The organism is Priestia sp. 3CA3, assembly GCF_056836725.1.
The window spans coordinates 1-54,394 of the sequence record NZ_JBXENJ010000013.1 but is presented as its reverse complement, the minus strand read 5'-3'; the positions used below and the strand labels follow the sequence as shown (position 1 = coordinate 54,394).

Sequence of the window (54,394 nt, the reverse complement as noted above, 5' to 3'; positions counted from 1 at the left end):
TATTTTTATAAGTTAGTTATATCATTTACATATCATGCATAAAAACTTTTAAACTGTAATTACTAATATATATGTTATAATTAATCATTGAATGAAATAGAAAGAAAAGGAGTGTATGTAATGATTGATAATCCTGTTAAAATTATTACTATTGAAGATGTGATGGAGATGTTAGTTATTTCATCAAAGAAAACAATTTATACATATATTCAACAAGGAAAATTAAGCCCTATCAACAAAGATGACTGGCATATCGAAGGACGTTATGAATTTGATATCGAAGATGTTGTTCGTTTACAAGAAGAGTTAAAGAAGCCTGGACTTACGACAAAAGAGGTAGCGCAGCAACTTGATATCTCGGTTACAACGGTCAATAAATATATTAAGCAAGAGCTGTTACCAGCATTCCAAGAAGAATATCGAGGAATTAATTGTTATTTTGTCAATGAAGAAGATTTAGAAGAATTTAAGCGTACACATGAAGTTGGGCGCAAACCGAGTAAGCGTCATTTCTATCACGCTGAACAAAATGTGGCTTTATTTCAGCTTTTTGTAAAAAAAGGTGAAGAAAAAGAGCAGTTTGCACGTATCATCTCGGTGGAAGATCCAATTATAGCCATTACAGAGCAACATGAAGAGTTAACAGTGGAAGAATTACTTGATCGAGGCTATGAAGCAGCCTATAAAATTGAATCGAAAAAAACGATTACGAAAGAGGGCTATGCAACGTTTGCTTTTAAGCAAACAGCCTATGCAAAGTCACAACTTTATAAGCTCATGGATTTATTTTATCAGTACCTAAGCCCTACCAACATGAGAATTACTCCACAAGAAGAGAAAGAACAATTTATCGTTGAAATTAAACCCGTATTATTGACGGAATCAGCACAAGAAATTGTTGAGCTATTAGAGTCGGTTCTTGTCTCAGGGAAGATTAACAAACGCAGTCGTGGTATTTATATTGATAGCGATTTAGAAGTGTTACGCGTAAAGGTATCAAGCGATTTAAAGAAAGAACTACAGCAAAAAGCCAAGGAATTAGGCAAAAAGAATGTGGAAGAATTGTTATTGTACGCTGTACAAAAATTGTGAGATAGATTGAAACTTAAAGATAACTAACTGTTAGGTTTAGTATAAAATGCCTTACAAGGAGTCCTTGATCATAACAGTTTTAGTATTAAAATATTGTTGTTAAAATAGAAAAGCAAATCGTTATACTAACGATTTGCTTTTCTATTTATGCTTCTACAAGCTCAGTATCATCAGTTCTTTTAAAAGAGTTTTCTATCGTAACAAATTCAATAGTACGTTTATTATCAAAGTTGTTTTCTAATGGGAATTCAATAACTGTTCTGCCAACGTTAATACAACAATCATTATGAAATGCTTCAAAAGCTTCATTAATAGCGTTTAATTGAATACGATTTAAAATTAAATCATCCAAATTGAATTTCCCATCTAAATAAAGTCTAGCGATAACAGGGAAATCGCGAAAAGGTTGAGTATCACCGTAAAAGCTTCCTTTTAAAACTTTGCCTAATCGGTGAAATCCTCCAGCTGGAAGGTTAAGGGTCTTATTTGGATTAAATGCTCCTACTGCTACTACTGTTCCTCCCTTTCTAGTTCCTTTCCATGCGTTTTCAGTTGCTATGGTATTTCCAGTACAGTCAATAGAAAAGTGTACTCCGTATCCATCTGACATTGCTTTTAACTGTTCTTCTGTGTTTTCACTGGCTACGTTGATTGTATGCGTTGCTCCAAACTTTTTAGCAATTTCAAGATTAGCTTCTTTTACATCACATGCAATAATTTTGGCTGCTCCAGCGATACGTGCACCTTGAATAGCATTTACTCCAACTCCACCAATTCCAAATATAGCAACAGTGGATCCAGGAGTAACTTTAGCAGCATGAACTGCTGCACCATATCCAGTTGCAACTCCACAACCAATCAATGATGCTTGTGTTAGAGGCATTTCATCTGGGATTTTCACACACGAAAGCTCAGGAACTACAGCATACTCAGCAAATGTTGAAAGCAGAGAGTTATGGTAGATTGTTTTTCCATCTTTATTTAATCGTGATGTGCCATCAAGTAGGGTTCCATTAAACATAGGGCCAAAAGCAGATTCACAAAGGTGAACAGAGCCTGTAACACAAAATTCGCAAGTTCCGCAATAAGGGACCCAACTTAATGCAACCTTATCACCTATCTTTAGTCCTTTTACATTAGGGCCCACTGCTTCGACAATACCAGCGCCTTCATGTCCCAAAATTGTAGGTAAGGGTGTAGATTCATCGTTTAGTGCATTTAAATCACTATGACATACACCAGTTGCAGCGATTTTAACAAGAACTTCATTTGCTTTTGGTTCTTGTAAAGTAACTTCTTGTATTTCAAGTGATTTCCCTAACTCTACCATAACTGCTGCTTTCATTTTCATAATTTTTTCCCCTTTATCCCTAAATTATTAATAAGCAAACCAAATGGCTTTTTGTTTTGTATAAGATTGAAGTGAGTGAACAGCAAATTCTTTTCCCCAACCACTTTGTTTCCATCCGCCAAACGGACTAGCAAAATCATAGCAACCATATTTGTTTACAAATACCATTCCAGCTTCTAATTTTTTAGCCACTCGATTTGCCCTAGATACATCCTTAGTCCATAATCCAGCGCCAAGTCCATAAATTGAGTCATTTGCCATTTTAATAACTTCCTCTTCTGTATCAAAAGGAATGACACAGAGTACTGGACCAAAAATTTCTTCTTGAGCGATTTTCATACTATTGGTAACTTCAGCAAAAATAGTAGGACGGACAAAATAACCATTAATATTATCTCCATCCGTATCTCGTTTTCCTCCCGCGACAACGCGAGCGCCTTGCTGTTTTCCACTCTCAATATAATTTAAAATTCGCTCCATATGCTCTTTAGAAACCTGTGCACCTTGATCAGTTTCTGGATTAAAAGGATCGCCTAATTTATAGCTGTCTGCCAGTTCTCCAAGACGATTAACTGTTTTATCGTAAATGCTATGATGTACAAATAATCGAGTAGGTGCAGAGCATTTTTCTCCTTTATGAGTAAACAAACCATAAAAAGAGCGATCGATTGCTTCCTCTAAATTTGGAGCATCATCAAATAAGATATTTGCTGACTTTCCACCAAGCTCTAATGACACAGGTTTTAAGTTAGAATCAGCTGAATCATGTACTAACTGTCTACCAATTTGAGTACTACCTGTAAATGTAACTTTGTCAATTCCCATATGGCGAGAAATATACGAACCGGTCTTTCCATCTCCTAAAACTAAATTGATAACTCCGGGTGGTAAAATCTTTGCTTCGTCGATAATTTCAAATAGACGAATAGCTGAGAAAGAAGTTTTATCAGCAGGCTTTAAAATCACAGTATTCCCCATAGCCAGCGCTGGGGCAAGTTTCCAAGCAGCCATATCGATAGGATAATTAAATGGAACAATCTGTCCACATACACCTATAGAATCTCTAGTTGTAATACTTAGAAAATCACCTTCTACAGGGTTATTTTCACCATAGTATTTGTCTGTCCAACCAGCGTAGTAGGAAAAAATATCTGATGCTTCTTGTACATCATCGTTATAAGATTCTGTGTAAAGTTTTCCATTATCAAGAGTTTCAAGGGTAGCTAGCTCAGCTTGATGCTTTGAGATTAATGAACTAATCTCATGCATAATCTTCGCTCGGTTTTTACGTGTCATCTTACTCCATGGCCCCTGATTAAAAGCAAAACGTGCTGCTTCCACTGCCTTATCGACCTCTTCTTTTCCGGCACCATAAAAATCTCCAATCTTTTCTCCATTAGCTGGATTAATAGATTCAAAGATAGAGCTGCTAGAAGTTTCTATCCATTTACCATTTATATATGATTTTTTTGTACTCTTTAACCATTCCCTTGCCCATTCTAATTCAGGTTGTTTAATTCCTATAAATTTTCTCTCACTGACTTGTTTCAAATTAATCGCCTCCACCATAAGCTAATGATTTTAATTCACTTTTACTTTTTTCATTAATTAATTTAGAAACAGCTTCATAACCATATTTCTCTTTTAAATTAACAACTGTCGGTATAAAGCTATTAGATAACTCGTTACATCGTTCATCATTTGCTGTAATATTTCTTAAACACTTTTCTGCAAATAAATTTAATGCTTTTTCAAGTATCTTCATTTCTTCTAAAATATTTATCCCTGTAGCGCTTTCAAAAATATTTAAATTTAATTCTCCGTGTTCCAAGGTTGCCTGAACAGCACGGTCGTGTCCCAAAACTTGAAAACAGCACTGTATCAAGGTTTCTGGAATTACAGGATTTACTTTACCAGGAAAAAATGAAGACCCTGATTGGACTGAAGGAAGAGAAATTTCAAAAAATCCTGCTTCTGGCCCTGAAGATAATAATCGTAGGTCTTTAGCAATCTTAACTAAACACGTTGCAAGTAAAGCTAGTTGCTGAGATACCTCAACTAAATCATCAATATTTTGAGCCGCATCATATAAATTTTTTCGATGAATAAATTCTACACCTGTTACCTCGGTTAGCTTTTCTAAAATGATATTTCTATAGCTTTCTGAAGAACCTGTACCAGATCCAATAACTGTTCCGCCTAAGTTCACTTGTTTTAAATTATTTACTACCCTTTCAAGATTAAAATGTCTCCTCTCAATAACCGCAGCATATCCACTAAACGTATCTCCTAGTCGTACTTCCATCCCATCCTGAAGACAAGTTCTAGAAATAGTCTTTATAGACATAAATTCTTTTGCTTTTTGATTTAATAAATTAACAACAACTTTTAGTACAGGATCCAGCAATTCATACTGTTTTAGAATTGCTAGTCGCATTGATGTGTGACATACGTCTGAAGTAGATTGAGAAGCATTTACATGAGTAATGGGATGAACAGGGCAATAAGTTCCTCTTTTTTCTCCAAAAGATTCATTTGCTAAATTTGCTATTACTTCGTTAATGTTCATATTTGTACCAATCCCACCACCACCATGGTAGACATCTACAATAAAATGTTGTTGATATTCTCCTCCAATTAGCTTATCGCATGCCTTTTTAATTAGACTCCCTATTAGTTCATCAATCTCTTGAGACTCCATGTTAGCGAGTGCTGCTGCTTTCTTTACCAATGCTAACGACTTTATGTATTGAGGATATTGACTTAATTGGTGTCCAGAAAACGACAAGTTTTGGACGGATCTCATTGTTTGTACACCATACAGTGCATTGAGTGGAACTTCTAGCATTCCAAAAGAGTCATATTCTTCTCTATACGCTATTACTTCATATTCTTTTATAAAAACACCTCCCAAACATCATCCTAAAAAGGTAAAAATATACATATATCATTTTTAATGCGGACAGTACAGCCTCTACTCTCTACTGCCTATTAAATATTTCAATTAAACAAGTAAGCGCTTTCTAATTGTGTGAATAGATAAATTTTAACTCATGTATCCACACATCTATTTGTTCATATTATGAACTATATATTCTTATTATGAACAAAATTAGTATAAAATGAAGGAAGGTTATATGTCAACAATTTTTCTGATTATTTAGATTGAAATAAATATTAGATTTTAGAATAGTTTATAAGTTATAATTTAATTATGGAAAATAATAATAATATAAAAAACCATCAAATCATTAAACAAGAAAACCCTTCAGTACAAGCAGTAGATCGGGCTATTATATTATTAAAATTAATAGCAGATAGTTCAAATCCAATATCTATAAACGAATTAATCGAAAAAACAAATTTAAATCGTACAACTGTATGGCGCCTTGTAGGAACTTTAGAAAACCATGACCTAATTGAGCGTGATCCTGTTACAAAAGGATATCAGATTGGATATGAAACTATCCGTATGGCTAACCTTGCACCACAATATCATTCTCTTGTACGACGTTCTCGATGGGTTATGGAAAAGCTAAGAGATGAATTTCAAGAAACTGTATTGCTTAGTGTACCTAAACACTTTACAACTCTTACCATCGAGCAAATCGATCCTAATCATAGTATAAGATTAGTTGATTATGTAAATGCATATTTGCCACTGCATTGCACGTCTAATGGAAAGATGTTATTAAGTTATTTTTCAACAGAAGAGTTGGACATTTTTTTAAAGAAACCACTTGTAAAAGTTACCGCCTCAACTATTACAGACCCTAATAAACTGAGAGAAGAAATTAAAGATATAAAAGAAAACGGAATTAGCTTCTGCCTTGGGGAATTGGATGAGAATGAAAATGGAATTTGCGCCCCTATTATTGATAAGAAACAAAATTTAGTTGGATTTTTAAATGTGTGTGGCCCTAGTTTTCGTTTTACAGAAGAAAAGATGTCAACTGTTAAAAATCGTTTAGTAGAAGCTTGTAAAAGTATATCGAAAAATCTCGATTAGAACTGTAAATTCTTTTGACTTCAATCAACAACACCTTACAGGTGTTGTTTTTATTATGTGGTAATATCTAAGTTAATCGCTATATTTTTATGTAATTCACAAAAATAATGACCTAAAGTAAATAAATAAAATATTTTTAAAAAAGTTTGACAATTAAGCAGGCAACTAATTATAATTCTTCTTATATTTCATAATGCGAAAATAAAGTTCATTATACGAACTAAACCTCTACAGCTCCAAAAACAGGGCCCGAATGAGAGCGCTTACCGTGTTGTGTCAGATTTGTATTTTTGCTATTCCTTATGTACAGATAAACTGAAACTCTTTAAAATTAACGATTTTACTTGGGGGTTAATTTATGAATCAAAATAAAACTGTCAAGCTAGATGATGCTCCACTTAACAAGTTTCATGTAAAGATTGCTGGTCTTACTTTTGGCGCTCACTTTACAGATGGGTATATTTTAGGCATTATTGGTATTGCTCTGACGCTTCTAAAACCGGAGATGGGGCTCTCTCCTTTGTGGGTTGGATTGGTGGGAAGCTCTGCGTTAATAGGGCTTTTTTTAGGAAGCTTAATCCTTGGTTGGATTTCAGATTTTATTGGAAGACAGAAGATATTTGTGTTTAGCTTTATCCTCATTACACTAGCATCATTTTTTCAATTTTTTGCAGATAATGCGATGGAACTAGTGTTATTAAGGATTTTAATTGGCATTGGATTAGGGGGAGACTATAGTGTAGGGCATACAATGCTTGCTGAATTTTCTCCAAGAAAATATCGTGGAGTTTTACTTGGATCTTTTAGTGTAATATGGACATTTGGTTACGTTGCATCTAGTATCATAGGATTCTATTTATTAAAAACAGGACCAGATGCTTGGAGATGGATGCTCGTATCATCTGCTATTCCAGCTTTAATCATTTTAATACTCCGTATTGGAACTCCAGAATCTCCAAGGTGGTTAATTAGTAAAGGGCGAATTGATGAAGCAAGTCAAATTGTAAAGAAGTATGTAGGGAAAAATGTAGTTTTAGACGATGAAACTCCTATAAAAAATAATGCTAGCTTTTCTTCTTTGTTCAGTAAAAATTTAAGAAAACGTACACTCTTTAATTGTCTGTTTTTTGTTTGTTTGGTTATTCCTTATTTTGCTATATATACTTTTCTGCCAGATATTTTAAATACGATGGGGTTAAGTGAAAACTTTGGAACTGATTTATTGTTAAACGGTATATTAGTAGTGGGGGCAATTTTAGGAATTCTATTCACTATAAAATACTCTCGAAGAGGCTTTCTAATAAGCTCTTTTATTTTCCTAAGTATTGCCTTGTTTTTGCTAAGTATTCTGCCTGATAATGCTAATATGTTTATGATTGTTATTTTTGCTGCATTTACTTTAATAATGTCTGCGGTTAGTAACCTTGTAGGAGTATTTCCTGCCGAGAGTTTTCCAACAGAAATTAGATCTTCTGGTGTAGGTTTAGCTACTTCAATTAGTAGACTCGGTTCAGCTGTAGGAACTTTTCTTCTACCAATAAGTATTTCGGAATTGGGGATGAGCCCTACCATGCTTACTCTTACAGCTGTACTAGTCATTGGAACGATTGTTTCAATTGCATGGGCACCTGAAACTAAAGCCCTTACCTTAAGTGAAGCAAGTGGAAACAGTGAAAATGGCAACTTAGATAATTTAATTCCTAAAAATAAGAAAACAGTTTAATTTAATTGGGTTGACTCATCAACGATCAGTCAACCTTTTATTTTTTACCGGGAGCTGGGAGCGATGTTCTTTTTATGATATCGGTACTAATACTAAGATTAGAGTTTCCTAGTGAAGTCTATCTTATGCAGGAAGAACAATAAGTTGATAAATAAGATAGAGTAATAGGTATTGAGTAAGGCATTGTCTTTTTTCTGTTAACTATTTAAATAGATTTTTGTTAATTGCAAGGATTAATAATATTGTAAAATGAAAAAACAGCCAAGGCTTTCTAAAAAAAGCGCTTGGCTGTTTTTATATCTCTTAATACAAGTAGATAAAAAGTCTTTTTAAATCAATAACTGGTATAAGTGGCTCTATTGACTCTTTATTAGCCACTTATTGATTACAATAAGGTCGCACCCTCTATCTAAATTTGGTGCATATTTATAAACTCCATGCCTAATCTTTATATAGATCATAGATATTCTATGTACGTAAGAGTAAAAGCATCAGTACACCTAATATTTAGAACAAAATTAGGAAGAGCTTATTTTTCTCTCCCCTACTCCTTAATCCTTTATAAGTTATTTTTCTGTTGCTCTGACATCAGTTTTGCAATCACTTCTTCTATAAAAATAAAGAATACTGTTCGAGTTTTCTCAAATGGTAATAGACTTTCGTCTTGAGTAGAATTTGTTAAATAAAATATGTTATCAACTTCTACAGTTAGAGAAGTATTATATTCTTCTAAAATTAGTAACATTTCAGCTCCACAAAACTTTGCTGTATTTAAAAGGTTTTCAAAAGAAGAAAATTTACCGGTTACAGAAAAAACAATTAATAAAGTTTCTTTGTCAACTAACCGTTGGGCATAATCTTCGCTTTGAGCTACAGAGATGCTTTTATCTGCTAGAAGAGAGAGTTTATAAGCAAAATACTCCATACAAATAAAAGATGGTCCCAATCCAAAAAGAACGATTTTATTGTACTGCTTAAAAATAGTCAAAAAGTTATCAATCACAACTGAGTCAAAGTTTTCTATATAATTTTTTAGTCTTTCAAGCTCAGTAGATTTTTTTTTATCTTCAGAAATGATTTGTTCCCCACTAAAAAATTGCTTGTACTGTTTAAAACTTTCGAACCCTAGTTTCCGTACAAGTTTTGACACTTTTGAAGAAGAAACATCACAACGATCGGCTGCTTCTAATATTTTTATATTCTCATTACTTTTAATAATGTTTGAAAGCTTATTGTGAACAGAAAGCTCTAGTGGATTCAATTTATTTAAATTTATATTTATCATAAGACCTCTCTTTTCTAATATAGTACAAATATTTTAATTCATTGGAATATAACAGTCAATTAAAAACAGAAAATTTTCCATAAATAAAATAAAAACAAAAAAATAAAGAAAATTTTCTATTGAATCCGTTTACATTTTAGAATTCATCATGTAATATAACCTTAGAAAATCAAAAATTGTTAAAAGGAAGGCATAAATATGAATACTGAAAAAGTGAGTATTAATGATTTCTCAATGGGTTTTTTTAGCTTAAAAGGAAAAGCTGCCATTATAACAGGAGGAAATTCTGGAATAGGGCAAGGCTTAGCTTTAGCACTTGCGAAAGCAGGGGCAGATATTTTTGCAGTTAGCATCGCTGATGACAATAACGAAACGAAAAAAATGATTGAAGCAGAAGGTGTTCAGTACCATCTTATGATTACAGATGTTACTCAAGAAGGTGCTTGTAAAAAAATTGCTGAAGAATGCATTAATATCTATGGAAGAATAGATATTCTGATGAATAATGCAGGTATTTGTATTAATGAACCAGATGTGACTAAGTTTACTAGACTTCACTGGGATAAAATGGTCGCTATCAATTTAACGGCAGGTTTTGAATTAGCTCACGAAGTGGCAAAGTTTATGATCCCACAAAGAGCCGGAAAAATCATTAATACTTGCTCCTTGTTTTCATACCTTGGAGGTCAGTGGTCACCAGCATATGCTGCAACTAAACATGGTTTAGCAGGATTTACGAAGGCATATTGTGATGAATTAGCTCAATTTAATATTCAAGTTAACGGTATTGCGCCTGGATATTTTGCTACTGCTGTTACAGCAGAGACACGATCTAATCCTGCAGCAAATCAACGGATTTTAGATCACATCCCCGCAAATAGATGGGGTAATATTTTAGATTTAATGGGAACCGTTGTATTTTTAGCTTCAGACGCTTCAAATTATGTAAATGGTACTCTAGTGACTGTTGATGGTGGATATTTAGTAAGATAACACAAAAAAAGAAATGGATAAAAGGAGAAATGCTGAGATGGCTAATGAAAATTTATTAAAAGAAGAAACTACAATTGTAAAAGAAAAATTATTGAAAGAATTAGAGTCAATTATTTCAGTAGAACATATTATTACTGATCATGAGGCGCTATATGATGCGTCAGCAGATCGTTATAAAAAATACGCAAAGGCTAAAAAAGTCCTTGACGTTCCAATGCCAATGGCAATTGTATACCCACATACTACAGAAGAAGTTCAGTCACTTCTGCAGTTTTGCAATAAGAATAAGATCAATGTTATTCCTCGAAGTGGAAAAACAGCTACTGAAGGCGGTCTTGAAAACTGGAAAGATATCGCTATAGTAATCGATGGATCAAGAATGAATAAAATTATTAAAATCGATCCATACAATATGCAAGCCACTGTCCAAGCAGGAGTAAAGCTACAAACTTTAGAAGATGAGCTACGTAAAATTGGTTACACTACAGGTCACTCTCCTCAGTCAAAACCAGTAGCACAATTTGGTGGATTATTGGCGACGAGAAGTATTGGACAATTCTCAACCTTGTATGGTGCTATTGAAGATATGGTTGTAGGATTAGAATGTGTGTTTCCAGATGGACATATTTCTAAAATCAAAAATGTTCCAAGAAGATCTGGAGGACCAGATATCAGACACATTGTTATCGGTAATGAAGGAACATTATGCTATATTACAGAAGTTACGGTGAAAATTTTTAAATATTCTCCTGAAAATAACGTTTTCCATGGTTATTTATTAAAAGATGTTGATACAGGTATCAACGTTTTAAGAGAAGTTATCACGAATGGATTTAGACCATCGGTGGCACGCGTCTACTCTGAAGAGGATGCTAGACAACATTTCTCTCATTTCTATAAAGACAAATGTGTGTTGATTTTTATGTCCGAAGGGCCAAAAGGTATTGTCAAGGCAACGAATGAAGCGATTGAAGAAGCAGTTTCTAAATTTCAAGAAGGAATCGTTGAAAAAGTAGAAGATCGATTAATTGAAAATTGGTTTAACAACTTGAATTGGACACAGGAACAGTTAGATCATGAATTCCAAACAATGGTTGACAAACATAAGCACGATGGTTTTACAACAGAAGTATCGGCTGATTGGGAAAATATCACGAAGATTTATCACAATGTAATAAAAAGAGTCAAGGAAGAATTCGATAGAATTGAAGATGTAACTATGCTTGGTGGGCACTCATCCCATAGTTATCTAAATGGAACAAATATGTACTTTGTATATAACTATAATATTAATTGTGCGCCAGAAGATGAAATGAGAATTTATCACCACCCTATTCATTCTATTATTATTGAAGAAACACTGAAACTTGGTGGCTCTATGTGTCATCACCATGGTATTGGAAAATATCGTACCGAGTGGACTGAGGCAGAGCATGGTTCTGCTTACTATATGTTAGAAAAATTGAAAGAAGCATTTGATCCTAATGGCATCATGAATTTCGGAACCATTTTCCCTCAAGAAGATGGTCTAAAATATATAAAAGGTTAATACAAGGTGATTATATGAGTAGATATGTAATGGGAATTGATAATGGCTCACAGAGTACAAAGGTAGCAATTTATGACTTTGAAGGAACGGAAGTTGCTTTTGGATCTTATAAATTAAAAGAAACGTTATCACCTGAACCAGGAATAGTAATCCATCCCGATGATGACTTATGGGACAGTGTGTATGGAGCGATTAAAGATTGCCTAGACAATTTTAATGGTAATCCTCAAGACATTGCCGGGATTGGACTTTGTACAATTAGGTGTTGTCGAGTTTTATTAAAAGAAAATGGCCATCTAGCTTATCCAGTGATAAGCTGGATGGATTCTAGACTTAATAAACCATATGTTCATTCTGATGATCAAGTCAAGTATGTAACGACAACTTCTGGTTATATAGGTTTTCGCTTGACAGGCGAGTTTAAGGACACAGCTTCGAATTACGAAGTTCACTGGCCGTTGGACCGCAAAACATTGGATTGGACTCAAGATACTGAACTATTTGAAGCATGTGGGCTGAAAAGAGAAATGGTATTTGATCTTGTAAAGCCAGGTGAAAAGCTCGGAACGATACGAAAAGAACTGGTTCACGAATTTGGATTTAACCAAGATACTCCAGTAGTGGCAACAGCCAATGATAAAGCTGTAGAGGCTTTGGGTTCCGGGATAAAGGATGAAGGAACAATCATGATTTCTCTTGGAACTTTTATTTCTTCTATGTTGTTAAGAAATGAATATAAAGAAAATGCTCTTAATTTTTTTCCTACGCTCGCATGTATTCCATTTAAATATGTTTATGAATCGAACGGAATAAGACGCGGTATGTGGACAGTGAGTTGGTTTAAAAAGTTAATCGGAGAAGAGCTTGTTACAGAAGCTGCAAAATTTGGTGTATCAGAAGAAGAATACTTGAATTTAAGAGCTCAAGATATTCCAGCGGGTAGCGATGGCTTAATAACCATCCTAGACTGGTTATCAACACCCTCCGTGCCCTATCGAAAAGGTATTATGATTGGATTTGATCAACGCCATACAAAATACCATATTTACCGTTCAATTTTGGAAGCGATTTCTTTTAATATCAAAAACAATATTGACGATATGTTAGAGGAAATAGATGTGACATTAAACGATTTAGTCGTAATAGGCGGAGGCTCTAAGAGTGATGTCATTATGCAAATTATTGCTGATCTTTTTGGTTTACCAGTTCATAGACGTATAGGTAACAGTAGTGCGTGTCTAGGAGCTGCCATATGTGTTTGCCAATATTTATCGGTTTACAAAGATTTTTATGAGGCTGCAAGTAAAATGGTTAAAACTCAACAAACATTTTTTCCAAACCCAAAAAACCATGTATTCTACAATACTATTAACAACACTGTCGTGAAAAATGTGAGAGTTTATACAGATGAAATTTTAAAGCAATCTTATCCCATTTTTGCTTAAGAAAAGAGTGATTTTGTGGCAGAGAAAAATTATAGTAGGTATTTTCAGTTTTTCCTCATTATTTTAGCAGCAGGATCAATATTTCCACTTATCTATTTAAAAACAAATTATCAAGAAACGATTTTAGAAGTTTATGGAATATCACTTAAACAATTAAATGGGATTTTTTCAGTTCTAGGTGTGGCTTATCTTGTAGGTTATTCTCCAAGTGGCTGGCTTGCTGATAGATTTTCCGCCAAAAAACTTTTATTCATTTCACTCTTAATTTGTGGACTGACTGGACTATGGTTTGCTCAAGTTCCGAGTTATTCAATGGTTCTTGTGATATTTGGAATTTGGGGATTTTTCTCCGTCTTCACCTTTTGGGCAGCTCATTTAAAACTTGTAAAATTAATTGCGAAAAAGGAAGAAGAAGGAAGATTTTTTGGTGCTTTAGATGGGGGTCGTGGATTAGTAGAAGCTATATTGGCAAGTATAGCGCTATTTATTTTCACGAATGTATTAGGAGACAATACAGCATTGGCTAATAAAAAAGAAGCCTTACAATTTGTTGTTTACATGTATTCCACTGCACTTATATTGGTTTCCATGCTTATTTTAATTTTTGTTAAAGAAGACAAAAATTCTATAAAAAAAGAATTTATATCTAAAGCAGCCGAAACGCGTAAGAAAGTAAATATGAACGATTTTAAGCAAATCCTTAGTAATAAGTTTATCTGGCTGTTAGGCGGCATCATCTTTATGTCCTATATTGTAACCTGGTCCGTATATTATCAAGGCGGATTTTTACAAACGAACATTAAAATTGATGCAGCAACTGTAGGTGAAATAACAGTATTAATGCTTTGGATGCGGCCGATTGGCGGGGTTTTAGGCGGGTTTTTAGGGGATAAGTTTGGGAGGAGCAATATCCTGATGATCGCCTTAGGTTTAGCTGCTGCTTTTTTAATCGCGATATCGACCGCACCAATTACGATGCCTCACATGTACTTCAAAATCCAAGTCGTAATGGTTGGCTTAATGATTTATATTGTTAGAGGTCTTTACTGGTCGCTTCTTGGAGAGTGTAAAATTGATGAAAAAGTACTCGGTCTAGCGATTGGAGTGGTATCTTTTATAGGTTATTTACCAGATATTTTAATGCCTCTCGTTAATATTGAATTGTTTAAGGCACTGGGACCTAACGGTGGGTATAACGGATATTTTATCTTCTGTGCCTGTGCGGCTATTCTCGCAATCTTCATGACGTTAGTCTTTAGAAAGTCAGTAAAGAAAGTAGTGAAAAATTCATTGGAAATAGATGAATTAATTGCTAAAAAAGCCTAATTTATAATTCATTAAAGTATCAAGAGCAAATCCTTAATAATGGTTTGCTCTTTTTTAATTCAGGATTTATTACTGTAGATGGATTATGGATTATTAATTACAGCTTCAATTTCTCTAATTATTCTTGCAGAGTGATTCGAGCTGATTGTCTAATTTATTTTTGGATGGTCTGATACTCATGATTTCTAATTCGTTTTATGTATGAGTAATTAAATAAAATTAGAACTGTATTATATAAGCATAGACTTTTAACTCTAGGCTTCTTATGGTTGACATAAAACAACTTATAGTACGTCTAAATATAACAGAAATAAGTAAAAAGCTTTCTATTCTTCTATAAAGCCATAGTTATTAAACATAAGTTCTCCATCTTCTTTAACAAGCTTGTAAGTACCATTTTTTAAGGTATGTTACAATTTGATGAAACCATTTCTCAAAACTATCTGATACAACCTGACATTCTTCCCAATCATGCCAAAAGGTTATAATCTGGACCACTTTTCCACCTTCAGCTGGATTTAAATCAATACATATATAGTATCCTGTGGTATTAGTTACTACAGGAATCCAAAAAGGATTCCACCAGAATTCTCCTTCATTACCCGCCAACCATGTACTATTTCGTCGAGAGATAACAAGTCGCAATTTCCTATAACTCCTATGCATTCACTCTTTTGACCATTGTGCACGAGTAAAAGGTCTTTAAACCTCTCTGGAAATTTTAATCCTATTATATTTTCAGCCTGAGCAATTTCCATTTTAGTAGCTACTGCATTGAATATATCTTCAGCTTTTAAATAGTTTAATCCTAACTATAGATCTTTTAATCAAAGCTTTAAGGGCAAAAAACATTCCAGTTCAAAAGATAAAAGTAAAAAATAGTACGCGCAATGAGTGGAAAAGTTACCAACTGCTCAATGAAAAGAGTCAATTGTTAAATGTGACATTGAAATGAATTATGATAATTAACTCTTAGTGTTTGCTGAAATAATTAAGGAGAAAAAAATGATTGATACGATACTCTATTTTCTGTTTAGTATTTGTTACTTAGTGCTGCTTCTTTTTAGCATAAAACTTATTAAAAAAAGACCAGTACCCTTTTATATGGCATTTCTACCTCTTGTAATAACTGGTTTAATTTACGATAATGTCATCCTTTCTATAGGTTCATTTATTGGAGAAGGTAATGTCCTTTTCCTTCTTAGTATGTTTCGTTTTTGATTTCATACTTTATTTACGCCTACTCTTATACTATTTGCTTATGGAGTGGCTAAGCATTTCAATCTTCAATGGGCTAAGAAACTTATATTCAAAATCATCTTCCTCATAAGTACACTAGCTCTTATAAGTTACGAGATTGTACAAACGATTAATAAAGAGCAAAAAATAATGCAAGATTATGGTATTGTTCGCTTTACTCTTGTAGGAGGTTCTGGTCCACCTTTAATAGTTATTATTGTTGCATTCGTTTTACTTATTGTTAGGATATCACTATACCGTAAAATGGGCTGGAATATAATGATGATTGGAGTATTACTCATGGTTGGGGGAAGTGCTATACCATTTAACCTTCCAAGTACAGCTGTCATAAATATATTTGAGGTTTTTTTTATCTTTTCTTTATTTTTAACTCAGCGTTATGTTACTTTTTCAATGCGTGATAAAGAGTAAACCAATTGCCTTTATTCTTATGAGGTACTACATCTAATAAAATATTCACATTAAAAAACGAAAAGATCCCTCTATCAATAGGGATTTTTTTCATTGGATGAACAAGATCGTAGATACTTATTAGCATCTTATATATTTTTCTAAACATAGAAAAGATTACTCTTAGTTATAGACATTAATGTCATAAACACTAAAATCAAGAATGAATCTTCATTTTACATTCATCCGTCGCCAAGTTATTGTTCAGTTATTTATAAAAAACGTTTGTTGGTTTCACCACCTACCAATTCGTTTACAGATGCAGTTGTATCAGCACTAAGGTTCCCACTAAATTTGCTAGTGTTTTAGGTACTAGTAGCCTGACCTTATCATTTATAAGCGCTAGACTTTTCTAAGGTCACGTTTACCTCAATTGCTTTAATAGAACTTGGAGTTAGTTCATTAAGTTCTTGAAGACTCCATTCGTAACGGTTAAAGCGATAAGTTTTCTCCGACAGATTGAGTGCGTCCGCATCAAGATCTATTCCTTTCTGAAATGTCTTATTAATCTGTTGCTTGACTAACTTTTTCACTACATTCTTAAGCTTCTCTTGAGAGATATTCTTTGTATTCTCCTGAATCGTTACAGGCACTTTTACCGTAATTTCATACTGAGGTATTGGACTATGTTTCAAGACGTTTATTTTAAGATGTGGATTTTTCACTTTAACCCCTACTTTTCTTGATTTGTCCACTAAATATAGATGAATTGCTTCTGTGTTAAACCAGTTAATTCCTTCTAATTCTTTTGTACTCAACCACCCTTTAATCTTTTTATGAGCTAGAAGATATCCGCCTGAAACTTTAACAATTGGTTTAGGCTTCTCTCCCTCTTTCCATTGCTTTTCATCTACTTTTAAAGAAGGAATTAATATAGATCCTACGGGCTGTTCATATCGTTGAATAAGGTTTTGATACGTAATAGTTGGAACAAATGAATCATTTTCTAAAACTTCGCCTGGATTAAATGTAAATGAGAAAGCAGGGGCACGTCCGAAAAATCCATTTAAAGACATGGCCTCTTTCATATCCTTTGTAATACTAAATATGCCTGTGTTATAACGAATAACTTCTGTTCGTCCTGCATAATCTAGGAACTCATTTAGGTGATGTTTCAGCATAGAAGGAGTAAAGAATAGGGTGCTAATATGCCCAAAGTATAAAGGGGAAGGAGAAGATTTTTGAATATTATCAAAAGCTTCTTCTAGTGTATCACCTTTACCAGTGCCAATTAAGATAGGTGGTTCTTCAGCAGAAGAAGCCCCTCCTTCCTGCATAGCTACATTTGAAAAGCTCATGGCTTGAAAGTAAACATAATATTTATTTTTCTTAAAGTCCAACCCTACAGCTGTAACATAAATTTGATGTTGTATCTCCTTCATGCCCCAACATCCAGTGAGAGACAATAAAAAAATGAGCATAATAATTGTCTTTGTTGGCTTCATTCTATTACTCCTTTTGTCGGTCTGGATCTACTGGTGAATAAGCATGGTTACGCTCTTTCAAGAACTTAAAAGGTGATTTAAGAAAGCTTTTAATTAAATCTCCTCTGTTAAGTACTTGAAAACCAACCATATACGGATACCCAAAACTTTCTAAGCTAGCTAGATAGATGAACATAAAGAACACGCCTATAAAGAAACCATATAATCCTAAAAAAGAGGATAGACCAAAAATAAAGAAGCGAACAATTAAAATATTACCTGCGACATTTTGATTAACTAATGTGTAACTCGAAATGACTGTAACAGCTCCTATTACTAATGTAGAAGGAGAGGTAAGACCTGCCCTAATCGCAGCATCTCCTACAATGAGACCACCTAATACTGCTACAGTTTGCCCTACGGACTTAGGCAACCGTATACCCGCCTCTTTAAATAGCTCGAAAAAAACAAGCATAATAAATAACTCGAGAGGTCCAGGTAGAGGTAGACCTTGTCGAGACACTGAGACTGTTGCCAATAGAGGAAATGGAATTTGGTCCGGTTGATAAGACGTTAGTGCTGTCCAAAAACCTGGAAGTAAAATGGTCGTTACCAGTGCGCTTAGTCTTAAGGTTCTAGAAATGCTCGCATAAAAAAAACTAAGTTGATTATCTTCAGGACTTTTTATAATTAACTCTAAATTTACTGGTCCAATTAAGCAGCTAGGGCTTCCATCTATTAAGATTGCAAATCGACCTTGATTAAGTGATTGGGCAACATAGTCTGGACGCCCAGAGTAATCTAATAATGGGAAGAAGGAAAATGTACGGTCATACAACAATTCTTCTACTTGATAACTGCTGTTGATGACATCCGTATTAATTTGGTTTAGTCTACTCTTTATAGTTTTTAAAATATCTGGATCTATGATGTCTTTCATATAAAGCAGTGTAACGGTCGTATTGCTTCTTGTGCCTAAAGTATAAGATTTAGTTGCTAAAGATACAGTTTTTAAGCGTTGACGAATGAGAGCTATATTTACTTCTATACTTTCAACAAAACCATCTCGAGGACCACGAATAGATACTTCCATATTTGACTCGTCTACGCTTCTTTGAGGAAGTTTGGCTACATTGACAGCATATAGCCTACCTGTTTCACAGTTGAATAGCAAAAGCTGACCCGAAAAGATAGCTGATGAAAGGTTCTCCCGTAAGGTTGAAGAGTATTCGATTTCTTTGACCTCAAGAAACTGACCAAGATTTTGTAAGTTTAAAGTTTGACCATGAGAAAACACATCCAAGATACGAGGTAAAACAAACTCATAAATAAGTTGGCTATCCACCATTCCTTTTGCATAAATTAATAGGATTTCTTGATTAATGCCTTTGAGTGTAAAGTGTTTCGGGCTAATTTGAACGTCAGAAAGAGGTTTAAACAAATAACACAGATCATCTTTTGTTAAGAGGTTTTCTAGATGAGAATCTTTCATAATATATTCACCTACTTTTCAATTTAATTAAAATAAGAAGAGTCGCTCCATAGATAATCAACACACCGGCTATAATAGGGAAATAGTAACTATAGAGCCATTGCGTAAAGTCTGTTTGATTCCAATGGATTAGACAGCCAATCATTAACATGATATATAAAATTAAGAGTGAGCGTTTCTTTTTTCTCATATCAAGGATTTCATTAGTGAAAAATACAAACAAACTAATACGTATAAGAGCTCCTGTCATCCATTGAAAGATAGAAAGAAAATCTACCCTAGTAATGTAACTTCCAATAGATAATAGTTTCCACTCCTCATAAGCCGGATTATGTATTTTTGCAGCTTCTTCGGCACCAAACTCTGTGATAGCTCCTATTAATGGTCCTAATGTCAACCCAATTAATATGAAACTCAAGAGTACAATTCCTTTCCACGAAAAAGGTTGTTTAGAATAGCCTTGAAAAAAAAGTAGGAATAAGATTTCAAACACACCGGCACATACATAAACCATTCCCGTTAAAGAAGGTTCAAGTCCTTGTTCGAACACAGGAAATAATAACTGATATTCTTTTTTAGGAATATTGCTTATCCCTATAAAAAAACCCAGTAACGTAACAACGACAAAGAAGGGCGGACCTAGAATAGCAATTGACTTTATTCCTTTTGAAGATGCATAGTAGCAAAGTATTGTTCCACCTAAAACAATCACGAAACTTGGTATATCTTTAGCGTAGTTTGCTTGCCCCCAAAATAAGGTATGTTTCATGGTAACAAAAGCTTCTGATAATAAAAGAAGAGCAATTAGATAAGCTATACATCTTATAATTGAAGGCTTATAGTGAGTTTTCAAAAATGAAAATAATGGTTGTTTATTTAGTAACCCCGATATATAAGCAACAAAAACACTGACAACGAGGATTGGAAAGCTACTTATAATGACACTTATCCATGAATCCCTTTGAGCTGCCGTTAAGATGTTTGGCAAAATGAGAACATGAACCATAAACCCTGTTGATATAATCATTAAAATGTATCCATGGAGAGGTTGAATGAGTCTATTCATTATGCGCATCCTTTTCGTTTTTATGTGGTTAGTGTGTTTCTAAACATCGAGATTATACCTATTAGGATGAAAAAGGATAGATTGGAGCCAAAAAAGTAAATGGCTTCCTATCCCTTTATTAAAATGGAGTAACATTTGCATTAGGAGAAGACAAATAAACGTTACATTATTTAAATAAACTACAAGTGGAGGAGTGCTGTCTAGCCTTCGCTATTTTCATTTATAATACCTATATAAACTTTAGGTGGTGTTACGGATTATTTCTACTCAACAATCTCTTAATCTTAGTCCATTTACGGCTATTTATGATATCGTCGTTCCCAAAGATAATATGCTTCGTCAAGTTAACGAACTAGTTGATTTTTCATTTGTTCTAGATGAATTACAGGATAAGTATTGTCTCGACAATGGTCGCAACGCAGTGCCGCCTGTTCGAATGTTTAAATATTTATTGCTAAAATCTATTTTTGACCTATCTGATGTTGATGTTGTTGAACGCTCAAAATACGGTATGTCTTTTAAGTATTTTTTAGATATGGCTCCTGAAGAAGACGTGATCAATCCTAGTTCGTTAACGAAGTTTCGTAAACTGCGCTTAAAGGATGTAAATTTACTTGATATGCTTATCCAAAAAACGGTGGGGATTGCACTAGAGAAAGAGCTAATAAAAAGTAGTTCTATTTTCGTTGATGCTACTCATACAAGAGCACGTTTTAATCAAAAATCTCCTCAAGAATTTTTAATGGATAAATCCAAACTGCTACGCAAAGCTGTCTACCAGATTGATGAAGATATGAAAGGGAAATTCCCACCTAAGCCTACCTCAGATGAGGTAATTGATATAATTGACTATTGCCAAAAAGTTGTTCAGGTAGTTGAATATGAAGAGGCCCTTTGTGAATACCCTAAAGTAAAAGAAAAGTTGAATCATCTAAATGAAATTGTTATGGATCACCAAGAAAACCTTAAAGCTTCGAATGATCCTGATGCTAGAATGGGTCATAAAACAGCTGATTCCTCTTTCTTCGGATACAAAACTCATTTGGCAATGAGTGAAGAACGAATTATTACGGCTGCAGTGATAACAACTGGTGAAAAAAGTGATGGGAAATATCTTCAGCCATTGTTTGAAAAGGGTCATAAAACAGAAATGAAAATTGATACACTTATTGGGGATACTGCTTACTCTCAGAAAGATAATATTCAATTCGCCAACCTGAATGATATCAAATTCGTATCAACATTACATCCAATCATTACGCACGGTTCAAGAAAAGCTGAAGACGAATTTGAATTTAATAAAGATGCAGGGATGTATATATGTAAAGCTGGACATATGGCCATTCGAAAAGCACGAATAGGCAAAAAGAATACGAATAACAGTCAAAGTCCTACGTACTTCTTTGATATCCAGAAGTGTAAAGTGTGTCCTTTTAAAGAAGGATGTTATAAAGAGGGGGCTAAAAGTAAAACGTATTCCGTTACAATAAAATCGCCAGAACATACGGAACAAAAGACCTTCCAAGATAGCGACTATTTTAAAGTGAAGACGAAAGAACGGTATAAGATTGAAGCGAAAAATAGTGAACTCAAGCATAGACACGGGTATGATATTGCAAATTCCTCGGGTTTCTTAGGCATGGAAATGCAAGGAGCCATGACCATATTTGCCGTCAATTTAAAACGAATTATGACATTATTGAAAGAAACAAAGTGAAAAGTTACATAAAGAAAGGAGACTTTCCGTTCATGAATGAACAGAAAGTCTCCTTTTTGTTTTGCCATACTGATATGAGGTTAAAAAACGAAAGTTTTTCAGTGGCCTCGTTTCTAATACAGTATTTTTACTTAGCGAGTTCATTAAATGCTCCAATCTGATTAGTAGCTAATCCAAGCTATATTCTCAATTTTATATTTTAGGTTTATAGATATTTTATTAAAGACTCTTTGAGTTACCTTTTATTGAACAAGTGATATGGAGTTTGCTAAGGGCAACTTGATGCCAGTCCCTACGGACTCTTGGATTGAGATATTTGAATGATTCAAATAAAATTCACAAACTTTTAATGAGTAAAGTTCCATGGTTTGGATACTGATGGAATTACCAGAAAACAAGAGTACCTCAACTAATTTAATAAAAATAAGCCTAACTCCTTATATACCAAGAATTTAGACATTTTGTTTTTTTGCACCTTCCCCCAAAATAGTGATTTTATAGAATTCAGGCATTATTCTTCTTAAAATTTTCTTTTTTTTCAAAATAATAAAAATAGAAAACAAAATATTTTTCCTCATTATATTAACTTAGGTACCTATGTCCATCGTAACAGTAATTAAAATTAAAAGTACAAACAAAGGTAATTAACCACATCAAATTACTCTCATCGCTAATTATCCTAATCATATCTTCTCCTATTAGTAGAACACGGTATATTTAATTCTTCCCTATACTTTGCAATCGCCCTTCTTGAGATTAAAATACCCTCCTTTTTAATTACATCAACTATTTTTTGGTCAGATAAAGGCTTTTTTTTATTTTCCGCTTTTACGAGCTCTATAATTCTTTGTTTTATTTTTGCTGTTGATATATCTTCCTTAATATTCGCTTGTGCCAATCCTGCATTAAAAAAATACTTTAATTCAAAAACGCCAAAATTAGTTTGCAGGTACTTACCATTTACTGCACGACTTACTGTAGATTCATGCAATTCTAATTTTTTAGCAATGTCTTTTAATTTTAGAGCTTTTAATGGGTTGCTAGGACTTAAGAAAAACTCATATTGAATATTCACTATCTCGTTACTTACCCGCAGAATAGTATTATCTCTTTGTATAATATTCTTTTGCAAAATATTAAAATCATCTTTCTTTTCTTTCAGATAGGTTTGTACTTCTTTGTCTTTTAATTTACTAATCTTATCAAAGTACTTTGATCTAAACATGATTTTTTGTTTACCCAACTTATTAGATGAAAGGGTAATATTATTATTTTCAATATGTACAATAACATCTGGAACAATATAATTTTTATCTACTTCACCGAAATTACCACCTGGATAAGGAGATAAATTTCGTATGAAATCAGCAATTTTTTGTATTTTGTTTAGCTCAAAACTATAAATCTCTGCAATTTTTAACCATCTTTTATGAACAAAATCGTCAAAATTATCCTTTAATATTTCGTATGTACAAGGTGGAGATTTCTCTCCTTTTCGTTGTACTTGTAGCAGTAAACTTTCTTGTAAATTCCTTGCTCCGACCCCAGGGGGATCTAATTGTTGCAATAAACTAAGTGCTTTAGTTAGTATTTCCATACTAGCAGAAGTTTGTTGCTGTGCTTCGTCTAAAGTTATATCTAGATAACCATTTGCATCAAGGCATTCTGTTAAATATAATATAATTTTCCTCAAAAATGTATCATCAAATTCTAAATTAATTTGACTTATTAGGTAGTCACGCAATGAGATATTTTTGTCTTTTATATGATTGATGTCAAAAGATTCGTGACTGTGAGAAGCATTTTGATTTGAAGAACGAACTGGAACATTCATAAAATCACTTACTATATTCACATTGAGAAATGGGTTTTCTAAAGATTTCTCTAGAAGATATTCATTCAATTCTTCATTGCTAAAACGAAGAATTTTAATAGATTGTTGTAATGACTGTGTCATAATAAGTTTCTGACTTTGCTTCTGTCCAAGATTCAGTTCAATTCGCATCTTCTTACTCCTTTCATAACATATATACATAGAGAGATTTGTCTCTGAATTAAAAATTAGTCTCTAGAAAAGGGAGTTTCTGTCCAAGATACTATTATTTCTCGGTTAGTGACTTTAATAGGTAAGATACTGTAACCAGAGTCACGTAAATTTTTAGGAACCCAATGATCTACCATGAAGAATAACTCCCCTTTATCTTCAAAGACAAATGTTCCTTGCCCATTAAATGTACTACGATAATTAGGCCCTTCACACGGATTATCTATTAATTTAGCTGGTGAAAAAAGATGAGAGGTTCTAGAATATAAAGCAGCATTGGGAGACCAACCGCTGCAGCCAGATGTAATGGTAAAATAATAATTATTAGCTTTAAAGATTGCTGGTGCCTCCCTTTCTTGATCTACTAATATTTTAGTATATAAGCCGCTTACATCTAGAAAATCATCTGTTAGTTCAGAGATATAAAGTATTTTATTAAAATCGCTACTATGAATTAAATAACCTTTTCCATTTTCTTTGAATAGAGTCGTATCACGACAATCTTTTCTATTTGGTTTTATTACCTTCGTTAATTCAAATGGTCCTTGGGGACAATCAGATATTGCAACTCCTGCTCCCCCATATAGATAATCTGCTGTATCATAATGAAACCACATAACAAATTTCTTTGTCTTCTCATTATAAAGGACTTTTGGATGTTCAATTACTTTAGAAGGATGTAAATAACTTTCCTTAGTTTCACAATCTGCTTGTAAAACTAATCCCACATACTCCCAATCAATCAAATTTTCCGATTCATAACACGATATTCCGATAAAGTCTACACGTGTTGTATTTTCAACATTTGGTGCTCCCTTATATTCTCCATATCAATAGTATTTTTCACTGAATTTTAAAATCATTCCGCCATGAGCCTGTATTTCATCACCAGATTTTGTATACCACTTTTCACCATTCTTATTCATGGCTTAACCTCTTAAACAGCAATGCCTAGAACCGCTAATATTGCCGATAAAACGACAATAATCATTAAGACAAAATTTCCACTTTTTCCTTTTCTTAATAAGTGTGTACAGTACCAAACTAGTGAAAGCGGAAGTAGACCTTTCATAATTTTGTCCAGTATATCTTGAAGGACAAATTCTTGACCTGAAATAGTCGTAGTAAAACCTAAAGTAAAGGGAACATTCAAAAAAGTCATCGCACCTACCATTATAAGTCCCAATATAGTGGCACCTTTTGTAACTGCTTTTAATAAGCCGCTCTCTGTTGCTGTTTTAATATAAGTTGCGCCTACTGAATAACCAATAAATGTTCCGAAATATCTAACAAAGAAGAATGGAATATGAAAAAGTAAGAAAAATATTATTGGGCCTAATATATTCCCTGCAGTTGCTAGACTTAAAGATATACCTGTAACTATTACTCTTAAGGTTCCCATAAAGAAAGAGTCACCAAGACCGGCTAGTGGTCCCATTAACCCCACCTTAATCCCATTTACAGTTTCATCCATATTGTCAATCTTTTTTACTGAGTTTTCTTTTTCCATTGAAAGGGTTACACCCATAATAAAAGGAACAAAACCCGGATATGTGTTAAAGTATGATGAACTTCTTTCAAGGGCCTTGTAATATTCCTCTTTATTATCTTTATAAATATGTTTTAGAAAAGGAATGCTGGCAAATCCATAACCTATACCCTGCATTTTTACATAATTCATTTCTGCAGATTGTGTTAAAGATCTCCAAAATACCTTTTTTAATATTTTCTTTTCTTCGGGAGCTATATTATTATTTTTTGCTTTCATTTTGTTAGCCATTATTTACCCTCCTAATCCTAGTTAAAGAAATCATCTACTGTATTATTATTTTTAGCGCTTTCATTTGTCTGCAAAGAACTACTTTCACCAGCTAATAGAAGTTTTTGTTCTAATTTTTGTTTATTAAAATAATTCATTGCGTAAACAACAGCCACTACTGATCCAAATAGAGCAATACCCATCGTATCTAAACCTAAATATGCTGCTAATCCAAAACCCAGGAAATAGAACGCAATAATCTCTTTGTCCCAAAGAGACTTTAATAATAAACCAAAACCTAAAGCAGGCAATAAGCGTGATGCAATAGTTAAGAAATCATTAACTACTTGAGGCAAATTATTCATTAAGTTATTTATTGGTTCTACACCAACAAAAATAGCAATAAATGAGATAATAGCATATGGTATCCCAAAGACAAAAACAGCAAATATATGAATCTGTTCAAACCGTCGATCACTTCCATTTTCAATACTTTTGTCTACTATAGAAACTACAGCATTATGCCAAACTATTTTAATCAATTGATAAATAAATACTGAAATTAAACCAACCGGCACAGCTAGAGCTACAGCTGCTCCAACATCTTTGCTCATTAAGATGGCAAAAGAAGTGCCGATGATTGCTCCCATTTCAGTATCTGATGGTAGTGACCCCCCAACTCCAAAAATCCCCAAGAATACAGCTTCTAATGCTGCTCCTATAATTATGCCTTGCTGAATATCCCCCAAAACCAATCCTACTATCGGCCCGAGTATAATCGGACGCATTTGTAGATTGGCAAAACTTAATGCAAAAAACTTAGTCAAATAAGTTACTAATGCTATAAGTATAGCTTCTACTAACATTGCTTACTCCCCCTTTTATATCTGTATAATGTTTTAAAATTTACTAGTTAAATCTAACGGTGTATTATCAGGTACCAATTGATATTCCAAAGGAATCTTCAACTCTATTATTTTCTTAAAAGTATTTATATCATTATCTTCTACATATAAGTTATCCGTAACCGCTTTCTTTTCTTTTATCTTTCCATTCACTCTTCCATAGTTCCCAACATTTACTTTTGGTATATTAGTAGCATTCTCACAAATGTATAGGGCATCTTCAGGGTTATTTACCAATACTAATACTTTAAGTTTATCAATTCGTTCGTCATTCAAGATTTCAACAGCTTCTTTAACCTTCACAATACTTGCTTTCACCCTATCTCCTGCGGCCATGATTAAAGAAGTTTTTTGAATTTCATTATTTGCTACAGAGTCATTCGCGACTAAAATTCTGTCTAAATTCAAATGTTTAGTCCAAAGAAAAGCCACTTGTCCATGGATTAATCTTTCATCTATTCTAATTAACTTATTCATTAATAATTATCCCCCTTATTTAAAGAAATCACCTTGTTCAGTAATCTTACTTATATTAGCTGGTTTAATTCCATCTTTTGCACTTTGTATAATCTTTTCTAATTTCTCGTCTGTTAAATTATCTTCTAAAATAAGACTTAACAATAATGATAAATTCATCCCTCCTATTAACCTGACATTTGGAAGAACTAATAGAGAAATTGCTTCATTATACATACTTCCTCCAGTAATATCTGCCAGCAGGATTACTTGGTCATTCTCGTTAATTTTTTGTCGAATATCCTCAATCAAAACATTAGGCGTATTATCTTCTTTTAAACAATACGCAAAAAGATTATCTTGTTTCCCCGTAATCATCTCTAATGCTCCTTTAATTCCCTTGGCAAAATCACTGTGTGAAATTAAAAATATTTTTTTCTCCATTCTTTAATTCTCCCTTAATATTTTGTTTCACTATCTTATAAAGCAATTTTTGTGCCAACTTACTGTCGGATTTAAATTATCCTTATTATTACATTGTTTTCTAAAACTTATATATTATTTTAGACACAAACGTCTTCTTTTGTGTTTCTGGCGGAATTTCTATAATCAAAAAGCACTTTAGTTTTTTGAGTCAAAGAAGTTATTATATATCGAATCTTACCTTTTATATTATTTTCACCTGAAAAAATCCCCTTGTTTGCTAGCAACTAATGGGATTTGTGCTAAACTTATACCGTCTTTTGCTTCCTGTATAATAGTTAGCAGCTGTTCATCTGTTATATCCTCTTGTAAAATAATGTTTAATAATAAAGATAAATTCATTCCTCCTATTAATTTAATATTGGGTAAGGATAATAAAGTCATTGCTTCGTTATACATACTTCCCCCAACAATGTCTGCTAACAAGAAGACTTGATCTTCCTTTTTAATCTGTTGTCTAAGTTCCTTAATTAAACCATTAGGAGAATTATCCTCCATTAAGCAGTATGCATACACATTATCTTGTTTTCCAGATATCATTTCTGCAGATTTTTTTAAGCCCTCTGCCAATTTATTGTGCGAAACTAAAAATACCTTCTTTGTCATTTTAAACCTTCTCCCTTATCTTTTACATTATTAATAGCAATGTCTGTGCCAACTTGTGGCGGTTAAAAAATAATATTTCAGATAAGTAATACGAAAAATTCCGACACAATATTTTTAATCCCCTTTATTTATATTTTCCGGCGAAGTCACCAATCCTTTGCAGCAATTTTAAAATTGGCCAAATATTTTAAATTCACTTATAAGAAATCAAACTATTTTTTTGCTATTCTTTTCTTTGTAAAGAATTACGGCTTATAGGCTTATACCATCTATTTAAAAACAAACATAAACAACCACACTCAAATTAGTATGGTTGTTTATGTTTGTTTAGCTATTAATTATCTACTTCTTGACGGGATCCGTCTATTCTCAATTCTGCAAATGACGAAATCCCTGGATATGCCGGATCTGTTGGTATACCTGGATAATCTATTTGAAGTTTGAAGTATCTAAAAGACTGATTGGTCAATGAAGACTTTACAGGTATTCGTTCCATTTCTTCTGTATTTGTAGTAGGTCTATCTGATAGTAATATCCATTCGCTCCCATCATTAGACCCGTAAACATTTAATCCTTCCGAACGATTAGCAAATCCTTTTCTTGTTTGGAAAGAAAAAGATTTTGGAGAAATTTTATATTCTGCTCCAAAATCAAATATAACTGGGGCTCTTAAATCTCCACTAAAAGTTGCTGTATCATTATCTATTAATTTTTTTACGTTGTCTCTATTCATGGTTGTTACTGAAGATAAAATAGAGTCATATGCATAGTAATTAAAGGAACCATCCTCCAATTGTGGATTCAATAACTCTAATTCTCGTATACTTTTTGCAAATTTACTCAATGCTGATAAGAACTCAATATCTTCATCCTTGTTCTCCAATAATATCTCAACTTCTTCCTTCATTTTAGAAACTTCAAGAATACTTTTTTGTGTGTATTCCAGATTTTGATCATATAAAGATAGAACATTCTTATACGCTTGGTTAGAATTATTGGAAACATTAAAGTTAAGTTGGATAGTATTTATTACATTACCATTATCTACTACCACTGTGACAGTAATTTGTTCTTTGGTCTTTTTATCAGGTGTCCACTTAATAATCCCATTATTATCGATAGTCATTCCTTCAGGAGCATTTTCTAGACTGTAAACTAGTTTATCTTTACTATTAACCTCAATTTTTTCCTCAAAAGGTATCTTTTTAAGGAGATAGTAATCATGACTTAAAGTATCATGGAATGCTGGTACTTCTGTAGCTAACCCGCCGTTGCCATTAACATATTGTAGACGGTCAAAATCTACTTGAACATCTGTATCTGCAATCACAGAATAAAAGTCCATATTATCTAATTGCCTAGCAGTTCTGGATATTTGTTTTTTATCACTAGTTGTATATACTATGTTTTTCCATTCTCCGTGAGTATTTGGGATACTTACTTCTTGGTAAGCTTCATCCAAATAATTATTGCTGCTAATTAATAACTTTGCATTACCATTTGAGCGTATTCGCAATGAAAGATATTTACTCTCTTCTTGAGCTGATTTTATTAAAGAAGGCAATGCTATTTGATTCCCTCCACGTACTGTATTTTTATCATTCGGATAAAGATTATTGTAATTGGTTTCTTTTATATCACTTTGATTATTTGCCGAGTTAACACGTATATAGGATATATCCTCTGTATTCATTGTCTTACTTAAGCTCTTGTCTAATAGAGCAGCTCTCTCATTAAACAAAACAGAGGAATCGCTTACATTTTGAGAAGGGATAGATAACTCGCTGTCTAAATTCCGCTCTTTTGGTATAGATAACCAATATTCAGCTCCTATTTCTGTCATTTTATTATCACTAAAAGATCCCCAAAAATTAGTTTTAACTGTTCCGTTATAAAAAACAGGTGAAGTTAAGTTTTTGGCCATATATGAAATTTGTGGAGCCTGTTTTTCTAACTCTTCTTTTGTCATATTTTCCTTATATCTATATGCATCATAAAGCTCACTCATGCTATAGTATAAACCTGTTCGTCCACGATAAGCCTCAGATACTTTCCCACCGTAGTCTTGAATCCCTAGCTCTGTCCAAGGTATAGTAAAACCTCCCATATAGCTATAAAGCTTTTCCGAACCTTCTAATATTCGCTCTTCCAGAAAAGAATAAGGAGTTACTGCATTTTCAGCTATGGAAACTGTTCCGTTGATAGGGTCCACTTTTGTTTTTTGTTGGGTAAGAATTCGTGCAATACCCGTAAAATTAATGACGTCACCTGACCCGTGAGCTTGATCTCGTCCCATCTCTAAATGTTGAACGTAATCTTGACCAGTGGGATTTAACGGGTTATTCTTATCTATTAATTTAAATTGGTTACTAAGGGCACCGTTTATTTCTGGTTTTTCCGTTGTGGAGTTAACCATTGCCCACTCTACTGCTTCTTCATATCGTTTTTTGTCATCTTTAAATATATATCCTGCCATAGCTCCAATTACGGGATAGGTATGTTGATTCAAGTATCTGTAATTTGTATATAATAAAGTGTCAATAACTGGATCAATCAAATTTTTAGTGAGTTTATTAGTATCCTCTTCTGTCCAATTTAAATTATAATCCTTTATCCCTGATTTTTCGTCATTGTATGTTGAATCTAAAACTGTAGTATATCGCAGTAGCTCCGCAGCACTTATCATATAATAAAATGGTGTTCCAACATGTATATGGGAGTCGGCATAATACTTAAAACTATTGGGGTCCATGTTTTCCCAAATACGGACCAATCTTAATGCATTGTATCTATACTGACTATTACCAGTTAAATAATATAATACTGTCTGTGTGTACGCTCTAAAACCATCGTTGCTTAAATTAACATTGGCAGATGCCTTTTGAAAAGTGGCATCTTTAGGCTGATCTATTGTTCCAGCTTTCAAGTTCGCCGATTCAAATGTTTTTGAAGCATATTTAGTCTCTTTCATAGCGTTATAATAGCTTTTCCAGGGATCGTTCCCTTTTATTAATTCTTGTCTTGTTTCCTTTAATTTTTCTGGATCAACACTGATACCTGGATGAATAAATCCATCCTTCTCTTCAATAATGAGATTCACTTTCTCACTTATATCGTTTTGAATCTGTTCTGCAGAAACTTTAGGCTCTGCTTTCCAGCTAAAGCCCATTACTAATAATAATACTGCTAATAGACAATGAAATATTTTTATCCTCATATTATCCTCCTTTTAAGATTAAGTCAGCTAAAACTCATTAATTTGATATTCTATCATCTTACTTAATGTAAGCGTATACCACACTTAACATAAAGCAAATCCCATGCCAATAAGTGTCGATGACATATAATAGGCATGGGATTTTACTATTTTTATATTTTTAATTTATCTCGTGATAGTTCTTGATAATTGAAATACTTAAAGTCTGCGTAAGAAGTGTGATTATCCATATCTTGAGCACATATTCCCACCATAGCACCTGAAAAAGCCAATTTCCCATTAGCTTTTATAAAGTCATCACTTAAATGACTAACTACTATCTCTTCTCCAATCTTAATCCATTCATTAGATAAGTTATAATAAAACTGACTCTTTTCTTTGTTAACTTCTACTGCTAATTTAATAGGTTCTTCATGTTGGCTAATGAGAATTCGATCTGTTTGATAACTGAATTGATTAATTTTAGCTGTTTCAAGTTGGATATATTTCTTTCTTCTTTCCTCATCATAGGAAATATGTAAATAGATCCAATTATCCGTATCATAAAATAATACTAGCCCAGCAAGTTGTTGAAAACTTTTCGGAGAAAACTCTATCTCTGTCTCCGCTCGGAATCTAAAACTTTGCCACCTTCTTGCTACTAAAGATTGTTGATGAAGACTTGATAAACTTTGCTCTCCATATAGACGTAAATATCCAGGGCGTCTTAAAGTTTTAAAGTAATTTGGTAAAACTTCTGTATCAAAATTACAGAATGTTGAATTGTCTGTATTCTGAACAGTTTCTAGAGCAATGCTAGGCTTTGGTACCTTCATTTCGGGATATGGAGTTCCATTAACCAAACGCGGCCATCCATCGATCCATTCAATTTTTTGTAAAGCAGTCTCTCTACCTAAAGTACAATTTCCACGCTCGGTTAGGGGACGAGAACATATGTGGACGATATACCACTCACTTTCAGATATTGATACAAAGGATGCATGACCACTTTTTTGCAAAGGATTAGATGGATCTGTTTTTGTTGTAATAAAAGGATGAAACGGCGACAATTCGTAAGGTCCAATAACGTTTTTGCTTCGACAAATAGTAGAAGCATGACTATACCCTGTACCTCCTGCTGCACAAAGCAAGTAATACCATCCATCTTTTTTTAGAATCTGTGGTCCTTCACAGACACCTAAGTCTGTTTCATAATAAAAATGATTACGTTCTCCTATAAGCTTCATTTCTTTCAAATCAAATTCCTGAATAACTAGACCTGAAAAATTTTGTTTATCTAAACGATGATCAAAAAGCATATTCAAAATATAGTGGCGTCTATCATCATCATGGAAAAAAGCCGGGTCAAAACCACTTGCAGTTACAAATACAGGTTCACTCCACTCACCGCTTATAGTCTCACAGGAAATAAGGTAGTTAATTATATCCTTAAAAGCTGTACCAGTTTTTACATCTGTATATAATAGCCAAAACTTCCCTTCAGAGTAGCTAAGATGAGGGGCCCATAAACTGCCGGAATTATAATTCCCCACCAGGTTGGCTTGACTAGTTTTATTTATTGGTTGCGCTACTAAATCCCAATTTATTAAATCAGGAGAGTGATAGATTTCTACTCCTGGCCACCACTCAAAGGTCGAGGTAGCAAGATAATAGTCATCACCTGCCTTTACTACACTAGCATCTTCTTGCTGATTAATTCCCCAAGACTTATAAGGAAAAGAACCATGATTTTCATTTGCTAGTATTCCGTCTATTGCATTTCGTGCAAAAAAATTGAATCGTTTCTAGTTTCTACATTGGCATAGGCATGTAGATAGGCTCCAGAAGCGTCTTTTTGATCGTGAGGATTCAAAGCTAAATTTCTATATGTGTTAATATCTTGTTTGGTTGCTTTTTTCACTGAAATGTAGTGACGCTCTCCACTAAATATTTTTGGGGAAAACGCTCTTTTAAGTGTTGGTTCTGTAATTACTTTATACTTCCAAGTTTTCTCCGTTAAATAAATTAAACTTGGAGCAAGCGCCTCATCTACTTGTATCCACAAAAATTGGGGTACTTTTTCAACAACAAGCTCAATATAATAGCCGCTTTCGTATGCATATTCTTTAAAGGCTAGATATGTTTCTGTTTCACGAGACCTTTCACTTAAAGTTTTGCCTTCACTGTTTTTTAATCTTAATGTCAACATTATTAATTCCTCGACAATATGAAACTACTTTTCCTTTGTAAAAACCCATTGTGACGCATAAAAATCATGAGTTGGTTTTTCTAACGCAATTCCAATCTCCATCAATTCGTCACCTTTAAATGTTCTTTTCGTTCCCTCTAGATGATATGATGCTGTTTCCTCAAGATTTTGGAGCTTTAATCGTTTGGGTACAGTATTTACTTTGGCGAGTCGATATACATGACTTACTATCACTTTTTTTGCGTCCATTTTTATCCAAGCTTTTTCATTTTGCTCATCATATACATTAAGTCGATAATGTTGTCCAAATTGAAACGTGTTACGATATTTCTTATAAAATTCTATTTGTAATTTCATTTGATATTTATCTTCCATAGTTGCATCAAGTAAATTTATTTCATAACCAAAATTCCCTTGTTGTGCGACAATTCCTCTAGTATTTAATGTTGTCATACGACCGACTTGATGGTTTGGAACGGCTGATACATGACAACTCATTGAAACTGGAGGGTAGAGGAGAGAAATACCTTCTTGTGTTGCCAAACGTTCTATTGCATCGGTATTATCACTGGTCCAAATTTGTGGAGTGTAATATAGCATACCAGGATCAAAACGACCACCACCACCAGCACAGCTTTCTATTAATACATCTGGGTGTTTGGCAAGTAACGTTTCTAATATAAAGTACAATCCAAGAATATAGCGATGTCCCAATTCCTTTTGATAGTCAGTTTCTAGTATGAGGCTTCCCATATCCGTAAGATTCCGATTCATATCCCATTTCAAATAAGTGATATTATTTTCTGTAAGGAGCCTATCGATAGTTTCAATTAAGAAGTTTTGTACATCTTTTCGACTCAAGTCTAATACTAGTTGGTTACGTACTTGCTGTGGAACACGACCAGGAACTTGGATAATCCAATCAGGATGTTCTTTAAATAAATTACTGTTTCTCGAAATCATTTCGGGTTCCAACCAAAGACCAAAATCGAGACCTAGCTTATTAACATCCTTAATTAAGTTTTTGAGTGAGCCGCCAATTTTCTTTTCATTTGGAACCCAGTCCCCTAGTGATGAATTATCACCATTGCGCTCTCCAAACCATCCATCATCTAAAACAAACAATTCGATTCCAATATCACTTGCTTCTTTGGCTAAACTTAAAATAGTTGCTTTATTAAAATCAAAATAAGTTGCTTCCCAGTTATTAATTAAAACAGGACGTTCTTTTCTGGCATGATTGCTTTGCATTAAGCAATCTAAATAAAATCGATGGTATAACTGGCTCATCCCATTTAATCCTTCATTAGAAAAAACTAATACTGCTTCTGGTGTATAAAACACTTCACCTGGAGATAGACACCATTCAAAATCAAAAGGATTAATTCCTAATTGCATTCGAGTATTTTGGTGCATATCCACTTCTACGTTAGCAATAAAGTTTCCACTGTAAATAAAGTTCATACTGTATACATTTCCACTGTTTTCATTGGTAGATGGGTCAACTAAAGCTATAAAAGGATTTTGCCCATGGCCACTTGCGCCTCGTTTACTATCTATCCCCTGATACCCTTGGCGGATTTTGTTACGATGAATATGTGCTTCTCTACCCCATGCACCACTTAGCGTAATTAAATCTAACTTATCGGTTAAAAAATCCAGATTAACAGTCATTATTTGATTTATCTTTACTTTTTCTTGAGAGTAGTTAAAAACTTCAACATGCTGTGTGAAGATATCATATTCATCAAAACAGCTAATTGATAAAATAATCTCATTACTAGTAACCTCATCTTTCAATACTAGTTCTAATGTCGATAATTTTGTATCTGTATTCGTGCTAGGTAAACCAGGTATCTTTTTTTTACCGTCATAAATACGATGAAATTTATAACGATAATCTGATATTCTACTTCCATTCTCATAAGTAAATTGGAAAGCTGGTGTACGCAAATCTGGGTTCCCATATGCAGGATAAATAAATGGGAGTTGTTCTAGTTTAAAATCCTTTATACTGTCCGTATCTGCTAAATAACTGGCTCTTTTAATCTCACCTGTTATATAAGAAAGGGAGTCCGAACTTATTTTTTTTCCAAAATACAATAGTACAACGTGTCCACTAGGTAAAACTCCAATGGACAGTTGGTTGTTTTCCGTATAGAGATTCAGTTGTTGTTGTTCTTCTTGATATTGAATCATTGTTTTAACTCCTTACTCTCTTTATACAATTTATTAGCTTCGGTATTCCCGTAGATGTATACTTCTATAGTTTTAGATCATTCATTTTACTGAAGAACCCCAATTTGTTGTTTAGCTAGTTGGAACTAATCCTCATCTTTTTAAAAAAAGAGCCATTGAATAGAATAGCTCTTCTTTCGTTTACCAGATTAAAAAGTCTAACTCTTGCAATCGTAGAATTGCCTCCACGAAATAATAATCTGTATAAATGATTGGAACTTCTGTATTGTCTTTGTCATGATAAGAGCCAGTTCCATAATCAATAATGCCGTCCTCTTCTGTGTTCCAGTTTGCATATTTTTGCTCAGTTGATTTTAAAATATTGACGGCTGCAGTAATATAAAGCTCTTTTTCGTGTTTGCCTACATGTTTGGCAATTTCTAAAAATCCGCATGCTGCACAAACACCTGCAGATGTATCCCATTGAACTGGTTCTTCTGGGGCTCTAAAATCAACAAGAGGAATATAGTCTGTCTTAGCTACATTGGTAATAAAATAATGAGCAACTTTTTTAGCTGTGTCTAAATATACCTCTTTACCTGTATGTAGATAGCTTAAAGCAAATCCATATATTGCCCAGGCTTGCCCCCTAGACCATGAGGACCCCGATTCAAAGCCTTGTCCGCCGGGAGTATCTAAAATTTCTCCTGTATAAGGATCAAAAACTCCTATATGATTAACAGAACCATCGGGGCGTACAATGTTGTTCATCACCTTGTCCGCATGGTCCTCTGCAACGAATCCAAATCGAGGATCATGTATTGTTTCCTTAGCCCAATAAAGCAACGGAATATTTAACATGCTGTCGATAATAACCCAACCTGCACGGTCTCTGTTCCATGAACGAATGAATTTCCCTCTTGGATTGTATCTCCCTGCTAATAAGTGAGCAGCATGCAATCCTCTTGCCTTTGAACGCTCATTTCCTGTAAGCCTATAATTTGCTACAGCTGTATGAAGCCACATAAATCCAACATCATGGTGTAATCCAGTATATTTATCAAAGGCTGAATCTAATCTATCTTCATTTGATTCAGCCGTTTTTTTATAGATTTCTTTATTAGTAGCATGATACATTTGCCACATTGTCCCAGCCCAAAATCCATTTGTCCACCAGACAATATCCTTCTTGCCCATGTCTACATACTTTCCGTTTTCAGGAACATAAGGTATTAAGTTACCTAAACGCTCTGCTTGAACGCCTAATTTATAATCTAACTTTCCGAAAATCTCCTCTGCCCATTGCTTTGTTTCCTGGCTAATCATTACTCTCCCACACTTTCTAATCATTTATTGAATGTAATCAGAATCCGTTTATCCTTAGCGAAATAGTTACACCCATATTAATTCTGTATGAAATACCTCTTATATAATTCATCATCTAAACAGTTTCTACTAGAAAATAGAATTCATAATTTATATAGCAACTTTTATGCCAACTTCTGTCGGACATTTTTTAATTTAAGATTAAATAAATACTAAAAAAGTATAGAAAAGTGCAATTTAGGTTATTAATACCGATACAAGCTAGCATATCTATGCCTTTTTAAACTTGTGTCGATAAAAGGCTTATAATTTTTTCTCCAACGGCTGAATCATTATTCATTCCAATAATTTCATCTGCAACACCCTTTAGTTTATTTGTTGCATTTCCCATCGCTATTCCTAGTCCAGCTAGTTGAATCATTTGCATATCATTTTCTTGGTCTCCAAACGCAACAATATCTTTGGGATCAATATCTAACTGTTGGCAAATTCTTAATAAGGAGCTTCCTTTACTAACCCCATAATCCATCATTTCAATTAAATTGGTATCTGAAAATACAGGGTGAAAGTTTTCCTCATTCATTAGTCTCTGTATGCGTTTTAAACGTTTACTATCTTCACTGGTAAAAGCTGCTTTCATGATTTTTGGAGTATCATTTTGAAGAATCTCCATCATTTTTTTAAAGTCCATCTCAACTACATCACCACGCATCTTAAGAAAATCTTGTTTTGATTCTTCGTTTCCACTATAAGGAATATGATAATTTCTATTTTCTGTATTGAATATAACTGTTGCTCCTTCTTGATATCCAACCTCTAATGATTTAACTAATGCTTCTTTTGACAGCCTACTGAAGAAAAGGGTTTTATTAGACATTCCCTCCTTAACTAAAGCACCATTTAAAACAATTAAATATCCCTCAACACCTAGATTGTCAAATATATCTCTTGCAGATACCAAGCTTCTTCCTGTTGCTATAACTATCTTAGTCCCACTTTTGTATGCTTCTTGAATTGCTTTCTTATTTTTTTCAGATACCTGTTTTTGATAATTCAAAAGTGTGCCATCTAAATCAACTGCAACTAATTTCATTCATATCCCCCACTGACCAATATGTAATTTGTCACTTTAATTTAAGCAAATCCCATGCCAATAAACGTCAAACTTAAAAAAGAGTAGAGAATTTTTTCTCTACTCATCCAGAACAATATCATACAAATAATTTAATTCATCTAAACTTATTTTTATGTTATAAGCTATTTCAATGGGTTCTAATGCTTGTGAAATAATTTTAATTTGAATTTCGCTATTTTCATTCTTATTTTTGGAGCGATATTCTAACCCACCAGAATTTCTAATGGAGCGTTCAACAAGACCTGCAATATGAACATATAAAATTGCTTTTTTACTGTTTGATAATCTCACTAACAGCCGTCTCTCTAAATCGTCCATAACGTTATCTATATATGAAATTACTCTCTTTACATCTAATATTGTTATAGCAGAAACTAATCGTTCAATAGAAAGATTTCTAACAAGAGCATCATTTATAGATTTTCTCACTTCCCCATCCTCTATAACAGAGAAAATTTCATTGATTTGTTCTTCCCCTTGTCCGGATATTAAATCCTCTAAAGCAATAAATTTAATCCCTTCTACTTCCGGATTAGCTGTACCTATTATGGCTTGAACATCATATTGCTTAAATAACGAATTGTCTTTCCCATACTTTTTTATATAATTGTAATCAACTGCTTCCACCTTAAAGTTGATTTCTTTAGGAAGACTAGATTGTATAAATGTTTTCAATTGTTGAGCTGCTCCTAATCCTGTGTGACAAACCGTAATAATTAATGGGTTCTTCTCCATAACTGGGTATGCAATTTCATAAGACATAGGTAATCCAGTTGTTACCTTTTCCCCAATCACTTCAATATCCATTTCTTTACGCAGCATTTCACCCACAATTAAAGCTTGTTGAGTAGTAACATTGTTAATCATCAAAATAGGACCATTTGTATATTCAACTAGGGTTTTGCTTAGAACTGTTAATGATCCCATATCCACTAAAACAACTAAGCCCTTGCTACAATCATGAGTACTTAAATACCTTTCCATATATTCTCTAGTCTTATCTATCGACACGTTAAAAGGCATATCAAAAGCATCAAAAACATGAAAATCTAAAAATCGGTTTACTACGTCAGCAATACTGCTAGCTGTAGAAAAACCATGAGCTAAAATAACTCCATGCATATCAGGCTGTTTTATTTCCAGGTTTAAGCTTTTTAGATATAATACTAATAAGACTTTCTCTTCCTCTTCCAGAGTAACATCCAACTTTGTTTCAATTAGTTCCAATAAGGCATTCAAAAGTTTAGTTTCAACTAAGAATTGTTTAACAGTAAATTGATATAGTTTATGGACTAAGTTTTTATCGATAAGTGGAAATTCCATAGCAAAGTGGCTTCTTTGATACATATAATTGGTTAAAGCAATAATTGAGTTCCCACTAATTTTTACAAAATGATTACTTTCTAGAAAGCCAACCAATTCCTTAATTGTATTCTTTAAAAAATAAAATGAAGAATTTTGTTCTTTTTGCTCATTATTCACCAATATCTCAATAATGGTATTAGCTTCCCGAGCTAGTTGCTGAATTAAGAAATCTTTATTAAGTTTTCCTCTTTCAAACTCCTCAAACAAGCGATCATATATCTTAAAGATATTACGTATTAAACGAGTTTCGTTACTAGTTTGATTAATAAATTCATTTACTAAACTAGTAGGCAAAATAGTAATCTCTTTATTTTCTACTGTATCTATTTCTTTAATACTTAAAAATTTTGATAAAAGTTTATTATCTAGAGAATCTGAATTAATAACAATTACCTCTTTATTCGGATTTCTGCTGTACGCACTTGCACATATTAGTTTAATCATATTTTTTAACTCACCAACATTATCCTCATACGATAAAGAGAGCAGACGGTTCATTATCCAAGATGTAACTACTAACTTTTTATTCAACTTTTTACTTTCTTTAATTAGAAACGTGTAAATGAATTCTGAGAGTTCTTGCTTTGTTCTTTGATCAAGATTAGGAATATTAATAGTAATTGGAATTCGTCTTAAAAAAGTTCTTAGAAAATTCTCTTTAATATTCTCGGTTGTAGCAAAGATTAATCGTACTTTAGATGAACGTTCTTTATTATTTTCCCCTATTCGCTGAAATGTGCCTTTATCAATAAAAGTAAATAGTTTTTCCTGACTTTCAGGACCTAGGCGATGGCATTCATCGAGAAATAATATACCCCCATCTGCTGCCTCAAGAAGTCCTACGTGATTTTCATTTGCTCCAGTAAACGCTCCTTTTCTATATCCAAAAAGGATACTGCTTAAAAGTTCCTGATTATGATAGTATTGAGCACAATTCAATTCCAAAAAGGATGCACCTGTATCTACTAGTCCTTTTTGTTGGCAATATTCGAATGTCATTTTAGCCAATAAGCTTTTTCCGACACCTGTATCCCCATATAGCATAAAGGGAAGACCTGTTCCTGGATAATATATAGAGGATTTAATCTGATCAATAGCTGGCTTCAAGCTATTGTTGGCCCCAATGAATGAATCAAATGGATCTGGTGCAGCTTCCATTTTATTTATATACTGCTCATCAATCAGCAATTGAAAATTATCATAGATATCTTTTTTAGGAGTGAAAAACTTTTGGGAAAAATTTCCTCTATCAAAAAAATAGGCTGGCCTAGATTTTACTTTTAGTGCTCTCTTCTCTTTTACTAACTCATTTAAATATTGACTTGCTGTATTTCTTTGTATTCCTACATATTCCGATATTCCTTCGGCCGTCAACATTTCAACAGGATCAATAGCATTGAGCTCTTCAGTATGTAATATTAGCGCTTTCAAAATTTTTGATTTCGACATGTAATCGCCTCCATTTTATATTATAATCTATTTTTCGACACTTTCAACCAGAAGGGAATTCTGTCGTGTTTCAGTAGTTTACTATCTAATAAATTAAAATTCACATAATTATTTAGAATAAGTAAAAATTGAAACTAAAAACAAAATGAATCTTCAGTAACTAGACCGAAGATTCATTGAAAAAAGTATCACTTATTGATTCTATCTATAATCAACAACTCTATTCTTAGTAATTAAATAGTAAGAATAGCTATTGCTCCTTTCTAGTTCCCTCAATTCTAATTTCCGAATAAGAAGAGATTGAGGCTGCTGGAGAGTCAACTTGAAATTTAATATATCTAAAAGCTTCGTCTACTAATGCAGCTTTTACTGTGATTTTTTCCAGTTCGTCAGTTTTTGTAGTCATTTTCTCTGTTAACAATGTCCAATTAACGCCATCATTGGAGCCATAAACATTTGTCCCCTGTGTTCTGTTTGGAAAACCTCTTCTAGCTTGTAAAGAAAAAGATTTTGAAGCAATTCTGTATTCAGGTCCGAAATCAAAAATTATCGGGGCTTTTAAATCACCACTGAAACTTGCTGTATCAGAATCTAATAATTTCTTAATATTGTCTATACTTATTGTCGTTACTGACGAAATAATAGAATCATAAGCATAATAATCAAAGGTTCCGTCAGCAAGTGTTGGGTTTAATAGCTCTAATCCACTTATACTAGTTACCAAGTTATTAATAGCTAATTGGAATTCTACATCATTTGTATTTTCATTTATTAAGCTATCGACTGTTTCTTGTGCTTCCTCAAATTTTTGGTAGCTTAATCTAGTATAGACTTTCTCTTCATCAAATGTGGACATAACATGTTCATATGCTTGGTCTTTACTACTTGATACCACTAATTGAATAGTAATTGCGTTCATCACTTGGCCATTATCAACCAATACTGTAACCTTAATCGGTTCTTTTGTCTCTTGATCTGGCGTCCATTTTATAGTTCCGTCTTGGTTAATACTCATTCCATTTGGAGGATTAACGAGACTTATATTACTATTAGTACTTCCGCTCATATTGATCAGTTCTCTTTCAAACGGCACATTTTTAAGAAGGTAAAATGTTTGATCATTTTTTTCTGTAAATGTAGGAACATTACCATTATCAATATATTCCAGCTTATCAAAGTCCACCTGAACATCTGTATCGGAAATAACCGAATAAAAGTCTAAATTCTCCAGTTGTCTAGCTGTTCTAGAAATTTGCTTCTTACCATTTGTTGTATAAGGGATATTTTCCCATTCTCCATTTGTATTCGGTATATAGACTTCTTGGTATGCTTCATCGTAATAATTATTTCCGCTGATTAATAATTTAGCTTCTCCAGTTGAGCGTATGCGTAAAGTTAAGAAGTCATTCCCATCTCCCCTTGTCTTTATAAGAGAAGGTAATGCTATCTGATTTCCTCCACGTATCGTTTTAGTATCTTTTGGAAATAAGGTATCATAATTTGTTTCTTTAATTTCTTTTTGTGTTTTAGCCGACTTAACTCGAATGTAAGTAGAATTCCCTTCTTTTACAGAATAAGCTAAATTGTTATCTAACATAGCTGCTCTTTCACCAAATGATACAGCTGGGCTATCTATTATCTGTGACGGGACAGATAGATCTGAATCCTCATTTCTTTCGGATGGGATAGATAACCAATACTCACTACCAATCTCTGTCATTTTATTATCACTAAAACTTCCCCAAAAATTTGTTTTAGTAATTCCGTTATAGAAAATAGGTGATGTTAAATTTTTTGCCATATAACTTATTTGTGGTGCTCGTTTCTCTATTTCCTCTTTTGTCATATTTTCACTGAATCTATAAGCATCATACAGCTCGCTCATATTTAAATATAGACCTGTACGACCACGATATGCCTCAGAGACTGCCCCGCCAAAGTCTTGGTGATTTCCTAATTCAGTCCATGGGATCGTATACCCTCCCATGTATTTATATAGTTGCTCTGCACCGTCAAGTATACGATTATCTAAAAAGATATAAGGTGTTTGGGCATTAGCTGCATTAGAAACTGTTCCATTTATAGGATCAACCTTTGTTTTTTGTTGTGTTAATATCCGAGCTATACCAGTAAGATTAATAACATCTCCAGATCCATGTGCTTGATCCCGTCCCATTTCCAGATGCTGAATATATGTTTTCCCTGTAGGATTATTAGGATGACTACTAGCAATTAAATGGAATTGATTTTTCAAAGAGCCATTAATATCTGGTTTTTCCGTTGTTGCATTAACCATTGCCCATTCAACTGCCTCGTTATACCTTTCTTTGTCATTCTTAAATATATACCCAGCCATAGCCCCGATTACTGGGTATGTATGTTGATTAAAATATCGATAATTCGAATATAAAAAATTGTCAATCACTGGATCAATAAGATTCGTCGTTAATTTATTCGTATCCTCATCTGTCCAAGCGAGATTATAGTCCTTGATACCATTTTCATTGTCATCGTATTTATCACTTACGACTGTCGTATATTTTAACAGTTCGGCAGCACTAACCATATAATAAAATGGTGTACCAACATGAATATGGGCATCACCATAGTATTCATATTCATTTGGATTCATATTCTCCCATATACGAACAAGCCTTATTGCATTATATCTATATTGACTTTCCCCCGTTAAATAATACAAAACTGCCTGGGTATAAGCTCTGAAAGCATCATTGCTTAAATATACATTTCTAGAGGAATTCTTGAAAGTTGAATCCTTTGGTGTGTCAATTGTTCCATCTTTTAAGTTTGCTGATTGAAAAATAAGAGATGCATACTTGGTTTCCTTCATCGCTTTGTAATAACTCTTCCATGGGTCATTTCCTTGAAGTAACTCTTTTCTTGTATTTTCTAATTTTTTTGGATCAACACTAATTCCTGGATGAACAAATCCATCTTTCTCCTCAATAATCAATTCAACTTTTTCATTGACATTCAATTCATTTTCCATTGAGTTTGCTTTAGTTCCTCCTGTTAGCTGTACACCAATGACTATTAAAAAAGTAACAAATGGTATAATTATTTTCTTCATATTAACTCCCTTCTTTCCTCTTTCTGTTTTTTTACTTCTCAATCTTAAGATTGTTCCACCTCCTCAGAATTGTAAGCGCCATCACACTATTTAAAGAAGCAAATTCTAAGCCAATTTTTGTCGGTCTTTTAATAAGTTTTATTTTTGACATATTATTTTTCCTATTAATATACTAAGCGAATAAAGCGTCTTACGTCTAAAACACTTTTAATACCTTTGACACGTCAACAATATAATCGGATTCATCTTATATATAATTTAGAAAATGAAATATTTTTAGTTACAAAGTAACTAAAATACATCATTATCCAGCTTGATTAATAGGTCTAAATTTGAGAGCGTAAAATATCTTGTGTAAATGAATAAATACAAAAAGGAAGACCTTTTCTTGTAGAATTAAGTCACCACAACCAATTCAAAGAAAGAAGGTCTTCCTATGAATCAGTTTACAACAGATCTTGTTCAAGCTCTAGTCCAAAAAGAAGTTGTGACGGAAATTTTCCGTTCTCACTTAGAAACTGCAGTTAATACGCTCTTAGCGAGCGAATTGACAGCTTTTTTGGACTACGAAAAATATGATCGTATTGGATTTAATACCGGGAATTCACGAAATGGTTCGTACGAACGGACGCTGCACACAGAGTTTGGAGAACTTCATCTCGTTATTCCTCGTGATCGGAATGGCGACTTTAAGCAACAGACGGTGGCTCCTTATAAAAGAGCCAATGATACGCTTGAAGCGTTTGTTATTCATATGTTCCAAAAGGGTGTAACGACTGCTGAAATTGCTCATTTGATGGAGCGAATGTATGGTCACCATTACACACCTCAAACCATTTCAAATATGACAAAGGTGATGTCTGAAAAGGTATAAGCATTCCGAGATCGAACGTTGTGTGCACGCTATGCGTGCGTTTATTTAGACGCTACATATATTGCTTTAAAACGGGATGCAGTGTCTAAAGAAGCTGTCTATATTGCCGTTGGCATTCGCGAAGACGGTTCAAAAGAAGTACTTGGCTATACAATCGCTCCTAACGAATCCGCCTTTGTCTGGAAAGAACTTTTAGAAGACATCAAATCTCGTGGCGCAGAGGAGATTCTGTTGTTTATTTCCGACGGGTTAAAAGGAATCTCAGACAGTGTTTTTTCTATCTATCCAGCTTCTTCTTATCAAACATGCTGCGTCCATCTTTCACGGACGATTGCTCATAAAGTTCGTGTATCCGACCGAGCTGAAATCTGTGAAGACTTCAAATCTGTGTACCGTGCAGAAAGCCTTGAAATGGGCAACAGGCCCTACATTCGTTTACTGAAAAGTGGAAGTCAAAGTACCCAAAAGTGACAAAGCCATTGCTCAATAACTCTTATTTGTTCACGTTTTATAGCTTTCCTAAGTCTATTTGGCGCAGTATTTATTCGACCAACCTCATTGAATCTTTTAATAAACAAATCAAGAAATACAGTAAGCGTAAGGAACAATTCCCAAACGAAGAGTCACTTGAACGCTTCCTCGTTTCCCAATTTGACCAGTATAATCAGCGCTTTGCTACAAGATGTCACATTGGTTTTGATCAAGCTCGCTCAGAGCTACAAATGATGTTTAAAACAAACTAGTGAATAACGTCTACAAGAAAAGGAAATTCGTATTTACAAAAAATTATTGACGGTACCGAATTAAAATTACTTTAGGGAAAAAGGTAAATATGGTAATATAGTTATGTTTTATTAAAATCTACTATAGGAAAAAAGATTTATTACTTTTTAGGTTAGATATCAGTTAAGTAATAATATGATTTATGTTTTCAATACTTAAAAAGGCTTCCTTAATTTAAGAAGCCTGATAATCTTATAATAGTAAATAGTTGATATCTTGATAGGCTTTTAAATACTTTTCCGAAAAAAGATACAAGACATTCGCCCTGTATCTTCTTCTCACTTTATTTAAAGTTATTAAGGTTGCTTACCGATATATGCTAAAATTCCACCATCAACATAAAGTATATGTCCATTGATAAAGTTCGACGCCTCAGAAGATAAAAATACCGCTGAACCGGCAAGATCTTCAGACTCGCCCCAACGGGCCGCAGGTGTTTTTGCAATAATAAATTGATCAAATGGATGACGAGATCCATCTGCTTGTTTTTCACGCAGAGGGGCTGTTTGTGGAGTAGCAATATAACCAGGACCAATTCCATTACATTGAATATTGTATTCTCCATATTCGGACGCAATATTTTTAGTCAACATCTTTAGTCCGCCCTTAGCCGCAGCATATGCACTAACTGTTTCTCGTCCTAACTCACTCATCATAGAACAGATATTTATTATTTTACCTCCGCCGTTTTGTATCATATCTGGAATAACTGCTTTAGAAACAATAAATGGAGCATTCAGATCAACATCAACCACTTGGCGGAAATCTTCTGCAGACATTTCAATCATCGGAGTACGTTTAATAATCCCGGCATTATTAACCAAAATATGAATTGCTCCAACATCATTTTTGATTTGTTTAACCATTGCTTGAACAGCTTCTTCATTTGTTACATCACAAACATAGCCTTTAGCATTAATACCTGCTTCCTGATAATTTTCTAGACCTTGGTCAACAGATTCTTGATTTATGCTATTAAATACAATTTTTGCACCAGCTTCTGCTAATGCAGACGCAATTTCAAATCCAATCCCGTAAACTCCTCCAGTAACTAGTGCCACTTTTCCGTCTAAGCGAAATTTATCCATTTTAAATGCCATTTTATTTTCTCTCCTCTCATCTCAATTTATTCATTGGTACCATATCCATGTCTGTATATGTGATATTTTCACCACACATTGCCCAGATAAATGAGTAATTGCTTGTACCAACTCCAGAATGTATAGACCAGCTAGGTGAAATAGCTGCTTGTTCGTTATTAATTACTAAGTGTTTTGTTTCATCTGGTTTGCCCATCATATGGAAAACTCGCGTATCTTCTTCCATATCAAAGTAAACATAAGTCTCCATGCGCCGTTCATGTGTATGACTTGGCATAGTGTTCCAAGAACTGCCTGGCTCTAGGATTGTATAACCCATTTGCAATTGACAGCTTTCGCATATATTTGGATGGATGTATTGATAGATTTTACGCTCATTTAATGTTAATGCTTCACCAGTTTCCATTGGTTTGATTTTTTTAATACTTATTTTAACGTTTGGAAATTTGTGATGAGCAGGTACAGAACTGATATAAAATTTTGCTGGATTTTCTGGACTTTTTGATGAAAAAATAACATGACGAGTTTCTTTTCCAATATAATAGCCGTCCTGTTTTTCCATCTCTTCCTTTTCACCATCAATTTCTATATATCCTGGTCCACCGATATTAATTACTCCTAGTTCTCGGCGTTCCAAAAAGTATTCTACGCCTAATTCTTTATTTAAAATAACTTCCAAACTAGTTTCTGTTGGTGTTACTCCCCCGAAAATCATTCGATCATTGTGTGTATAGGTTAAACTAATTTCTCCTGGAACAAATACTTTTTCCACTAAAAATTCTTTCCTTAATTGTTGTGTAGAATAATAGCGAATATCTTCTGGACTATGTGTATAACGCGTTTCCATTTTTTTCATTTTCATTCTCCTAACGAATTATTTTTCCAGTACCAACTGATAAAAAGCTTTCGACTTCAGAAAGGCTAAATTGATTACAATCGCCATATACGGTATGTTTTAAAGCAGAAGCTGCAGTTGCAAAGTTAATAATCTCCTGTGGGCTTTTATTCTCTAAGATACCGTGAAGCACGCCTCCGCAAAAGGCATCTCCCCCGCCTACTCGGTCAACAACTGGATCAATTGAATGGATTTTGGATTCGTAATAGGCTTTGTTCATCCATAAAGTACCATTCAACTCATTAGAACTAGCGGACAATACTTTTCGTTTGGTAGAATACAAGATAGAGATATTAGGAAATCGTTTCTGAATCTCTTTATAATAGTAAATTAGTTCTTCTCCATCTCCCGTGTATTCTGGTACTTGTAAAAGGTACAAGGCATCTAGTTTTCCTGCAGAGCAATAATCCACATAAGGAAGGATGGACTTTATTGTCTCTCCTGCTTCTTGTTGTGTCCATAATTTCCCTCGATAGTTGATATCAAAGCTGATTTTACAGCCAGATCCTTTTGCAGATTCAATTAATTTAATCGTATTTTTTTTCCAATGATTAGATAACGCAGGCGTAATACCCGAAATATGGAAAATATCAATACCTTGAAAAAGCTTTTCATCTACCCATTCATTGTCAATCATTTCAGCAAAACTAGAACCTGCGCGATCATATATGACATTTGACGCCCTTTCACCAATTCCAGATTCCATATAATAAGTACCCAAACGTTGGCCTCCTGTTAATAGGAAATCAGTATGTACACCATAGCGACTTAAGTGTTTGCTAACTCCTTCGCCTAACCCGTTTTTGGGGACTTTGCTGGCGAAATAAACTTCATGTCCAAAATTAGCTAGAGATATAGATACATTAGCTTCACCACCACCATAATGTGAATGGAGATTCTCTGCCTGTGCTAGGCGAATGCCAGCATCTGTTGAAAGGCGAAGTATAATTTCACCTACCGTTACCACTTTTCCCATCCCTAAACTCCTTTAATTTGACGAAATTTTTCCATATACTTGGCAGACATCTCTGTAACTTTGTCAAAACCCCCTTGGGCTGCAGGAGCTAATAAATTGCCACCAACTCCAACAGTAACAACGCCTTCTTTAAACCAATTCTCCATATTTTCTAAACTGACACCACCAGTTGGCATTATATTTAATTGGGGCATGGGCGCTTTGAAAGCAGACACAATCCTTGGACCATATGCACTACCTGGAAATAATTTAATAATATCTACACCAGCTTTTAACGCCTCTTTCATTTCTGTAATCGTCATACAGCCTGGAAGATAAGGAATTTGATATAAATTACAAATTTCCGCCGTTTCTTTATCAAAGCTTGGGCTAACAATATATTCTGCACCAGCCATAATAGCAAGACGTGCTGTAACAGCATCTACAACTGTTCCAGCTCCAACTACAATTTCAGAATCATTCTTATAAGTGTTCACTAGTTGACTAATTGCTTGATCCGCTTTTGGAACAGTAAATGTTAACTCAATCCCTTTTATACCTCCTTTTACTACCGCATGACTCGCCTTTATAGCTTCATCATTGTCATTTCTACGAATAACAGCCACTACTCCAGCATTCATTAAGCGTTGCAAAATATTCACTTTTTTCAAAACATCACTCTTTTCTTATTTGGAAAATGTATTTTATTAAAAGGAAATTTATACTTTTATTATACATCCCATTTAATAAAATGCAAACGTTATTTCTTTCTCCAAAAAAAAATCGTCAAAACGATTTTTTATGAGCTAACGCTTGTTCTAACTCATGTTTCGTTTTGACGACAGTCTGAATGATTTTATTTTTAAATTCTTCTGTAACTCGATACTTAGGTATACTTACACTGAAGGCCCCTATAATTTTATCTCTTTTTTTCAAAGAAGCTCCTATACAAAATATATCCTTTTCCATCTCTTCATCATCATATGCAATTCCAGTTTCTCGAACTTTCTGTAATTCAGTAGATAACTTTAAAGGATTAGTAATTGTATTCTCGGTATAGGGAACTAAAGGATTACTATCTATATATTTTGCATACTCCACTTCATCAAATTCTGCGAGTACAGCTTTTCCCATTGCTGAGCTATATAAAGGCCTTGTAATACCCACTTTTGATGACATCCTAATTGTTTGATTTAACGGTTCAAGTTTATTAATATATAAAATCTCATTATCCACTAGAACACCGAGATGTATCGTTTCATCAATGGACTTTTGCAGTTTTTCTATATATGGTAAACTCAATTCCACCAACTCAATTCGGTCAATAGATTGATTGGCATAACGAATAAGTTTTGATCCTAAACGATAAGTTTTATTTTTATCCCGATTAACATACCCGATTAAGAGTAAAGTTTCCAATATCTTTAGAGATGTAGAACTAGTCATTCCTGTTCCTTGAGCTATATCTTGCAATGGCTTATTAGAGTTATCAGCAAGATAATCCATTATCTTTGCTGCTTTTAAAAGTACCGTTCCATATGGTTTAGATTTCTCCATAAAATACCTCCTTTTCTTATTAGGAAATTATATCCTATAAGTAAAAAAAAGAAAAGGAAAATAAGAGAACAATTAATAACCTTGCTTCAATAGACCATTTTTCAGGCTACTAAAATGGGCATAACAAAAAACCTTCCCTTCTACTTGAAATTGGAAGGTTTTTTTATTTTTTACTCAAACAAGTTTACGATACTGGGATAAGATTTTATAAAACATTTTATTTAATATAGGAAACAATTAATTCATTTGTCCCATATAACATAAAATCATTAATTTTATTGGGAAGTATAAAATGCTCACCTTTTTGATAAGAGAATTCTCCGGTTCTTGTTTTTAATATTCCATTTCCTTCTATAACACTACATAATAGGAAATCTTTTGTTTGTTTATGTTCACTTTCACCTTGCACTTCCCATTTTTCCACAGTAAAATACTCACATTCTACAAAAGTAGTTTTTTTAAAACCTGGCATAGTTACTACTTTTATATCCTGTTTCGTAGCAAGATGAGGAACAGTACTAACGTCAATTGACTCTTGAATATGAAGTTCTCTTTTATGCCCATCTCCATCTAAACGATCATAATCATAAACCCGATAAGTAGTATCCGAATTTTGTTGCGTTTCCAGAATTAGTATTCCCTTACCAATAGCATGTATTGTCCCACTAGGAACAAAAAAGAAATCACCTTTTTTAACAGGAACTTTATTTAATAAATTATCCCAGCGATTTTCATCAATCATCATTTTAAACTCTTCTTTAGTTTTTGCATGATGTCCAAAAACTATCTCTGCACCTTCAATACAACCCACTATATACCAGCATTCTGTTTTTCCAAGCTCTCCATTCTCATACTTCAAAGCATATTCATCATTAGGATGTACTTGAATAGAGAGATCTTGGTTAGCATCTAATAACTTAGTTAATAAAGGAAATTTGTCTCCTTCTTTATAACCAAATAATTCTTTATGCTTGCTCCATAATTCTCCTAAAGTCTTTCCTTCAAAGACCCCGCTACTAACTACACTTTGCCCATTTTGATGGGCAGCAAATGCCCAACATTCTCCAGTTGTATTAGAAGGGATATTATAGCCAAACTCTCGAAGTTTAGTTCCTCCCCATATTCTATTTTTGAATATAGGTTTAAAAAAGATAGGATCGAAATACATAAAAATCACCTTTTTCATAAAAAGTATCAAATTATTCAACTTATTCTAAGGTACTAATGACCATATCTAACTATTTTCCTATAAAGAAAATAAAGTTTATTATAAGGAAATAAAGTTGTGATTTCATTATATAATTCAAATCAAATATTGTAAAACAGTTTCTACAATAAAAAAGAAAAGCATCTATCAAAATGATAGATGCTTAAGTAAAAAACATAGACTTTACTAGTTCATTGTTTTCATTACTTCGTCTTTTGTATTGAATATAAAAATACGTTTCTCATTTTTTTTTATTTGCTTCCTTAACCCCTGTTGCTTTTTCTGCACATTTTCTTCTAGATGCATTTGAATACGATGTAAAATCTCTTTAGATAGCTTTCTTTTCTTGGAATCACGTTTCTTGTATCTTGGGGCCTCTACAATTTCTTGAATAAGTTCACCAGTATTCGCATTTTTATCTTCACTCAGTAATTTATTCTTCCTCGTCTCATACTCACGAATATACTTTCCTACTGTTTCTCGGTTAACGCCTACTAAGCTGGCAATCTTTCTCTGAGAATAACTTTCTCGTACGTGCAGTAATATAATCTCCTGTTTCTTTTTCAGCGTAATCATCTCCCCAAATCCCCCCATGAACCTACAAAATAGTCTGCATGGGTTTATTATAAACTGGCCGGATTTTCAATGACTATGCTGGCTTAGTTTTAGAGTACTAAATACACATAAGTGGATAATTAAACAAACATCTATGTTTCCAGGAAACACTCTCATCAAAAAATGGCTTAAAATGGGCTACATAGAGCAGGATATGCTTCGTGCGACGACAGAGGGAACCCCTCAAGGGGGAATTGTGTCTCCCCTTCTAGCTAATATCGCCTTATGCGGTATGGAAGAAGAAATTGGTATTGTCTATAAAAAGACATACAAATCAACAGGAGGATATAAAATCGACCCTAAATGTAAGGTAGGACGTGTTCTCTACGCTGATGACTTCGTCATCGTAACCGAAACGAAGGAACAAGCTAAAAGTATGTATCAAAATCTAATTCCTTATTTACAAAAACGAGGAATTACACTCAGCACCGATAAAACTAGGATTACACATATCGATAATGGGTTCGATTTTCTTGGCTTCTCGCTGCGTCAATACGAAATAGGACAAGGAAAGAAGTTATTCATTAAACCTAGCAAAGATAGTATTAAAAAAGCTAAAAACAAGATCAAAGATACGTTCACAAGGATGAGAGGACGACCAGTAAAAGAAATTATACGTGTCTTAAATCCTATCATTAGAGGTTACGGACAGTATTGGAAACATGTCGTTTCCAAAAAGACGTTTAGTTATATGGACCATTATGTTTTCTCTAAGCTAATCAAACATCTTAAACAATTACACCAAAAAAAGTCGTGGAAGTGGATTACTAAGCGTTATTTTAAGAAACCCAACCACGGTGGAAATAATAAATGGACTCTCACCTGTCCACTTACTAATATTCAATTGTTGAAGATGGCCTGGTTTAAAATAGAACGACACGTGATGGTAGCCTATAAGAACAGTTGAACCTAAAAGGGTATTGGGAAAAGCGAGACCGTAAGGTCTTCAATAGCGAAAATACGCTAGACAGAATGAGACTCGCAAAAAAACAAGGTTATCGTTGCGCATTATGTAAACACACTCTACAAAATGGCGAAGAAGTTACAGTGCGAAACTTAGAAACTTCTATAGGTAAAGCTGCTAAATTAGTACATGTACCATGTATTAAATAAGTTGTTCGGATAAAAAGAAGGCTTGAGCCGTATGACGGGAAATCTGTCACGTGCGGTTCTTAGGGGGGCGGGCGCTCGTGAGAGTGCCTGCCTACCCGACTTAACTTATTTTGAATATCCTTACAATAATATGGACTTTTATGGTAAAATTCTTTTTTGTGAGGAAGGTGAGAGTAAAATGGCAATAGCAATTGCATTATTGATTCTACTATTAGGTCTTATGTTTGCTCGTGGATTAAGTCAGGGAAGATCAACTAAAAGAAAATATATAGTATGGGGTACAACTACAATCTTGATAATAGCTCCATTCTTTTCATGGACCGTATCTATCCTGTTTGATATTAATCAGGGAGATGGTTTCGCAGCAGTTGGATTGATGATGTTATTGTTTCCAATTTTCTTTCTAATAGGACTCGTTACTCTCCTAATAGGAATCTTTAAAAAAGAAAGTACTAATGAATCTATTCAGTAAATAAAAAGGGACTGACCCCTGTTTTTGAGACAGGGATCAAAACACCTTTCAAACGACCAGTTACCGGTATTGTACAGGTGACTGGTTGTTTAGTTTTGTTTGAATACGGGCATTATTATAATACGTAATATAGTTTTTGACGGTTTGCTCTACGATGGTGGTCGTAGTGTATGTCAACTCGTCAAGGTAGAACGTTTCAGACTTTAGAGAGGAATGAAACGATTCGATAGAGGCATTATCTGCGGGAGTCCCTTTGCGGGACATACTCATGGTAATGTCTCTTTCTTTGATTTTTTGTTGATAAGCATACGATGTGTACACGGAACCTTGATCACTATGCAGCGTGCACCCTTCAGGTAAAGAAGGAAGTTGACTTAACGTATCTAAAACAAACGCTACGTTTTGACAATCACCAATGGAATACGCAATGATTTCTCCT

40 protein-coding genes and 3 pseudogenes are annotated in these 54,394 nt (G+C 33.7%); 12 read left to right on the top strand and 31 right to left on the bottom strand.

Annotated elements, in window-relative coordinates:
• Nucleotides 1–120: 120 nt before the first annotated feature.
• Nucleotides 121–1,092: a helix-turn-helix domain-containing protein gene (locus tag AC1VNJ_RS23995; RefSeq protein WP_482641400.1), complete on the top strand. Its 972-nt coding sequence runs from the start codon at nucleotides 121–123 to the stop codon at nucleotides 1,090–1,092.
• Between the two features lie 145 nt (nucleotides 1,093–1,237).
• Here AC1VNJ_RS23995 and AC1VNJ_RS23990 read toward each other — a convergent pair whose 3' ends face one another.
• The 3 genes from AC1VNJ_RS23990 to AC1VNJ_RS23980 are packed head-to-tail and all read right to left on the bottom strand — an operon-like array spanning nucleotide 1,238 to nucleotide 5,357.
• Entirely contained in the window at nucleotides 1,238–2,443 is a 1,206-nt protein-coding gene (locus AC1VNJ_RS23990; RefSeq protein ID WP_482641399.1) for a Zn-dependent alcohol dehydrogenase, read from the bottom strand.
• 27 nt (nucleotides 2,444–2,470) lie between these two features.
• Nucleotides 2,471–3,994 (bottom strand): aldehyde dehydrogenase family protein, encoded by a 1,524-nt coding sequence (locus AC1VNJ_RS23985; RefSeq protein WP_482641398.1) that lies wholly within the window; start codon nucleotides 3,992–3,994, stop codon nucleotides 2,471–2,473.
• Between the two features lies 1 nt (nucleotide 3,995).
• A complete protein-coding gene (locus AC1VNJ_RS23980; protein WP_482641397.1) occupies nucleotides 3,996–5,357 on the bottom strand; it encodes a lyase family protein in 1,362 nt (453 codons plus the stop codon).
• Nucleotides 5,358–5,657: 300 nt separating this feature from the next.
• Here AC1VNJ_RS23980 and AC1VNJ_RS23975 point away from each other — a divergent pair, with 300 nt between their 5' ends.
• Together AC1VNJ_RS23975 and AC1VNJ_RS23970 are read left to right on the top strand one after the other, a co-directional pair.
• Nucleotides 5,658–6,452 (top strand): IclR family transcriptional regulator, encoded by a 795-nt coding sequence (locus AC1VNJ_RS23975; RefSeq protein WP_482641396.1) that lies wholly within the window; start codon nucleotides 5,658–5,660, stop codon nucleotides 6,450–6,452.
• Between the two features lie 358 nt (nucleotides 6,453–6,810).
• Nucleotides 6,811–8,175, top strand: coding sequence for an MFS transporter (locus tag AC1VNJ_RS23970; RefSeq protein WP_482641395.1), 1,365 nt, complete (start codon nucleotides 6,811–6,813; stop codon nucleotides 8,173–8,175).
• A 559-nt stretch (nucleotides 8,176–8,734) separates the two neighbouring features.
• On the opposite strand, the gene AC1VNJ_RS23965 is transcribed toward AC1VNJ_RS23970, so the two are convergent.
• Complete coding sequence (locus AC1VNJ_RS23965) at nucleotides 8,735–9,460, bottom strand: MurR/RpiR family transcriptional regulator (RefSeq protein WP_482641394.1); 726 nt, start codon at nucleotides 9,458–9,460, stop codon at nucleotides 8,735–8,737.
• 198 nt (nucleotides 9,461–9,658) lie between these two features.
• On the opposite strand from AC1VNJ_RS23965, the gene AC1VNJ_RS23960 reads away from it, so the two are divergent.
• Genes AC1VNJ_RS23960 through AC1VNJ_RS23945 form a run of 4 tightly spaced genes read left to right on the top strand, consistent with a single transcriptional unit; the run spans nucleotide 9,659 to nucleotide 14,773 of the window.
• A complete protein-coding gene (locus tag AC1VNJ_RS23960) occupies nucleotides 9,659–10,453 on the top strand; it encodes an SDR family oxidoreductase (protein WP_482641393.1) in 795 nt (264 codons plus the stop codon).
• A gap of 37 nt (nucleotides 10,454–10,490) precedes the next feature.
• Complete coding sequence (locus tag AC1VNJ_RS23955; RefSeq protein WP_482641392.1) at nucleotides 10,491–12,002, top strand: FAD-binding oxidoreductase; 1,512 nt, start codon at nucleotides 10,491–10,493, stop codon at nucleotides 12,000–12,002.
• Between the two features lie 29 nt (nucleotides 12,003–12,031).
• Nucleotides 12,032–13,447 (top strand): FGGY-family carbohydrate kinase, encoded by a 1,416-nt coding sequence (locus tag AC1VNJ_RS23950; RefSeq protein ID WP_482641391.1) that lies wholly within the window; start codon nucleotides 12,032–12,034, stop codon nucleotides 13,445–13,447.
• A 15-nt stretch (nucleotides 13,448–13,462) separates the two neighbouring features.
• Nucleotides 13,463–14,773: an MFS transporter gene (locus AC1VNJ_RS23945; protein ID WP_482641390.1), complete on the top strand. Its 1,311-nt coding sequence runs from the start codon at nucleotides 13,463–13,465 to the stop codon at nucleotides 14,771–14,773.
• 375 nt (nucleotides 14,774–15,148) lie between these two features.
• Here the strand turns inward: AC1VNJ_RS23945 and AC1VNJ_RS23940 are convergent.
• Nucleotides 15,149–15,531: pseudogene (locus AC1VNJ_RS23940) on the bottom strand (SMI1/KNR4 family protein).
• 631 nt (nucleotides 15,532–16,162) lie between these two features.
• Here AC1VNJ_RS23940 and AC1VNJ_RS23935 point away from each other — a divergent pair.
• On the top strand, nucleotides 16,163–16,444 hold the full coding sequence (locus AC1VNJ_RS23935) for a hypothetical protein (protein ID WP_482641389.1): 282 nt from the start codon (nucleotides 16,163–16,165) through the stop codon (nucleotides 16,442–16,444).
• A 368-nt stretch (nucleotides 16,445–16,812) separates the two neighbouring features.
• Here the strand turns inward: AC1VNJ_RS23935 and AC1VNJ_RS23930 are convergent, their stop codons facing one another.
• The 3 genes from AC1VNJ_RS23930 to AC1VNJ_RS23920 are packed head-to-tail and all read right to left on the bottom strand — an operon-like array spanning nucleotide 16,813 to nucleotide 20,465.
• Complete coding sequence (locus AC1VNJ_RS23930; protein WP_482641388.1) at nucleotides 16,813–17,928, bottom strand: Ger(x)C family spore germination protein; 1,116 nt, start codon at nucleotides 17,926–17,928, stop codon at nucleotides 16,813–16,815.
• A gap of 4 nt (nucleotides 17,929–17,932) precedes the next feature.
• Nucleotides 17,933–19,399, bottom strand: a complete 1,467-nt coding sequence (locus tag AC1VNJ_RS23925) for a spore germination protein (protein ID WP_482641387.1) — start codon at nucleotides 19,397–19,399, stop codon at nucleotides 17,933–17,935.
• A 7-nt stretch (nucleotides 19,400–19,406) separates the two neighbouring features.
• Nucleotides 19,407–20,465: an endospore germination permease gene (locus AC1VNJ_RS23920; RefSeq protein WP_482641386.1), complete on the bottom strand. Its 1,059-nt coding sequence runs from the start codon at nucleotides 20,463–20,465 to the stop codon at nucleotides 19,407–19,409.
• A gap of 256 nt (nucleotides 20,466–20,721) precedes the next feature.
• Between AC1VNJ_RS23920 and AC1VNJ_RS23915 the strand changes: the two genes are divergently transcribed.
• Nucleotides 20,722–22,182: an IS1182 family transposase gene (locus AC1VNJ_RS23915; protein ID WP_482641403.1), complete on the top strand. Its 1,461-nt coding sequence runs from the start codon at nucleotides 20,722–20,724 to the stop codon at nucleotides 22,180–22,182.
• 679 nt (nucleotides 22,183–22,861) lie between these two features.
• On the opposite strand, the gene rpoN is transcribed toward AC1VNJ_RS23915, so the two are convergent.
• From rpoN to AC1VNJ_RS23840, 15 genes and pseudogenes are all read right to left on the bottom strand, one after another.
• Nucleotides 22,862–24,187: an RNA polymerase factor sigma-54 gene (gene rpoN, locus AC1VNJ_RS23910; protein ID WP_482641385.1), complete on the bottom strand. Its 1,326-nt coding sequence runs from the start codon at nucleotides 24,185–24,187 to the stop codon at nucleotides 22,862–22,864.
• A 56-nt stretch (nucleotides 24,188–24,243) separates the two neighbouring features.
• Nucleotides 24,244–25,008, bottom strand: a pseudogene (locus tag AC1VNJ_RS23905) (glycoside hydrolase family 43 protein); the annotation flags it as partial.
• Between the two features lie 155 nt (nucleotides 25,009–25,163).
• Nucleotides 25,164–26,006: a PTS system mannose/fructose/sorbose family transporter subunit IID gene (locus AC1VNJ_RS23900; protein ID WP_482641384.1), complete on the bottom strand. Its 843-nt coding sequence runs from the start codon at nucleotides 26,004–26,006 to the stop codon at nucleotides 25,164–25,166.
• Between the two features lie 17 nt (nucleotides 26,007–26,023).
• Entirely contained in the window at nucleotides 26,024–26,851 is an 828-nt protein-coding gene (locus AC1VNJ_RS23895; protein ID WP_482641383.1) for a PTS mannose/fructose/sorbose/N-acetylgalactosamine transporter subunit IIC, read from the bottom strand.
• A gap of 33 nt (nucleotides 26,852–26,884) precedes the next feature.
• The gene (locus AC1VNJ_RS23890; protein ID WP_482641382.1) at nucleotides 26,885–27,367 is read right to left on the bottom strand and encodes a PTS sugar transporter subunit IIB; all 483 of its coding nucleotides are present in this window, start codon (nucleotides 27,365–27,367) and stop codon (nucleotides 26,885–26,887) included.
• 15 nt (nucleotides 27,368–27,382) lie between these two features.
• A complete protein-coding gene (locus AC1VNJ_RS23885; RefSeq protein ID WP_482641381.1) occupies nucleotides 27,383–27,790 on the bottom strand; it encodes a PTS sugar transporter subunit IIA in 408 nt (135 codons plus the stop codon).
• Nucleotides 27,791–28,024: 234 nt separating this feature from the next.
• Entirely contained in the window at nucleotides 28,025–28,435 is a 411-nt protein-coding gene (locus AC1VNJ_RS23880; protein WP_482641380.1) for a PTS sugar transporter subunit IIA, read from the bottom strand.
• Nucleotides 28,436–28,769: 334 nt separating this feature from the next.
• Nucleotides 28,770–31,652, bottom strand: a complete 2,883-nt coding sequence (locus AC1VNJ_RS23875; protein ID WP_482641379.1) for a putative Ig domain-containing protein — start codon at nucleotides 31,650–31,652, stop codon at nucleotides 28,770–28,772.
• Nucleotides 31,653–31,804: 152 nt separating this feature from the next.
• Nucleotides 31,805–33,349: a glycoside hydrolase family 43 protein gene (locus AC1VNJ_RS23870; protein ID WP_482641402.1), complete on the bottom strand. Its 1,545-nt coding sequence runs from the start codon at nucleotides 33,347–33,349 to the stop codon at nucleotides 31,805–31,807.
• A gap of 53 nt (nucleotides 33,350–33,402) precedes the next feature.
• On the bottom strand, nucleotides 33,403–33,837 hold the full coding sequence (locus tag AC1VNJ_RS23865) for a hypothetical protein (RefSeq protein ID WP_482641378.1): 435 nt from the start codon (nucleotides 33,835–33,837) through the stop codon (nucleotides 33,403–33,405).
• A 27-nt stretch (nucleotides 33,838–33,864) separates the two neighbouring features.
• A complete protein-coding gene (locus tag AC1VNJ_RS23860) occupies nucleotides 33,865–36,039 on the bottom strand; it encodes an alpha-galactosidase (RefSeq protein ID WP_482641377.1) in 2,175 nt (724 codons plus the stop codon).
• 180 nt (nucleotides 36,040–36,219) lie between these two features.
• Entirely contained in the window at nucleotides 36,220–37,344 is a 1,125-nt protein-coding gene (locus tag AC1VNJ_RS23855; RefSeq protein WP_482641376.1) for a glycoside hydrolase family 88 protein, read from the bottom strand.
• A gap of 280 nt (nucleotides 37,345–37,624) precedes the next feature.
• Nucleotides 37,625–38,437 carry a Cof-type HAD-IIB family hydrolase gene (locus tag AC1VNJ_RS23850; protein WP_482641375.1) on the bottom strand — a complete coding sequence of 271 codons (813 nt, stop codon included), beginning with the start codon at nucleotides 38,435–38,437 and terminating at the stop codon, nucleotides 37,625–37,627.
• A gap of 99 nt (nucleotides 38,438–38,536) precedes the next feature.
• On the bottom strand, nucleotides 38,537–41,293 hold the full coding sequence (locus AC1VNJ_RS23845) for a sigma 54-interacting transcriptional regulator (RefSeq protein ID WP_482641374.1): 2,757 nt from the start codon (nucleotides 41,291–41,293) through the stop codon (nucleotides 38,537–38,539).
• A 250-nt stretch (nucleotides 41,294–41,543) separates the two neighbouring features.
• On the bottom strand, nucleotides 41,544–44,384 hold the full coding sequence (locus AC1VNJ_RS23840; RefSeq protein ID WP_482641373.1) for a discoidin domain-containing protein: 2,841 nt from the start codon (nucleotides 44,382–44,384) through the stop codon (nucleotides 41,544–41,546).
• 436 nt (nucleotides 44,385–44,820) lie between these two features.
• Between AC1VNJ_RS23840 and AC1VNJ_RS23835 the strand changes: the two are divergent.
• Nucleotides 44,821–46,001 (top strand): annotated as a pseudogene (locus tag AC1VNJ_RS23835) (IS256 family transposase).
• 336 nt (nucleotides 46,002–46,337) lie between these two features.
• Here AC1VNJ_RS23835 and AC1VNJ_RS23830 read toward each other — a convergent pair.
• The 7 genes from AC1VNJ_RS23830 to AC1VNJ_RS23800 form a co-directional block, all read right to left on the bottom strand.
• Nucleotides 46,338–47,141, bottom strand: coding sequence for a gluconate 5-dehydrogenase (locus tag AC1VNJ_RS23830; RefSeq protein ID WP_482641372.1), 804 nt, complete (start codon nucleotides 47,139–47,141; stop codon nucleotides 46,338–46,340).
• Nucleotides 47,142–47,157: 16 nt separating this feature from the next.
• Nucleotides 47,158–47,988 (bottom strand): 5-dehydro-4-deoxy-D-glucuronate isomerase, encoded by an 831-nt coding sequence (gene kduI, locus AC1VNJ_RS23825; protein ID WP_482641401.1) that lies wholly within the window; start codon nucleotides 47,986–47,988, stop codon nucleotides 47,158–47,160.
• A gap of 19 nt (nucleotides 47,989–48,007) precedes the next feature.
• Nucleotides 48,008–49,012 (bottom strand): PfkB family carbohydrate kinase, encoded by a 1,005-nt coding sequence (locus AC1VNJ_RS23820; protein ID WP_482641371.1) that lies wholly within the window; start codon nucleotides 49,010–49,012, stop codon nucleotides 48,008–48,010.
• Nucleotides 49,013–49,014: 2 nt separating this feature from the next.
• On the bottom strand, nucleotides 49,015–49,662 hold the full coding sequence (locus tag AC1VNJ_RS23815; RefSeq protein WP_482641370.1) for a bifunctional 4-hydroxy-2-oxoglutarate aldolase/2-dehydro-3-deoxy-phosphogluconate aldolase: 648 nt from the start codon (nucleotides 49,660–49,662) through the stop codon (nucleotides 49,015–49,017).
• A 115-nt stretch (nucleotides 49,663–49,777) separates the two neighbouring features.
• Nucleotides 49,778–50,548 (bottom strand): IclR family transcriptional regulator, encoded by a 771-nt coding sequence (locus tag AC1VNJ_RS23810; protein WP_482641369.1) that lies wholly within the window; start codon nucleotides 50,546–50,548, stop codon nucleotides 49,778–49,780.
• A 217-nt stretch (nucleotides 50,549–50,765) separates the two neighbouring features.
• The gene (manA, locus tag AC1VNJ_RS23805) at nucleotides 50,766–51,716 is read right to left on the bottom strand and encodes a mannose-6-phosphate isomerase, class I (RefSeq protein ID WP_482641368.1); all 951 of its coding nucleotides are present in this window, start codon (nucleotides 51,714–51,716) and stop codon (nucleotides 50,766–50,768) included.
• A 225-nt stretch (nucleotides 51,717–51,941) separates the two neighbouring features.
• Entirely contained in the window at nucleotides 51,942–52,331 is a 390-nt protein-coding gene (locus AC1VNJ_RS23800; RefSeq protein ID WP_482641367.1) for a hypothetical protein, read from the bottom strand.
• Between the two features lie 133 nt (nucleotides 52,332–52,464).
• Between AC1VNJ_RS23800 and AC1VNJ_RS23795 the strand changes: the two genes are divergently transcribed.
• Together AC1VNJ_RS23795 and AC1VNJ_RS23790 are read left to right on the top strand one after the other, a co-directional pair.
• Nucleotides 52,465–53,277, top strand: a complete 813-nt coding sequence (locus AC1VNJ_RS23795; RefSeq protein WP_482641366.1) for a group II intron maturase-specific domain-containing protein — start codon at nucleotides 52,465–52,467, stop codon at nucleotides 53,275–53,277.
• A 237-nt stretch (nucleotides 53,278–53,514) separates the two neighbouring features.
• A complete protein-coding gene (locus tag AC1VNJ_RS23790; protein WP_482641365.1) occupies nucleotides 53,515–53,955 on the top strand; it encodes a hypothetical protein in 441 nt (146 codons plus the stop codon).
• 60 nt (nucleotides 53,956–54,015) lie between these two features.
• Here AC1VNJ_RS23790 and AC1VNJ_RS23785 read toward each other — a convergent pair.
• Nucleotides 54,016–54,394: IS3 family transposase (locus AC1VNJ_RS23785; RefSeq protein ID WP_482641364.1), on the bottom strand; the 379-nt coding region annotated here is incomplete at its 5' end.

Coding starts and splice junctions, on each gene's coding strand:
- AC1VNJ_RS23965 (WP_482641394.1), bottom strand. CDS start 9,460: ATGATAAATATAAATTTAAATAAATTGAATCCACTAGAGCTTTCTGTT.
- AC1VNJ_RS23810 (WP_482641369.1), bottom strand. CDS start 50,548: ATGGAGAAATCTAAACCATATGGAACGGTACTTTTAAAAGCAGCAAAG.
- AC1VNJ_RS23925 (WP_482641387.1), bottom strand. CDS start 19,399: ATGAAAGATTCTCATCTAGAAAACCTCTTAACAAAAGATGATCTGTGT.
- AC1VNJ_RS23970 (WP_482641395.1), top strand. CDS start 6,811: ATGAATCAAAATAAAACTGTCAAGCTAGATGATGCTCCACTTAACAAG.
- AC1VNJ_RS23880 (WP_482641380.1), bottom strand. CDS start 28,435: ATGACAAAGAAGGTATTTTTAGTTTCGCACAATAAATTGGCAGAGGGC.
- AC1VNJ_RS23790 (WP_482641365.1), top strand. CDS start 53,515: ATGACGGGAAATCTGTCACGTGCGGTTCTTAGGGGGGCGGGCGCTCGT.
- AC1VNJ_RS23935 (WP_482641389.1), top strand. CDS start 16,163: ATGCAAGATTATGGTATTGTTCGCTTTACTCTTGTAGGAGGTTCTGGT.
- AC1VNJ_RS23800 (WP_482641367.1), bottom strand. CDS start 52,331: ATGATTACGCTGAAAAAGAAACAGGAGATTATATTACTGCACGTACGA.
- AC1VNJ_RS23890 (WP_482641382.1), bottom strand. CDS start 27,367: ATGAATAAGTTAATTAGAATAGATGAAAGATTAATCCATGGACAAGTG.
- AC1VNJ_RS23845 (WP_482641374.1), bottom strand. CDS start 41,293: ATGTCGAAATCAAAAATTTTGAAAGCGCTAATATTACATACTGAAGAG.
- AC1VNJ_RS23820 (WP_482641371.1), bottom strand. CDS start 49,012: ATGGGAAAAGTGGTAACGGTAGGTGAAATTATACTTCGCCTTTCAACA.
- AC1VNJ_RS23960 (WP_482641393.1), top strand. CDS start 9,659: ATGAATACTGAAAAAGTGAGTATTAATGATTTCTCAATGGGTTTTTTT.
- AC1VNJ_RS23885 (WP_482641381.1), bottom strand. CDS start 27,790: ATGGAGAAAAAAATATTTTTAATTTCACACAGTGATTTTGCCAAGGGA.
- AC1VNJ_RS23840 (WP_482641373.1), bottom strand. CDS start 44,384: ATGAAGAAAATAATTATACCATTTGTTACTTTTTTAATAGTCATTGGT.
- kduI (WP_482641401.1), bottom strand. CDS start 47,988: ATGGAAACGCGTTATACACATAGTCCAGAAGATATTCGCTATTATTCT.
- AC1VNJ_RS23830 (WP_482641372.1), bottom strand. CDS start 47,141: ATGGCATTTAAAATGGATAAATTTCGCTTAGACGGAAAAGTGGCACTA.
- AC1VNJ_RS23955 (WP_482641392.1), top strand. CDS start 10,491: ATGGCTAATGAAAATTTATTAAAAGAAGAAACTACAATTGTAAAAGAA.
- AC1VNJ_RS23950 (WP_482641391.1), top strand. CDS start 12,032: ATGGGAATTGATAATGGCTCACAGAGTACAAAGGTAGCAATTTATGAC.
- manA (WP_482641368.1), bottom strand. CDS start 51,716: ATGTATTTCGATCCTATCTTTTTTAAACCTATATTCAAAAATAGAATA.
- AC1VNJ_RS23895 (WP_482641383.1), bottom strand. CDS start 26,851: ATGTTAGTAGAAGCTATACTTATAGCATTAGTAACTTATTTGACTAAG.
- AC1VNJ_RS23975 (WP_482641396.1), top strand. CDS start 5,658: ATGGAAAATAATAATAATATAAAAAACCATCAAATCATTAAACAAGAA.
- AC1VNJ_RS23855 (WP_482641376.1), bottom strand. CDS start 37,344: ATGATTAGCCAGGAAACAAAGCAATGGGCAGAGGAGATTTTCGGAAAG.
- AC1VNJ_RS23860 (WP_482641377.1), bottom strand. CDS start 36,039: ATGATTCAATATCAAGAAGAACAACAACAACTGAATCTCTATACGGAA.
- AC1VNJ_RS23900 (WP_482641384.1), bottom strand. CDS start 26,006: ATGGCTAACAAAATGAAAGCAAAAAATAATAATATAGCTCCCGAAGAA.
- AC1VNJ_RS23995 (WP_482641400.1), top strand. CDS start 121: ATGATTGATAATCCTGTTAAAATTATTACTATTGAAGATGTGATGGAG.
- AC1VNJ_RS23795 (WP_482641366.1), top strand. CDS start 52,465: ATGTTTCCAGGAAACACTCTCATCAAAAAATGGCTTAAAATGGGCTAC.
- AC1VNJ_RS23930 (WP_482641388.1), bottom strand. CDS start 17,928: ATGAAGCCAACAAAGACAATTATTATGCTCATTTTTTTATTGTCTCTC.
- rpoN (WP_482641385.1), bottom strand. CDS start 24,187: ATGCGAATTGAACTGAATCTTGGACAGAAGCAAAGTCAGAAACTTATT.
- AC1VNJ_RS23850 (WP_482641375.1), bottom strand. CDS start 38,437: ATGAAATTAGTTGCAGTTGATTTAGATGGCACACTTTTGAATTATCAA.
- AC1VNJ_RS23875 (WP_482641379.1), bottom strand. CDS start 31,652: ATGAGGATAAAAATATTTCATTGTCTATTAGCAGTATTATTATTAGTA.
- AC1VNJ_RS23990 (WP_482641399.1), bottom strand. CDS start 2,443: ATGAAAATGAAAGCAGCAGTTATGGTAGAGTTAGGGAAATCACTTGAA.
- AC1VNJ_RS23920 (WP_482641386.1), bottom strand. CDS start 20,465: ATGAATAGACTCATTCAACCTCTCCATGGATACATTTTAATGATTATA.